This is a genomic window from Actinomycetota bacterium (assembly GCA_035697485.1).
GTDB lineage: Bacteria > Actinomycetota > UBA4738 > UBA4738 > HRBIN12 > JAOUEA01.
Genome location: DASSCU010000043.1, coordinates 1 through 55,936 on the forward strand (window position 1 = coordinate 1; position 55,936 = coordinate 55,936).

Consider the following 55,936-nt stretch of genomic DNA (forward strand, 5'->3'; position numbering starts at 1 on the left):
GCGATGAACCCCGCCCGGTGGTTCGGGCCCGCCCTCGCCACGACGGACTGGGCCGACTGGTACGTCTGGATCGTCGGGCCCATCGCCGGCGGCATCATCGCCGGCGTCCTGTACTGGAGCGCGTTCCTGAAGGACACGGAACCTGCGATCCCCTGAGTCGGCCGGGCGAGCCCCGAGGACGCGTCGCGATTCGGGAAGGAACCCGACGGCGGTCGCGTTCCGAGTTGACACGAGATGACCGCGGACATCTACCTCGACGGGGCTTCGGCGACCCCGCTGCTTCCGGAGGCGCGAGCCGCATTCGTCGAGGCGCTCGATGCCTTCGGCGATCCGCTGCTGATCCACGCTCCCGGACGACGCGCGCGAGGCCTGCTCGAGGATGCCCGTGAGACCGTCGCGTCATCGCTCGGGGCCCAGCCCGACGAGATCGTGTTCACCTCGGGCGGTACGGAGTCCGTGGCGCTCGCGATCTGGGGAGGGGTGCGGGCCGTGCGGGAACTCGGCACCCGTCTCGTCGTGAGCGCCGTCGAGCACCCCGCGGTGGGCGGCGTGGGACACGCCCTGCAGAGCGACGGATTCGAGGTCGCGGAGATCCCGGTCGATCAATACGGTCGCATCGACCTCGATCGCTACGCGGCCGAGATCAAGGTGCCGGGCACGCTGCTCGCGAGCGTCCAGCACGCGAACCACGAGCTCGGCACGATGCAGCAGGTCGCGGAGGCCTCGAGGCTCGCGCGGGAAGCGAAGGTCAGGTTCCACACCGACGCCTGTCAGACCGTCGGCCGCCTGCCCGTCGACGCCGAGGCGCTCGGGGTCGACCTGTTGTCGTGCTCCGCCCACAAGTTCGGGGGTCCACCGGGGGTCGGCGCGCTCTACGTCCGTCGCGGCGTGGGACTCACCGCGTATCCGTGCGGCGACGACCGCGAGCGCAAGCGACGGTCGGGCATGGAGAACACGCCGGGTATCGTCGCGATGGCGGCGGCCCTGCAGGCGTCGCTCGACACGATGGGCGATACGGCGGCCCGACAGTGGGCCCTGACGGCCAAGCTCCGCGAACGCATCGCCGAGACCGTGGCGGGTGCGACCGTGCACGGCCACCCCACCCATCGCACGCCGCACCTCGTCTGCTTCAGCGTGGACGACGTCGACGCGCCGACGCTGATGATGGCCCTCGACGACCGGGGGTTCCACGTCGCCTCCGGATCCCTGTGCTCCGGTCAGCCCGGCGACGCCTCACCGGTGCTCGAACGCATCGGACGGCCGGGCGCGAGCAGCTTCCGCGTTGGACTCGGGCCGAGCAGCACCGAGGCCGACGTCGAGGCCATCCTCGACGTGTTGCCGGGCTTGGTGCAGGAGCTCCGCGACGTTGCGGCCCGCACCGAAGACGCGCTCGCTCGCTTCCGCGCCAGGCCGACGCGATGACCTGCGGACGGGCCCGACATCGGACCCCTCGCGCGGGTCGGCGCTAGCCGACGGTCCAGGTGTCGCCGCCGTGGAGCAGGGAGCCGAGATCGCCCTTGCCGAGACGCTCCTCGGCGCTCACGAGCTGGGCGTGCATCGCCTCGCCGTACACCGGTCGGTCGAAGTTGCGGAAGACCCCGAAGCACGTGGCCTCGTGCGGACCGAGCGAGAGGTGTGCGAGCCCGAACGGCAGCGACGGCCGGCCGCCGGCCTGGTGCACGACGATGCGATCGGGGTCGACCTCGGCGGTCTGCTTGACCTGCAGGCGTCCGTTGTCGCCCACGATCACGCACTTCGTGCCCTCGTCGAAGATGATCGGTTCGCCGTCGGCCAGCCGGATCTGGTGGTGCACGCCCTCGGACTTCTCGCGCAGCAGGTCGAACGCGCCGTCGTTGAAGACGTTGCAGTTCTGGTAGATCTCGACGAACGCGGTGCCGCGGTGGGCGGCCGCCTGCCGGAGCACCTCGGTCAGGTGCTGGCGGTCGTTGTCGATCGTTCGGGCGACGAACGTGCCCTCGGCGCCGAGCGCGACGGCGATCGGGTTGAACGGGTGATCGACCGAGCCGAACGGAGTCGACTTCGTGACCTTCCCCTCCTCGCTCGTCGGCGAGTACTGCCCCTTCGTGAGGCCGTAGATCTGGTTGTTGAACATCAGGATCTTGATGTTCACGTTGCGCCGCAGCGCGTGGATCAGGTGGTTGCCTCCGATCGACAGGCCGTCGCCGTCGCCGGTCACGACCCAGACGCTGAGGTCGGGGTTCGCGGTGGCGATGCCCGTGGCGATCGCCGGAGCGCGGCCGTGGATGCCGTGCACGCCGTACGTGTCCATGTAGTACGTGAACCGCCCGCTGCACCCGATGCCGCTCACGAACACGGTCTTGTGCGGCTCGATGCCCAGCTCGGGCATGAATCCCTGCACGGCCGAGAGGATCGCGTAGTCTCCGCACCCCGGGCACCAGCGCACCTCCTGGTCGGAGGTGAAGTCCTTCTTCATGAGCGTGTCGACCACGTCAGTCATTAAGCACCCGCCGGATCTCCTCTTCGAGGTCCTCCGCGAAGATCGGGAGGCCCTGCACCTTGGTGAAGCTCCTCGCATCGATGAGGAACCTCGCCCTGATCAACATCGCGAGCTGCCCCATGTTCATCTCCGGGATCAGCACCGTGCGGTAAGCCTTCACGACGTCGCCGGTGTTCGCCGGGAACGGGTTGAGGTGACGCAGGTGTGCGGTCGCGACCTTGCCCCCGGCATCGCGGACGCGGGTCGCCGCGGCGCGGATCGTGCCGAGAGACGAACCCCATCCGAGCACGAGCAGGTCGGCCTCGCCCGACGGGTCATCGACCTCGAGCGGCGGGATGTCGTCGGCGATGCCGTCGACCTTGGCCTGGCGCAGGTGGGTCATGCGCTCGTGGTTCTCAGGGTCGTAGCTGATGTTGCCCGTGCCGTCCTCCCTCTCGAGACCGCCGACACGGTGTACGAGCCCGGGCGTGCCGGGCACGGCCCACGGCCTGGCCAGCTTCTCGTCACGGGCGTAGGGCAGGAACCCTTCGCCGTCAGGCACCGCGAAGTTCGGATCGATCTCGGGCAGGTCGGCGACGTCGGGGACGCGCCACGGTTCGGAGGAGTTCGACAGGAACGTGTCGGAGAGCACGATGACCGGCGTCCGGTAGCGCACGGCGATGCGCGCGGCTTCCAGGGCGACCGCGAAGCAGTCGGACGGCGACGACGGCGCGACGATCGGCATGGGGCTCTCGCCGTGGCGACCGAACATCGCGAGCAGCAGGTCGCCCTGCTCCGTCTTCGTGGGGAGGCCGGTCGAGGGGCCGCCCCGCTGCACGTCGACGATCACCATAGGCAGCTCCATGATCACCGCGAGGCCAAGCGTCTCGGCCTTCAGGTCCATGCCGGGTCCGCTCGTGCCGGTCACCGCGAGATCGCCGGCGAACGCCGCGCCGAGCGCCACGTTGGCGGCCGCGATCTCGTCCTCGGCCTGAAGCGTGATGACGCCGAAGTTCTTGTGCCGCGACAGCTCGTGCAGCAGCTCGGACGCCGGCGTGATCGGGTAGCTCGCGTAGAACAACGTCAGACCGCTCCGCTGCGACGCCGCGATCAGTCCCCACGAGAGGGCGGTCGAGCCGGCGACGTTGCGGTAGGTACCCGGGTCGACGGGCGCAGCGGCGATCTTGTACGAATGGGCGAACAGCTCCGTGGTCTCGCCGAAGTTGTACCCGGCCTTGAACGCCGCGACGTTCGCGTCGTAGATCTCCTGTTTGCCGCCGAACTTGCGCTCGAGCCAGTCGAGCGTCGTCTCGGTCGGCCGGCCGAACATCCATGAGACGAGTCCGAGGGCGAACATGTTCTTCGCACGCTCGGCTTCCTTCTTCCCGATGCCGACGCCCTCGGTCGCCCGCACCGTGATCGACGTCATCGGCACCTTGTAGAGCTGGTAGCCCTCGAGGGAGCCGTCGGTCGTGGGGTCGGCGGCGTACCCGGCCTTCTCGACGTTGCGTTGCGTGAAGGCGTCCTCGTTCACGATCACGATGCCGCCGGCGTCCACCTTCGACAGGTCGGCCTTGAGCGCGGCGGGATTCATCGCCACGAGCACGTCGGCGTGGTCGCCGGGGGTGGTGATGTCGCTCGACGCGAATTGGATCTGGAACGCGGAGACGCCGTGCACGGTGCCGGCCGGCGCTCTGATCTCGGCCGGGAAGTCGGGCAGCGTCGCGAGGTCGTTGCCGAGCACCGCGGTGGCGGAGGTGAAACGGTCACCCGTGAGCTGCATGCCGTCACCCGAATCGCCGGCGAACCGAACGACGACGCGTTCCTTCTCTTCGACGGTCTTGATCATGCGTGCGCGGCTGTGGAGACCGCTGCTCCTTCCACTGCGGGCTGGATCGTCGAGGGACCTTCGATCACTAGCGTACTGCGGCGCCGCGCTCGCGACGGCGCGCTCCCGGTAGATTCACACCATGAGGACACATCGGCTGGGATCGCAGGGACCGGAGCTGTCGGTGGTGGGCTACGGCGCGTGGGAGGCGGGCGGCACGGCATGGGGCCCCAACGAGTCAGACGCCGCCGTGGTCGGCGCGATGCGGGCGGCCCTCGACGCCGGCATCACCTGGATCGACACCGCGGAGGTGTACGGCGACGGATTCTCGGAGTCCTTGGTCGGGCGCGCGATCGCCGGGCGCCGCGACGAGGTGACCGTCGCGTCGAAGGTCGCCCCGTCGCCCGAGGGCTCAGGGTTCCGGCCCGAGCAGATCGGCGCTGCGTGCGACGCCACCCTGCGTCGGCTCGGACTCGACGAGATCGATCTGTACCAGCTGCACTGGCCCGATGACGGCGTGCCGGTCGAGGAATCGTGGGGCGCGATGGCCGCGCTGCACGCCGCCGGGAAGGTCCGGTGGATCGGCGTCTCGAATTTCGGCCGCGAGCTGATCGAGCGCTGCGAGGCGGTCCGTCACGTCGATTCGCTGCAGCCCGAGTTCTCGATGCTCCGTCGCGACCAGGCCGACCTCATCGCATGGTGCGGCGAGCACGGAACGGGGGTCGTGAGCTATGGCCCCCTCGCCTTCGGGCTGCTGACGGGCGCGATCACGGCGACGACGACGTTCCCGGAGGGTGACTGGCGTGGCCAGGAAGGCGAGCCCGACGATCCCGACGAGGTCGATCTGTTCGATCTCGACGTCCTCCCGAGGGCGCTCGATCTCGTGGCGCGGCTCCGCCCGATCGCCGAACGGGTCGACGCGACGCTCCCCCAGCTTGCGCTGGCGTGGAACGTGCACCAGCCCGGGGTGACGAGTGCGATCGCCGGCAGCAGGAACGCCGATCACGTGCGCGCGAACGCGGCGGCGGGCGACCTCGTGCTCGACGCATCGACGCTCGCGGAGATCGATGCGCTCCTCGACGCGACCGATCTCAGTACCGGCTGACGACGGCCGGGTTGGGGGAGCTCAGGCCGAGCGCTCGACCTGGCGGATCCTGCGGACGATACCGTCGAGGAGCTTCAGCGTGACCTGGGGCTCGTCCTCGAGCAACCCCAGCAGGTGACGCCGGAACAACCTCAGCACGCGAAGCGGCGTGACCGCGATCACCGAGGCGCTCCGCGGCTGCGCGTCGATCGCGGCGAGCTCGCCGAAGAAGTCTCCCGGCAGCACCGTGCCCACCTTCCGCTTCCCCCGCACCACCTTGGCCTCGCCCTCGAGCACCACGAACAGGGTCTCGCCGAGCTCGCCCTCTCGCACCACGGCCTCGCCCCGCGCGTAGGTCAGCTCGTCGGTGTCGGCGGCCAGCCGTTGGAGGTGCTTCTTCGAGAAGCCCGCGAACAGGGGCACCCCGGCGAGCGCGGTGGCGGTCTGGCGTCTCGTGCGCGTGAGCGTCTGCTCGGGTCGGCGGGCCGGCGGACGAGGCGCCGACTCGCGTCGCCACAGGTCCGGGAAGCTCTGGCTCATGGTCGGCAGCCTACCCCGAGGCTGCGGCACGAGGCCAAACGGCGCCGGTGCCGTCCGCGTTGTGGCCGGTGCCGAAGGCCGCCGCTAGGGTGAAGCGCATGGACACCCGGGCTCGTCTCGAGGCACTGCTCAGCAGCCGGATCGTCGTGCTCGACGGCGCGTGGGGCGTGCTGCTGCAGGGCCGGGGCCTCACCGAGGACCAGTTCCGCGGCGAGCGGTTCGCCGACCACGACCACGACGTGCTGGGCGACCCCGACCTGCTGAACATCACGCAACCGCAGGTGGTCGCCGAGGTCCACGACGCCTACTTCAGCGCGGGCGCCGATATCGCCACGACGAACACGTTCACCGCGACCTCGTTCGGCCAGCGTGACTACGGCCTCGAGGACGCGGTCGTCGACATGAACCTCGCGGGCGCCCGCCTGGCGAGGGAGGCGGCCGATCGAGCCGGCCCCGAGCGCTTCGTCGCGGGGTCGGTCGGGCCCCTGAACGTGACGCTCTCGCTCTCGCCGAAGGTCGACGATCCGGGGTTCCGCGCGGTGTCGTTCGACGAGGTCGTGGGGGCGTACGCCGAACAGATGCGGGCGCTTCGAGAGGCCGGCGTCGACATGCTGCTGATCGAGACGATCTTCGACACGCTGAACGCGAAGGCGGCGGTCGCGGCGGCCAAGGAGGCTGCCCCCGATCTTCCGCTGTGGATCAGCGTCACGATCGTGGATCGCAGCGGCCGCACGCTCTCCGGCCAGACCGTCGAGGCATTCTGGACCTCGATCGAGCATGCCGATCCCGCGATCGTGGGCATCAACTGCTCGCTCGGTGCCGCCGAGATGCGTCCCTACGTCGAGGCGTTCGCCCGCATCGCCGACCGTCCGGTCGCCTGCTACCCGAACGCCGGGCTGCCCAATCCGTTCGGTGGGTACGACGAGACGCCGGAGGTCACGAGCGAACTGCTGCGTGAGTTCGCCGACGCCGGCCTCGTGAACGTCGTCGGCGGCTGCTGCGGCACCACGCCGGATCACACGCTGGCGATCGCGCGGGCCGTCCGCGACCTCTCGCCGCGCGAGGTTCCGTCCTTCGACGACCGCGTGCCCACCTACAGCGGGCTCGAGCCGTTCGCGATCCACAGTGACACGGGGTTCGTGATGGTCGGCGAGCGCCAGAACGTGACCGGCTCGGCGAAGTTCCGGCGCCTGATCGAGTCGGGCGACTACGAGGCCGCCGTCGAGGTCGCGCTCGACCAGGTGCGCTCGGGCGCGAACATGCTCGACGTCAACATGGACGCCGACCTGCTGGACGGCGAGGCGGCCATGACCCGGCTCCTGAACATGATCGCGGTCGAGCCCGAGATCGCCCGCGTGCCGGTGATGATCGACTCGAGCCGCTGGGAGACGATCCTCGCAGGGCTCAAATGCGTGCAGGGCAAGGGCGTCGTGAACTCGATCAGCCTGAAGGAAGGCGAGGCCGACTTCCTCGAGAAGGCTCGCACGATCAAGACGTACGGCGCGGCGGTCGTCGTGATGTGCTTCGACGAGCAGGGTCAGGCCGGCACGGTCCCGCGGAAGGTCGAGATCGCCGACCGCTCGATCCGTCTGCTGGTCGAGGAAGCCGGCTACGAGCCGACCGACATCATCATCGACCCCAACATCCTCGCGATCGCCACGGGGCTCGAGGAGCACGACGAGTACGCGAAGGCGTTCATCGAGGCGACCCGCGAGATCAAGCGCGCGCATCCCGACGTGCGCGTCTCCGGCGGCGTGTCGAACCTGAGCTTCTCGTTCCGCGGGAACGAGCCGGTGCGCCGCGCGATCCACTCGGCGTTCCTGTATCACGCGATCGCGGCCGGGCTCGACATGGCGATCGTGAACGCGGGCCAGCTCGAGGTGTACGAGGACATCCCGAAGGATCTGCTCGAGCACGTCGAGGACATCATCTTCAACCGCCGCGAGGACGCGACCGAGCGCATGGTCACGTTCGCCGACTCGGTGAAGGGGGGTGGCCTCGAGCGCGAAGACGACCTCACCTGGCGCGAGGGCTCGGTCGAGGAGCGGCTCGCCCACGCCCTCGTGCACGGCATCGTCGACTTCATCGTCGACGACACCGAAGAAGCTCGACAGGCGTACGACCGCCCACTGCAGGTGATCGAGGGGCCCTTGATGGCCGGCATGCAGATCGTCGGCGATCTGTTCGGGGCCGGGAAGATGTTCCTGCCTCAGGTCGTGAAGTCGGCGCGCGCGATGAAGAAGGCCGTGGCCCACCTCGAGCCCTACATGGAGGAGGAGAAGCTCGCGCTGGGACCGTCGGCCGACCGGGCGCAGGGTACGCTCGTCACCGCGACGGTCAAGGGCGACGTGCACGACATCGGCAAGAACATCGTCGGCGTGGTGCTGGGTTGCAACAACTACCGGGTCATCGACCTCGGCGTCATGGCGCCCGCGGAGCTGATCCTCGACACGGCCGTGGCGGAGAGGGCCGACATCGTGGGTCTGTCGGGCCTGATCACGCCCTCGCTCACCGAGATGGTGAACGTGGCGAACGAGATGCAACGCCGCGGCATGAGCCTGCCGCTGCTGATCGGAGGGGCGACCACTTCACGCCAGCACACGGCCGTCAAGATCGCCCCGGCCTACGAGCAGCCCGTCGTGCATGTGGTCGATGCATCGCGGGTGGTCGGCGTCGTCTCGAACCTGCTCGACGAGGGCCGCAAGGCGGAGCTCGACGGGCAGAACCGCATCGACCAGCAGCGATTGCGCGAGCTGCATGCCGAGCGGTTGCGGACACCCCTGCTGCCCTATCGCAAGGCGCTCGCGAACCGCACACCGATCGAGTGGCGGGCCGACGACGTGCCGCCCCCGCCGTTCACGGGCACACAGGTCGTGGAACCCTCGCTCGCCGAGCTGCGCGATCTGATCGACTGGACGTTCTTCTTCACGGCGTGGGAGCTGAAGGGGCGTTACCCCCAGATCCTCGACCACCCGCAGCAGGGCGAGGCGGCACGCGAGCTCTTCGAACACGGGAACGAGCTCCTCGACGCGATCGTGGCCGACGGCTCGATCCAGGCCCGCGGCGTGTACGGCTTCTGGCCAGCGCGAGCCGATGCCGACGACATCGTGCTCGGCGACGGCACCGTGCTGCCCATGCTGCGCCAACAGGTCGACCACGGCGAGGGCGACGACCGCCCGAACCGCTCGCTCGCCGACTTCATCGCGCCGCCCGACAGCGGCCTCGCCGACCATCTGGGCGGGTTCGCGGTCACGGCCGGCATCGGCGCCGACGAGCTCTCGAAGATGTTCGAGGCCGACCATGACGACTACCGGTCGATCATGGTGAAGGCCCTGGCAGACCGGCTCGCCGAGGCGTTCGCGGAGTGGCTCCATCGCGAGGTCCGCCGCACGTGGTACGCGTCTGACGAGTCCCTCGCGCCCGAGGAGCTGATCGAGGAGCGCTACCGGGGCATCCGCCCCGCCTACGGCTACCCGGCCTGCCCGGATCACACGGAGAAGCGCACGCTCTTCGACCTGCTCGGGGCCCGCGACCACGGTATGGACCTCACGACGTCGTGCGCGATGACGCCCGGCGCGACGGTGGCCGGACTCTACTTCGCGCATCCGCGGGCCCGGTACTTCAACGTCGGCCGCCTCGGGAAGGACCAGGTCGAGGACTACGCCCGTCGGAAGGGCCAGAGCCTGACCGAGACCGAGCGTTGGCTCCGCGAGAACCTCGCCTACGACCCAGCGTGACCCGGCGCCGTCGGCCCGGTCTTCCATGAGACGACGCTCATGAGCCCCTCATGGACCCCTCATGTCCGGCTCCTACGGTGGAGATGAAAAGCCAGACGACCTTGAACGACAGACGAGGAGGTGCACACGATGATCGGACGCATGGCTACCATCGCCCTCGCGGGCGCGGTCGCGGTCCTCGGACCGGTAGGAGCCGCGATCGCGGTCGATGACGCTGCTGACGACTCGGATCGGGAGGTCGTGGTCTTCAAGCGTGAGGACGACGATGAGGACGTGCTGACGCCGTTCGCCCGTGGCGACGATGACGACGACACGAACACCGGGGGTGGATCGTTCACGAGCGGAGTGAACAGCAACGACGGCACGAACAGCCGGGTGACGTCCGTCTCGCGGAACCGGGACCGCAGCCGCGGGGATCTGACGAGGGACCGCACGAAGGATGGTCCGGGAACGAGCACCCGCGACCGCTCCAGGCACCGCACGAACGATCGCTCCAAGCACGACACACGCTGACACGATCGGGTGGTCGGAGCCGGGCCGCACCAGCGACCCGGCTCCGACCGTGCCAGGCTGAGGACACGACGACACGACGACGGGGCGACCTGCGATGACCGATACGACCATGGACCTGGGTGCATGGGGCTTCGAGGCGGGCGACGAGATCGCCCCGGGGCTCCACGCTCTCAGCCTCCTCGGCGGGGGTGAGCGGTACGAGGCGTACCTCGCGTTCGACGATCGCCTCCACTACCGGGTTGTCGTGAAGGTACTGCGCCCCGATCAGGTCGACGATCGTTCCGCCCTCAGGGGTCTCCAGCGCGAAGCCGACGCGCTGGAGCGGGTGGACCACCCGGTGGTGATCAGGTCGTTCGGGGCGCACCTCGAGGGCGAACGTCCGTTGCTGATCCTCGAGCTCGCCGAGGGACCGCGGCTATCGACCGACATCAGGCGGTTCGGCCCGCTCGACGTGGAGCAGGCCGCCCCGCTCGGCGTGGAGATCTCCTCCGCGATCCACGCGATCCACCGGGCGGGCCTCGTGCACCTGGACGTGAAGCCGAAGAACGTGATGCTGGGGGCGCCCCCCCGCCTGATCGATCTCAGCATCGCGCGACCGATCGAGGACGCCGCGAGGCTCGATCGAGCGGTCGGCACCGACGCGTACATGGCGCCTGAGCAATGCGCACCGACGGACGCCGACCCCATCGGCCCACCGGCCGACGTCTGGGGCATCGGCGTCACCCTCTACGAGGCGGTTACCGGAAGACTGCCGTTCCCCCGGGGGGTGGATCACGACGAGGCGGCGCCCGCCGAGCGGTTCCCGCAGATCGACACCGCGCCGCGTCTGCTCCCGGATGCGATCGCGCCTCCACTCGTCGAGGCGATCGAGCGCTCGCTGGTCGTCGACCCGGCAGAGCGTCCGTCTCCGGCCGAGCTGGCCGAAACGATCGAGCCGCTCCTCTCGACGCCGCCGCGGTTCCGCTTGAAGAGCCTTCGACCACGCTGAAGCCGAGGCCAGTGGTCGGGCGCCGCTGGTAGCGTCGAACCATGACCAGCTTCTGGCACCCATTCGCAGACATGCACGCCGTCGAGACGAACGGCGCGACCACGCTCGTGCGAGGCGACGGCGCGTACGTCGTTGACGACGCCGGCCGTCGCTACCTTGATGCCACGGCCTCGCTCTGGTACTGCAACGTCGGCTGGGGGCGCGCCGAGATCGCGGATGCGGTCGCCGCCCAGATGCGCGAGCTCCCCGCCTACTCCGCCTTCGGCGACCTCACGAACCGACCCGCCGAGGCGCTGGCCGAGCGCGTGTCGTCGCTCGCGCCGGTCGAGGGTTCGAAGGTGTTCCTCACCAGTGGGGGTTCGGACTCGATCGACACCGCCACGAAGATGGCACGCCGCTACTGGCAGCTCCGTGGAGAGCCCGAGCGCACCGTGCTGATCCGACGTGAGAAGGCCTACCACGGCATGCACACGGCGGGCACGTCGCTTGCCGGGATCCCGGCGAACGCTACCGGCCACGGCGAGCTGATCGAGGACGTCACCGAGGTCCCGTGGGACGACGCCGAAGCGCTCCGTACCGCGATCGAGGCGGACGAGCCGGCGCGCGTGGCCGCGTTCTTCTGCGAGCCCGTGATCGGCGCCGGCGGGGTGTTCCCTCCGCCGGAGGGCTACCTCGAGACCGCCCGCGCGGTCTGCCGCGAGTTCGGGGTGCTGTTCGTGGCCGACGAGGTGATCACCGGGTTCGGCCGCGCAGGCGACTGGTTCGCGTCGACCCGGTTCGGACTCGAGCCCGACATCATCACCTGCGCGAAGGGCATCACGAGCGGGTACCTGCCGATGGGCGGCGTGATCGCCGCGCCGTGGGTCGCCGAGCCCTTCTGGGCCGAGGGCGCCGGACTCTGGCGCCACGGCTACACGTATAGCGGCCATGCGTCGGTGGCGGCCGCGGCCCTCGCCAACCTCGACATCATCGAACGCGAGGGGTTATGCGAACGCGCCCTCAAGCTCGAGGCGCCGCTCTTGGAGGCCCTTCAACCCTTGGCCGGGCACGAGCTGGTCGAGGAGGTCCGTGGTGGGGTCGGCATGCTCGCTGCGGTGAACCTGCGTCAGGATCTCATCGCGGACGAGTCTTCGCTGCCGGCGCGCGTCGGCATGGCGTGTCGCGAGGCCGGCATGCTGGTCCGCCCGCTCGTCGGCGGCGCGGTCGCCGTCTCCCCGCCGCTCGTGATCGACGACGACGAGATCTCGGCGATAGCCCGGGCGTTCAAGGACGGGCTGGACGCGGTCGGGGCAGGCTAGGCTCGTCCGGGCGGGCGGAGCGAGCGTCACCGCGCCTCAGTGGAACGAGTTGCCGCAGGCGCAGCCGCCCTGGGCGGCCGGGTTGTCGATCGTGAACCCGGACTGCTCGAGCGTGTCGACGAAGTCGATCGTGGCCTGCGAGAGATACGGCACGCTCATCTTGTCGATCACGAGCCGCACGCCGAACTGCTCCTCCGCCTGGTCCTTCTCGCCGATCTGGTCGTCGAGGTACATCGCGTATCGCAGACCCGAGCACCCGCCGGGCTGCACGGCCACGCGAAGCGCGATGTCGTCACGGCCTTCCTCGGCCAACAGCTCCTTGACCTTGCCGGCCGCGGTCTCGGTGAGCGTGATCATCGTTCCTCCGGGGTGACGTCGGGGTGGTCTCAATATCCTACCCGGCGGCGAGCCGGAATCCGACCTCTCCGGTCGAGAACCTCGGTCATCGCGCCGCCAGGTCGATCACCGTCGCCCCGCTGACCCTAACCAGGTCGGTCGGGGTCAGCGGGAACACCGAGTCGGGCGTCCCCGCAGCCGCCCACACCACCTCGTGGACGAGCAAATCCCGGTCGCAGAAGGCCCGGACCCGGTCGACGTGCCCGAAGGGCGGGGTGCCGCCGACCGCGAACCCGGTCGCGGTCCGAGCTTCCTCGGGGGTGGCCCGGCGCACGGCCTCGGCGCCTGCGGCGGCCCCGAGCTTCGCCTCGTCGACCCGGTTCGACCCCGAGGTGAGGGCGAGCACGGGCCGATCGTCGGCCATGAACACCAGCGACTTCACGATCTGGCCCACGTCGCACCCGATCGCCCGTGCCGCGTCGTCGGCCGTCTTCGTGCCCTCAGAGAACCGGCGCCCCTGCGGGTGCAGCCCCTGGGCCCTCGCGGCCTCGGCGAACCGCTCCATGGCGGTGCTCATCGTCGTTCCCCCTCGAGATCGTCGGCTCCCACGGCCAGCTCCGAGCCCGCTGCGACCAGCGCCGCCCGCGCGTCGTCGAGCGCGGCCCGCTCCCCCACGCGGTCGACGAGCGACACGACCCGCACGCCGGGCACGTCGATCGTCGCACGGCCGCAGACGATGACGGCGGGCACGCCGGCGAGGCCGCAGGCCTCGAGGACACCGGCGGGTGTCTTCCCGTGGAGGGACTGCTCGTCGAGCGATCCTTCCCCGGTCACGACGAGGTCGGCCCCGGCGATGCGATCGGCGAGCCCGACCGCGTCCATCACGACCTCGACGCCCGGGTGCAGCCGAGCGCCGCAGAAAGCCATCAGGCCGAACCCCAGGCCGCCGGCCGCGCCCGCCCCGGGCTCGTCGCGGAGCCCGATCGCGAGGTCCCGCTCGACCACGGCGGCCAGGTGTCCGAGCGCGCGGTCGAGCACGGCGACGTCCTCGGCGTCGGCGCCCTTCTGCGGCCCATAGACGGCGCTCGCGCCCGACGGCCCCGTCAGGGGGTTGTCCACGTCGCAGGCACCGGTCACGGCCACGTGCGCCAAGCCCGGATGCATCGCGGAGAGGTCGATACGAGCCAGCGCCAGGAGCCCCTCCCCGCCGTCGGCGATCGGGCGCCCCGACCCGTCGAGGAATCGTCCACCCAGCGCCGACGCCATGCCGACGCCGCCGTCGTTCGTGGCGCTCCCGCCGATGCACACGATGAGGCGGTCGGCTCCCGCGTCGATCGCGCGGGCCATCAGCTCCCCGGTGCCGCGCGTCGTGGTCCGCAGCGGGTCGCGGCGACCCTCGTCGAGCAGCGAGAGTCCCGAGGCGCGGGCCATCTCGACCACCCCGAGCATGCCGCCCTGCGACGGCACCAAGCCGAAGGCGGCGTCGACGGGGTCACCCATCGGCCCGGACACGATGGACCGCTCGATGCGACCCCCGAGCGCATCGACCAAGGCGTCCATCGTCCCCTCACCGCCGTCGGCCATGGGCACGACGTCCACGTCGTCGCCGGGTCGCTCACGGCGCCATCCGGTCGCCAACGCTTCGGCGGCCTGGCGAGCGGTCAGCGTGCCGCGGAACTTGTCGGGGGCCACGAGGATGCGCACGGGTCGGACTGTACAATCCGCGCCGAGGCCCGGAGGCTCGGCCCCCGGCCGGTGAGGAGGATCATGTGAGCCTTGATCGCGAGCAGCTGCTGGGCGTCGCCCACGCCGAGCGCCAGCGCCTGGGGCGCATGATCCAGTACGCCGAACCGACGACCTGGGAGCAGCCGAGCGCCGCCGACGGTTGGTGGAACCGCGACGTGATCGCCCACCTCGCCGCGGGCGACACGATCGCGGCGCAGCTCGTGGCCGGCGAGCCGGCCGCCGAGCTCGAGGAGTGGCGGCGCGAGCATCCCGAGGGTCCGTTCGACATCGACGCGTTCAACGCATGGACCGTGGGTCGCCGATCAGGGCTCGAGACGCGGGAGGTGCTCACGCGCTGGGGCGAGGCGGCCGATTCGTTCCTCGCGCACTGCGCGACGATCTCCGAGGAGGACTGGGCCTCGAAGCGGTACGACTACGTCGCCGGTCCGATCGCCGCCCGGTACCTGGTGCAGACGAGGGTCGTCGAGTGGTGGCTGCACGGCGAGGATGTGCGGGCCACGAACGGGCTCGGCCCCGACTACCAGCATTGGCCGGTCCACCTGACGATCGATCTCGCGGTCCGCATGCTCCCCTGGTCGCTGGGGCGTGCCGGCCTCGACCTGTCAGGTCAGACCGTCCGGGTCGACGTCGACGGCGCCGGCGAGGGTTCGTGGCACTGGGGTCTGGGTTCCGGCGAGGCCCCGTCGGGCCGTCACAAGCCCGACGCGACGATCGTCGGCCGGGCACCGCAGCTCGCGCTCGTCGCCGGCCAGCGACTCAAGCCCGACGACGTGCTCTCCTCTGGCAACGTGGTGCTCGGCGGCGAGCGCCTGCTCGCCGACACCGTGCTCAGGCACCTGCGCGCGTTCCCGTAGGCCCGCGAAGCCTCGCGTCAGCGGGTGACCAGGAGCCGCTTCACGGCCCGTGGGGACGACCCGAACCGGTACTTGTACCGGTAGTCGCCCTTCAGCAGGTCGAAGCCGCTGCAGCCCTGCTCGATCGCGAGGCGGATGTCCTCGCCGACGAGCACCATGCCGGGGGCGAGGGTCCCCCACGACCGGTCGAACGCGCTGTTGTAGAGGTACGACGTGCCGCCCCAGACGAAGCCGATCGTGCCGGCCGCGAGCTGGCCCCCCACCTCGATGAACGTCAGCCGGAACACGCCGTCGGCACAGAAGGCCTCGCCGAGGCGGCGGAAGAAGATCTCCATGCCGGGGACCATGAAGACGCCCTTGGGCCCCTCCGACGCGCGGTGCAACTCGACGAATCGATCGAGCAGCGGGATCAGCGTGCCCTCATCGGCGGTCACGATCCGGAACGCGCCGGCCTCCTCGGTGAGCTTGCGGGCCTTCCGCTTGATCTCGTGACGGTACTTCGACGAGAGCCCGGCCAGGTACTCGTCCCACGAACCGGGCAGGGGCAGGAACGGCGCCACCCCGTCCTCGTCCTCGCGCACGCCGAGTCCCTGGGCGTTGGCGGAGTCGCGGAGCAGCCCGAACCACGGCTGGTCCTCGAGCAGCCCCCGCAGGTCGGCCTCGGACCAGTCGTCCCGCGCGAGCAGCGCGGTCCACAGCTCCTTGGCCATCGCGTCCTGCCGTTCGGGCAGCCCGACGGGCCCCATGTAGTCGGTGATCTCGGTGCCGCCGAGGAACCGGAGCGTGTCCCCGATGCGCTCGAACGCGACCGCCCCGACCTGGCTGCCGTCGTCCTCCTCGGCGAACGCGAGCAGCAGGTGCTCGGGCGTCTCCCCGAACTCCTCCCAGTAGAGCTTCAGGAAGGCCGGCGTGTGGAAGAACGACCCGGCGGGGTCGGTCTGTACGAGCTCGCGCCATCCACGTCGATGGAAGTCCCGCCCGTCTTCGCTGAATACGATGTGCATGCTCGAGGAATCCTAGGCACGGCCCGCGCCGGCGGCATGCCGGTGACCGCTCACCAGCTGCCGCCACCGCCTCCGCCGCCGCCGCCGCCGGAGAACCCGCCGCCGGAGAACCCGCTCGAGCCCGAGCCGGACGGGGTCGAGGCGATCGTGCCGCCGGTCGCGACCGCGAAGCCCTCCATCGAGTCCGCGAACTGCGCGTAGACGAACGGCCGCGGAGAGAGGTACCAGCTGGTGTCGGGCTCGATGCCGAGCGCCTCGAACGCCTTCGCCCACTTGTCGGTACAGCCGAACACCACCGCGAACGGCAGGAACCGGGTGAAGACGAGCTCCTTCTCGGCCCACCGCGACATATGGGTCTCGGCCGTCTCGATCACGGTTCGGAAGCCGCGCACCCGCCGCAGCATCGCGGTGCCTTTCGCCGTGCGCGCCGGCATCCGCCCCGCCGAGGCCAGTAGCAGCACGGCACCCAGGATCAGCGGGATGCCGAGCAAGCCCCAGTGGGTGAACGCCGCGAGCGCGAACGCGACGCCGCCGGCGACGATCAGCGCCACCACGCCCAGCGCGTACCACTTGGCGCGCACCTTGTCGGGACGCTGGCTGAACCAACCCCGCTTCACGGCGTCGGCGTAGAGCGACTCCTTGACGCCGTTGAGCCGCTCGGCGAACACGTTCTTCAGCTCCGAGATCGTGACCTCGGTGCCGTCGCGGAAGAGCCCGTCGAGGAGACGTCGCTCGTAGGTGAGCAGGTCGTCGTCGGACCTCTCCAGACGGATCAGGCGCCAGTCGGGCTTGCCGAACCAGCCCTCCTTGGGGATCTCCTGGATCAGCAGGTAGCCGCGCACGGCGAGGTCCACGAGGGTGGCCGACACGTCGAGCACGTTCGCCTGCTCGTCCAGGAGGGTCCCCATCTGGCCCGGACGCATGTCGTCGGGCGGCGCGAACTCCACCGGCGCGCTCTCGTCGGCCTCCCCCAGCCGCACCGCCTGATGCTCACCAGTGGGATTGCCCATGACCTGGTCCACCTGAGAGCCGCGGTACCGGCGGTCGCGTCCGCGGCCCCAGACGAGCGCGATCACGCCGCCGATCGCGGCGAGGCCGAGCACGGCCGTGCCCCCGAGGGTCGCCGGGGTCGCCGCATACGCGCGTCCGAGGCTCCAGCGTTCCTCGAGCACGGGCGCGGGCTCGGGGACGGCACCCTTGGGCAGGCCGACGACGATCGTCACTCCGCTGTACGAGCCCAGCCCGGTCTGGGCGAACCGCGCCTCGGCGCCGTCGGCGCTCGAGCGCAGGCACGGAAGGGTCGAGCCCTCGTACCCTTGGAAACAGGCCACCTGCGTGATGTCGGCGGGCGCGTGCACGCGTATGGTCGCCCGCTCGATCGGCGCCGACCACTCGGTGCCCACCGCGTTCCAGTACAGCTCGTCATGGTCAGGGAAGCCATTCAGTGCCGCCTCGACCGTGTACGTCAGCTCGTACGTGTGCCGGCCGGTGATCTCGGTGTCGGCGTCGCCGACGCGGATGCGGGTGATGCCTCCGGCCGCCGACTCCACCTCGTAGCCGGCGGGCGTGCCCTCGCTCGCGCGAACCTCGACCACGTCGAGCGGGTAGATGCGGTCGTACGTGTCGTCGTAGCGCAGGCGTGTCGGGATGTCACGAAGGATGCCGTGCCGGCGAACCGTGCCGAAGTCGTAGTCGATCGTCTCCACGATCGTGAACGTGCCGTCGTCGCCGATCGTGATGTCGACGCCGTAATCGACGATCCGTTCGCTGGGCTGTGCACGGGCGGGTGCCGCGACGAGCAGGAGGGCGCCGAGCGTGGCGGCGAGCATCGCGAGCCGGTGTGCCACGCGGGCGTGAGGCCAGGGGATCACGCCGCGAAGCTTAGACGCTGTGTGCCTGGGCACCGCTCGCCTCGCCGGCACCCTCGAGGGCGTCCTGCAACACGTCCCAGGCGAGCACGGCGCACTTGATGCGGATCGGGTACTGCACGACGCCCTTGAGTGCCACGAGGTCGCCGAACGTCTCCTCGTCGGGCTCGACGTCGCCCGCCATCATGCCGCGGAACCCGGCGGCGAGCGCCTTGGCGTCGGCGACGCTCGACCCGGTGACGGATTCGGTCATCATGGACGCGCTCGACTGGCTGATCGAGCACCCCGCGCCCTGGAACGTCACCTCCGCGACCCGATCACCCTCGACGTGAGCGTAGACCGTGATCTCGTCGCCGCACAGGGGGTTGTTGGCGTGACACCGCAACTCGGCACCGGGGAGCTCTCGCTTGTTCCGCGGGTCCTTGTAGTGGTCGAGGATCACTTCCTTGTAGATGTCGTCGAGCGCCACGGTTCCCTCTCTCGTTCGGGGGTCAGCTGAAGATCGACTGCGCGCGGTCGAGGGCAGCGACGAGCGCGTCCACCTCGTCCTTCGTGTTGTAGACGTAGAACGACGCGCGGGCGGTGGCCGGCACACCGTATCGGCGCATCACGAGCTGGGCGCAGTGGTGACCGGCCCTGATGGCGACGCCCTCCTCGTTGAGGATCGTCGCGAGGTCGTGCGGGTGCACGTCCTTGAACCAGAAGCTCACCGCCCCGCCGCGGATGCTCGCGTCCTTGGGACCGAACACGGTCGCCCCGGCGTCGAGCAGGCGATCGAGGGCGTAGCGGGTGATCTCCTCCTCGTGGGCGCGCACGTTCGACATGCCGAGGGCGTCGAGGTACTCGATCGCCGCGGCCAGCCCGACCTGCTGGGCGATCGGCATCGTGCCGGCCTCGAACTTGAACGGCGCCGACTTGTAGGTGCTGTGGTCGTGGAAGACCTCGTGGATCATCTCGCCGCCGCCGAGCATCGGCTGCATCGACTCGAGCACCTCGGTGCGGCCGTACAGGCCGCCGCTCGCCGTGGGGCCGAGCATCTTGTGGCCGGTGAACCCCAGCAGATCCACGTCGAGCGCCCGGACGTCGATCGGCGAGTGCGGCGCGAGCTGCGCCGCATCGACCGCGATGATCGCACCGACCGCGTGCGCAGCGTCGGCGAGCTGACGCAGCGGGGTGATCGTGCCGAGGGCGTTCGACATGCCGGTGACGCTCACGATCGCGGTGCGGTCGGTCAGCAGCGACCCCAAGTCGGAGAGGTCGAGGAGGCCGTCGTCGGTGAGCGGGATGTAGCGCAGGGTCGCTCCCGTCACGGCGGCGGTCATCTGCCACGGCACGATGTTCGAGTGGTGCTCCATGTCGGAGAGCAGGACCTCGTCGCCCTCACGGAGGTGGGCTCGACCCCAGCCCTGGGCGACGAGGTTCATCGACTCGGTCACGCCTCGCGTGAACACGATCGTCTCGGGCTCGGGTGCGCCGAGGAACCGCGCCACGACGGCCCGAGCACCCTCGTAGGCCTGGGTCGCCTCCTCCCCCAGCATATGGATGCCCCGGTGTGCGTTCGCGTTGTGCAGGCGGAAGAAGTCGGCCTCGGCCTCGATCACCTGGGTCGGCTTGTGCGAAGTGGCGGCGCTGTCGAGGTAGACGAGCGGATGCTCGCCCACGGTCCGCGTGAGGATCGGGAAGTCGCGCCGGATCGCGTCGACGTCGAGGCCTCCCACGCGGTCGTCCGCGACGGGCGCGGTCTCGGCGTGTTCGGTCATGGATCAGCTCCCTCGGGTGTGGCTACACCACTTCGACGGTCGCATCGGCCTCGAGCCCCAGCTCGGCACGGATGCCCTCGTAGCCCTTGGCCTCGAGTTCGTGCGCCAGCTCCGCCCCGCCGGTCTTCACGATACGCCCTTGCATCATCACGTGGACCGTGTCGGGCGTGATGTAGTTCAGCATGCGTTGGTAGTGCGTGATCAGGAGCACACCCAGGCCGGGCCCGACCAGCTCGTTGACGCCCTGGGCGACCAGCTTCAGCGAGTCGATGTCGAGCCCGGAGTCGGTCTCATCCAGGATCGCGATCTGCGGCTGCAGCACCGCGAGCTGGAGCACCTCGTTCCGCTTCTTCTCGCCCCCGGAGAAACCCTGGTTCAAGTAACGGTTCACCATCGCGTCGTCGACGCCGAGGCGGTCCATCTGCTCCTTCATATGCTTGCGGAACGCCAAGGCGCTCACCTGCTCGCCCTTCACCGCCTGGTACGCGGTGCGCAGGAAGTTCACGACGGAGACCCCGGGCACCTCGGTCGGGTACTGCATCGCGAGGAACAGTCCCCGCTTGGCGCGCTCATCGGGCGTCAGCGCGGTGATGTCTTCCCCGTTGAAGATCACCCTTCCCTCGGTGACCTGGTACCCGGGGCGGCCCATGATCACGTTGCTGAGTGTGGACTTGCCCGATCCGTTGGGTCCCATCAGCGCGTGCGTCTCGCCTTGGCGCACCACGAGGTCGATACCGTTCAGGATCTGCTTGCTTTCGACCGTCGCGTGCAGTCCTCGCACCTCGAGGGTCGCCGCCCCGGTGCCGTTGCCGTTCGTCGTCTCAGCCATCGTCCTCACACCTCGATCATCACGTCGTCGCCGTCGACGGTCACCGCGAAGGCGTCGACGGGCTGGGTCGCCGGCAGGGTCTTCGGGTTGCCCGTGTTCAGGTCGAACGTGGACCCGTGCTTCGGGCACTCGATCGTCTCGAGGTCGGCGTCGACCTCGCCCTCGTCCAAGTAGTACTTCGCGTGGCTGCAGATCGCGTCGAGCGCGCGGAACCCTTCCTCGCCGAGGTTCACGACCGCGACCTCGCGCCCGTCGACGCGGTACCGCCTCGCCTCACCGGGCGGCACGTCCTTCGTCTCGCAGACGCGCACGGACATCAGCGGATGCCCTCGGCCAGCTCGGCGTCGATCGCTGCGACGGCGCCTTCACGCACCTCGTCGATCTGCACTCGGTCGAGCACCTCCTGGAAGAACCCGGTCACGATCAGCCGCTCGGCCTCGTCGTGGGGGATGCCACGAGACTCGAGGTAGAAGAGCGCCTCGTCCTCGACGGGCCCCACGCTCGCCGCATGGCCGCACTTCACGTCGTTCGCCTCGATCTCGAGGTTGGGGATCGCGTCGGCCTTCGCGTGCTCGCTCAGCACGATGTTGCGGCTCGTCTGCATCGCGTCGGTCTTCTGGGCCCCCGGTCGCACGTAGACCCAGCCGGAGTAGACGGCTCGGCTGCGATCGCGCAACGCCCCCTTGTACAGCAGATCGCTCGTACAGTTCGGCGCCACGTGGTCCTGGCTCGACCGATGGTCGAAGTGCTGCTCACCGTCGGCGAAGAAGACGCCGAGCTGCTCGCTGAACCCACCCGGCTCGGCGAGCTCGACCTCGGTCTCGGTACGCGCGAGATCCGCCCCGAACCCGAGGGAGAGCGTCCGCAGGTCGGCGTCGCGCCCGGTCCGGGCGCGTTGGATCGCCAGATGGGTCATGCCCGCGCCCCAGTCCTGGATCGCCGCGTACCGCACGTGCGCGCCGTCGCCGACGCGGATCTCGGTGATCGCGTCGCTGAATGCGCGGGTGAGATCGGGCGAGGCGTACCGCTCGATGAACGTCACCTCGGCCCCCGCCTCGACCACGATCAACGTGTGCGGGAAGACCGCGGCTCCGTCGACGTCGACGTACGTCAACGTCTGCAGTGGCAGGTCGACCCTCGTGTCGCGGGGCACGTACAGGAACGTGCCACCGGTTCGAAAGGCGCCGTGCATCGCGGTGAAGCGGGTGCGCTTGGTCGGGACGAGATCGTGAAGCGAGCGCTCGACGAGGTCCGGGTACTCAGCCGCAGCTGCGTCGAGATCGGTGAAGATCACGCCCTTCGCCGCCAGCGTCGGGTCGAGGTGAGTGACCATGACGTCGGAATCGTGCTGGATCTGCAGACCGGCGCGGTCGCCGATGTCGCCTGCCGCCTCCAGGATCTCCGCCGGCACGCCGTCGAGGTTCTCCGCACGACCGCCCGCCGTGTACGGCGCGAACGTGAGGTCCAGGTCCGACAGGTCGGTGTAACGCCACTCCTCGGTCTCCTGCGACGGGATCGGCAGGGCTTCGAAGTCGGCGAACGCCTGTCGCCGCAGGTCGCCAATGAACCCGGCGACCTCGGGCAAGCTCGCCAGGGCGCGTTCGTCGAAGGTGGTCATCGCGGCGTTAGCCGACCGAGCCTTCCATCTGCAGCTCGACGAGGCGGTTCAGCTCGACCGCGTACTCCATCGGCAGCTCGCGCGTGATCGGCTCGATGAAGCCGTTCACGATCATCGCGGTGGCCTCGACCTCGGACAGCCCTCGGCTCATCAGATAGAAGAGCTGGTCGTCGCCCACCTTCGAGACCGTGGCCTCGTGCCCGAGCGCCGCCGTCTCCTCCTCGACCTCGATGTAGGGATAGGTGTCGCTGCGGCTCTCGTCGTCGAGGATCAGCGCGTCGCAGCGAACCGTCGACTTCGCGTGATGTGCGTCTGGTTCGACCCGCACGAGCCCCCGGTAGCCGGTGCGCCCGCCGTCCTTCGAGACCGACTTCGAGGTGATCACGCTCGTCGTGTACGGAGCCGCGTGGATCGCCTTGCCCCCGGCGTCGGTGTGCATGCCCTTGCCGGCGTATGCCACGGAGAGCACCTCGCCACGCGCACCCTTGCCCACCAGGTAGATCGACGGGTACTTCATCGTGACCTTCGAGCCGATGTTGCCGTCGACCCATTCCATGACGGCGTCCTCGTGCGCGACGGCACGCTTCGTGACGAGGTTGTAGACGTTCGTCGACCAGTTCTGGATCGTCGTGTACCGCACCCGGGCCCCCTTCATCGCCTTGATCTCGACGACGGCGGAGTGCAGGGAGTCGCTCGTGTAGATCGGGGCCGAGCAGCCCTCGACGTAATGCACGTAGCTGCCCTCGTCGGCGATGATCAGCGTGCGCTCGAACTGCCCCATGTTCTCGGCGTTGATGCGGAAGTACGCCTGCAGCGGGATGTCGACGTGCACGCCCGGCGGCACGTAGATGAACGAGCCGCCCGACCACACCGCCGAGTTCAGCGCCGCGAACTTGTTGTCGTTCGCGGGGATCACGGTGCCGAAGTGCTCGCGCACCAGGTCGGGGTAGTCGCGCAGCGCGCTGTCCATGTCGGTGAAGAGCACGCCCATCTGGTCGAGCTCGTCCTTGATCTTGTGATAGACGACCTCGCTCTCGTACTGCGCGCTCACACCGCCGAGGTACTTCTGCTCCGCCTGGGGGATGCCGAGCTTGTCCCAGGTGCCGCGGATGTCTTCGGGGAGGTCCTCCCAGTTCGCGGCCTGCTTCTCGGTCGAGCGGATGAAGTAGTAGATGTTCTGGAAGTCGATGTCTGACAGGTCGGCGCCCCACCACGGCATCGGCCGCATGTCGAAGTACCGCAGGCTCTTCAGGCGGTACTTCCGCATCCACTCGGGCTCGCCCTTGAGCGCGGAGATCTCTTCGACCACGCGTTCGTTCAAGCCCCGCTTCGGCTCGAAGACGGCATGCGAAGGGTCCTTCCAGTCGAACCGGTAGCCCTTGGCGAGCTCCTTGAGGTGTTCTTCCTGTGTGACGGCCATCGGTAGCGGGTCTCCTCGCGCGTCGATCGTCGGACCGCTGCCCCGCGGTGGTGCGAACACTTCCGATGCTACCCGCGGGTGACGCTCAAAGTCTACCGGAAAGGTCGGATTTGCGTCCGGCTCGCCGGGTTGCATACCCTTCCGCCACCGAGCGAAGGGGGACGTCGGATGGACGGAACGAGAGCGGCAGGCGGGTCGAAGACCGGCGTGAAGATCCTGGCGGTGGTGATCGCCGCGGCGGCGCTCGCGGTCGCCGCGACGACCGGTGATTCGTGGGCCGTCCGATCGATCCTGGTGCTGGTCGCCGGCGACGTGGCGGTGCGTCTCTGGCGATGGTGATCCGCCGGCGCATCGACGCCGCCGCCCTGGCGGGGGGCCTCGGCGTGCTCGCGCTCTGTGCGATCCCGGCCTCGAGCGGGCGGGTGGACGGGCCCGAGCGAGCCGTCTTCGAGGCGATCAACGGGCTGCCGGATGCGCTCGAGCCGGTGATGCTGACCGCCCAGTTCCTCGGGGTGCTCGCGATCGGCCCCCTCGTCGCGTCGATCGCTCTCGTCGCCCGTCGCCCGCGGCTCGCGGTCGCGGCGCTGCTCGTCACCCTCGGGAAGCTTCTGGCCGAGCGGCTCGTCTGGAAGGTGGTGCAGCGCAACCGACCCGGCGAGACGGAACCCGAGGCGATCGTCCGCGGCGATACGAGCCCGACCGGGGTCTCCTTCGTGAGCGGACACGTCGTGCTCACCACCGGCCTGGCCTGGGTGGCGACCCCCTACCTGCACGGCCGGTGGCGGATCGTGCCGTGGGTGATCGTCGCCCTGGTGGCGTTCGCGCGCGTTTACCTGGGGGCTCACAACCCGCTCGACGTGGCCGGAGGGTTCGGCCTGGGCCTCGCGATCGGCGGTGCGGTCAATCTCGCCCTCGGGGTGCCGGCCGAGGGCTCGGACGCGACGGCCGGCGACGCGCAGGGAACCGAGGTCTGACGGTCCCCGCCCCCCGCGTCGCCGAGCGGGCTTACCCGCCCAACTCCACCGGCGCCCCGACCAGCGAGCCGTACTCGGTCCACGATCCGTCGTAGTTCTTGACGTGTTCGTAACCCAGGAGCTCCTGCAGCGCGAACCAGGTGTGGCTCGAGCGCTCGCCGATCCGACAGTAGGCGATGACCTCACGGTCGGGGGTGATGCCCTCGGCCTCGTAGAGCTCGCGCAGCTCGTCCGCGCTCTTGAACGTGCCGTCGTCGTTCGCGGCCTTCGCCCACGGGATGTTCGCGGCACCGGCGATGTGGCCGGGCACCTGCGACTGCTCCTGCGGCAGGTGGTCGGGCGCGAGCTTCTCACCGCGGAATTCCTCGGGCGAGCGGACGTCGACGAAGCCGGGTGCGCCGCCCACCTTGCCGATCACCTCGTCGCGGAGCGCTCGGATCTCGGGACGCTCGGCGCCCGTGATCGTGAACCCCGCGGGTTCGTAGCTCGGCACCTCCTGCGTCAGCTCGCGGCTCTCGAGCTCCCACTTCTTCCGGCCGCCGTTCAGCAGCTTCACATCGTCGAACCCGCGGAGCTTCAGCAGCCAGTAGGCGTAGGCGGCGAACCAGTTGTTGTTCCCGCCGTAGAGCACGACGGTGGTGCCCTCGCCCACTCCAGCCTCCGAGAGCAAGCGCGAGAAGCCGCCCTGGTCCTGGAAGTCTCGCCCGACCTCGGAGTGGAGGTCCGTGGTCCAGTTCCACTTCACGGCACCGCGGATGTGACCTTTGTCGTACGCGGTGGTGTCCTCGTCGACCTCGATCACGCGCACGCCGCGATCGTCGAGATGTTCCTCCAGCCAGCCGGTGCTGACGAGCACGTCGGGATTCGAGTAGTCGGCCATGTCGGTTCGGTCCTTCCTCTCCCGGTCGGGGAAACGACGACGGCGGCCGCACGATGCGGCCGCCGTCCGGTGTTCTCGGTCCGGAGATGGTGGTTCAGGGGCCGCGTTACGTATGCATCTCCGGGTCGGCGCCGGTCGCCGGACAGCACAGGCGAGAGGGGATCATGGCCGCCACCTCCCCGATGCACCTCGTCCGGACCAAATCACGGCTCCTCGGTCGGATTCGCAGGTGCGATACCTATCGCATCTGCGACGACGCCGTCAAACGGGCCTCGCCGCGGGGGTCGGACGCTCAGAAGATGCCGAGGGCGGCCTTGGCTTCGTCGGACATCATCTCCGGGGTCCACGGTGGACGCAGCACGAACTCCGGTCGCACCTCGTCGACGCCGGGGATGCCTCGCAGGAACGAGCGCATCTGATCCTCGATCATCGGCCCGATCGGACACCCCATCGTGGTCAGCGAGTACTGGATGTCGACGCCGCCGTCGTGGTCCACCTGAACGTCGTACACGAGCCCGAGGTCGACGATGTTCAGGCCGAGCTCAGGATCGTAGACGTTCTTCAGGGCTTCGAAGACGGCCTCGCGCGTGTCGCCGCTCGCCGTCTCGACGGCGTCCTGCGCGTCGGCTCCGTCGCTTCCTGCGTCAACCGCGATCTCTTCGTGCATGCGCGCATCCTGTCTCGACTCGTCCTATCCTGAACAGCGTACCCGTACTTCCCCACAACGAAGGAGCGTGTCACCGCCCATGTCGGAGTCGCCGATCCGTGCGCTGATCGTGGACGACCACCCCGTGACCCGCGAAGGGCTCCGCACCGCGCTGGAGCTCTCCGACGAGATCGTCGTGGTCGTCGGCGAGGCGGCCACCGGCGAGGAGGCGGTGGAGCAGGCCCGTGAGCTCACCCCCGACGTCGTCTTCATGGACGTGCGCATGCCCGGCATGGACGGCATCGAGGCGACGCGGCGCATCCGTCAGGCCGCTCCCGCCACCAAGGTCATCTTGATCACGATCGACGAGTCGCGCGGCGCGATCAGCGAGGCGATCCAGGCGGGTGTTTCCGGCTACCTCCTGAAGGATGCCTCCCCCGACGCGCTCGTCGACGCGGCCAAGAACGCGATCGAGGGGAACGCGGTGATCCATCCCCAGCTCACGAAGACGTTCATCGAGGAGGTGCGGTTGGGTGAGGCCGAGGGCCCGAAGGCCGCCCCGCTATCCAAGCGCGAGCGCGAGATCCTGCAGAAGGTCGCCGACGGGTCGACGACACGCCAGGTCGCGACCGAACTCGGGATCTCTCCCCACACCGTGAAGACCCACCTCGAGCGCATCTTCGAGAAGCTCGGTGCGAACGACCGAGCCCAGGCGGTGGCGATCGCGATCCGCACCGGCATCGTGCACTGACCGGCGCCTCAACCGGTCCCTGCCGCGGCCGATAGGAACAACACATGCTCCGTTCCGTGCTCCTCTGCGACACGACGGACGAGATCGCAGCGCTCCGCGTCGCGGCCGTCAACGACCCGGATCTCGTCGTCGAGGTCTCCTCCGACGCGCTCCGCGCGATCGAGGCGGCAGCGCGTCTGCGGCCCGACGTCGTGGTCTGCCGACTCTCGATGGAAGGGTTCTCGGGCACGGAGCTGCTCGCCCGCATCGGCGCCTCGTCACCGGACTCGCACGTGATCGTGCGCGTGCCCGTCGACGACGTCGCTCGGGCGTCCTCGTGCCTCGCCGAGGGGGCGCACGGGGTCGTCGCCACCGACGATGAGGCGGGCGCGGTGATGGCCGCGATCCGGGCGGTGGCCGAGGGCGGGGTGGCCCTGTCCCCCCGCATCGCCCGCTCGATCGGCGACGCGCTCCTCGAGTCGCTCGACGCGACCGAGCGGCTCGGCGCCGACCTCGAGGACATCCGTCACAGCGTGGCCCAGGGCACGTCGGCGAAGGCCGACTTCCTCTCCAACATCTCCCATGAGCTCCGGACACCGGTGACCGTGGCCAAGGGCATCGCTTACGTGCTGAACAACCCGTCGATCGGCGAGGACGAACGGACGGAGTTCCTCGGCGAGCTCCAAGGGTCCCTGGACAAGCTGATGGGCCTCGTGGACGAGATCATCACGATGTCGGAGCTCGAGCGCGGCACGTTCGAGCTCCAACTGGCCGACGTGGATCTCGCCCCCACCGTCGACCGAGCCGTCGCGGCGGCACGGGAGCAGCACCCGAAGATCCGCATCGAGGCGTCGATCGCAACGCCGCTGCTCACGCTCGCCGACGAAGAGCGGCTCGAGGGGGTGGTGGCCGAACTCCTGGACAACGCGTGTCGCTACTCCCCCGACGGGATGCCCGTGCACGTCTCGGCGAGGTCGATGTCGGAAGGCATCGTCGTGAGCATCACCGACCGAGGTGAGGGCCTCGACCGCACGGTGGCGAGGCGTTCGTTCGACGAGCCTTTCTCGACCGGTGAAGGCGTCCTGCGCAAGGAGAAGGCCGGCGTCGGGGTCGGATTGCACCTCGCACGGCAGCTCGTGATCGAGCACGGCGGCACGCTCTGGACGGACCCGCTGCCCGGCGGTGGCACCCGGGCATCGTTCTGCATCCCGCCGCCGGCCTCCCGAGGGCACATCCGGTCGGCGGGCGCCGCCTGAGCGGCGTGCCGGATCGAGCGTGACCGGCGGGCCGCATCGAGCGCGTTCCTCGGGCGGCGCTGGCGGCGAGCGTCCAGGTCGCCTATCCTCCTGTGGGGGTCGCGTGCGAAGAACCGTCGTGGGGATGACGATCGCCCTCTTGGGCACCGGGTGCGTCGCGCCCTCGACGACCGATGTCCCAGCGGTCGCCGACACGATCGAGGTCCTCTCCTCACCGAGCCCGTTCACGCAGGTCAACGCCGGTCCCGTCTCCGCGCTGGTGCCCGACGGCTGGGAAGCCCACCCCCCGGTCGACACCGGGTTCCGCGGCGGGTTCCTGGCCTCACCTCATCCCGATCGGTGGCGACGCATGGACGGTGGCGTCCCTGGCATGTCGGCGACATGGGTGGACGCGACCCGTGTGGGCATGCCGTCGGACTTCTACTATCTCGCGGCCACGGGTCCCCTGTTGGCGAACCTGACGGAATCCCGGCGCTGCCGCGCGGAGACCCCCCGGGTGTTCGTGGACCGCCGGCCAGAGTTCTCCTCGAGGGGACCGACCCACGGCGACTACGTGGCCCGTGGGGAGGGCTCCTGCGAAGTGCGGGGGGTCTCGACACGGTGGGCCTACTTCGTCGCCGCTCCCGGCTATGGGCCCGTGCACGAGATCGGCATCCCTGCCTCCGGGCTCTACGTGGTCGTGGCGGTCGCCCCCGAGGGGGAACGCGCCGAGTCATTCCTCGACCGGCTGATCCGCCACACCTCGTTCGGCGGGTCGTCAGTCGACGATCTCGTCCACGCCATCGGAGGCGGGGTCCGGGCCCGCTGACGCGGGAAGCTCAGCGCGGGTTTCGGTCGACGAACGGCGGTCGCACCACGTCCGCGACCCCACGCCGCCCGCGGATGTCGACCTCTACGGTGTCGCCGGTGGTGGCGACGTCGGCGGGCCAGAGGTAGGCGAGGCCGATGCCCGTCTGCAGCAGCGGCGAGAACGTCCCGCTCGTGACCTCACCGATCAGCTGGTCCTCGGTGAACACGGGGTAGTGGGCCCGTGGGATGTGTCGTCGCTCGTGCATGCGCAACCCCACGAGCCGGCTCGGCAGCCCTTCCTCGCGTTGCCGCAGCAGCGACGTCCGCCCTCGGAAGTCGCCCTTGTCGAACGAGACGGCCCACGACAACCCTGCCTCCAGGGCGGTGACCGACTCGAACAGGTCCTGCCCGTAGAGCGGATACCCCATCTCGAGTCGAAGCACGTCGCGCGCCGCGAGGCCGCACGGTGCACCACCGTAAGGCCCCATCTCCTCGAGCAGTGCGCTCCACAGGTCGTGGGCCACGTCCTGGAACGTGAAGAGCTCGAACCCGACCTCGCCGGTATAGCCCGACCTCGTGACGATCACGGGCCGTCGTTTGAACTCCGACTCGACACACTGCATGAACGCGAGGTCGCTCGCTTCCGGGAACAGCCGCTGCATCACGTGGACCGACTCGGGTCCCTGGACCGCGAGGAAGCACCAGTCCTGGTGGTACATCAGGTGCACACGGGAGTCGGCCGGCGTCTCCTCTAGGATCTGCAGGACCCGGTGCGCGTTGGCGGCGTTCGGCACCACGAAGTAGCGCTCGTCGTCGAGGCGATACACGATCAGGTCCTCGATCACGCCCCCGCCCTCGTTCAATACGAGGTTGTAGAGCGCCTCACCGACGGCGGCGCGGGACACGTCGTTGGTGACGACCCGCTGCAGCAGACCCAGGGCTCCGGGGCCGGTCACATCCACCTTGCCGAGGTGCGTGAGGTCGAACAGTCCGACGCGCTCGCGAACCGTCTCGTGCTCCTTCAGCGCCCCGGCGTACTCGATCGGCATCGACCATCCGCCGAACGGACCGAGCTTCGCGCCGAGCGCCCGATGTTCCGCCTCGAGGGGCGTGTGCTGCAGCGCCGCGGGCTCGTCCACGCCCGGCATCGTAGCCGCTCGGAGGAAGCCCGGTAGACTGGCTCGTCGGATGGGTGATGCGTACGATGTAGCCGTGATCGGAGGTGGGACGGCGGGGTACTCCGCCGCCCTGCGCGCCGCCGAACTCGGCCTACGCGTCGCTCTCGTCGAGCGCGACGACCGCATCGGCGGCACGTGCCTGCTTCGAGGATGCATCCCGACGAAAGCCCTGCTCCAGTCGGCCGCGGTGATGGATGCCGTGAACCGGTCCGACGAGTGGGGTATCAAGGCATCGGGCGAACCCGATTGGTCGGCCGTGAAAGCCTTCGAAGACTCCGTCGTCGACAAGCTGGTCAACGGCGTCACCGGCCTCCTCTCGGCCCGCAAGATCGACGTCGTGCAGGGACCTGCCCGGCTGGTGCCGGGCCAGACCGCCCTGGAGGTCGGCGGCTCCCGGCTCGAGGCGAGTGACATCGTCATCGCGACCGGGTCCACCCCGAAGCTGCTGCCCGGAGTCGAGATCACCGACCGCATCATCACGAGCGACCAGGCCCTCTGGTACGACCGGATCCCCGGCTCGGTGGTCGTGATCGGGGCGGGCGCGGTCGGACTTGAGTTCGCGTCGTTGTACCGGTCCTTCGGGGCGGAGGTCACCCTCGTCGAGGCGCTCGCGAGACTGGCGCCGCTCGAAGACGACGAGGTGTCGAAGGAGATCGCGCGGGCGTACCGCAAACGCGGCATCAGCACGGCGGCCGGTGCGTCCGTCGAGGCGATCGTGGATGCGGGCGACACCGTTGAGGTGACCTACGACCCCGGGAAGGGCGCCATCACGGTCTCCGCCGACGTCTGCCTCGTCGCCACGGGCCGCGGCCCGGTGACCGACGGACTCGGCTTGGCGGAAGCGGGGGTCTCGACCCACGAGAAGGGGTTCGTGAACGTCGACGCCAGCCTGCGCACGAACGTCGATCACGTGTGGGCGATCGGCGACGTCGCCTCCACCCCGCTGCAGCTCGCCCACGTGGCCTTCACCGAGGGCTACGCGGTCGCCGAGCGCATCGCGGGCCACGACGTGCCCGAGATCGAATACGTGAAGATCCCGAAGGTCACGTACTGCGCGCCCGAGATCGCCAGCGTCGGGCTGACCGAGGCGCAGGCTCGCGAGGCCGGGCTCGACGTCACGATCGAGAAGGTCGACTTCCGGGCGATCGGCAAGGCGAACATGCTCGGCGAGGGAGGGTTCGTGAAGATCGTGGGCGAGACCGACGGACCGGTCCGCGGCGTGCACATGATCGGCCCGCACGTGACCGACCTGATCGCCGAGGGCATGCTGATCGTGAACTGGGAGGCGATGCCCGCCGAGGTGGCGGCGATGATGCACCCCCACCCGTCCCTGTCCGAAGGCATCGGCGAGGCGCACCTGGCGCTCGCCGGCAAGCCCCTGCACACCCCGTGAGGAGCGATCGAGTGGCGACCGAGGTCGGCCCCGCCGGCGCCCCAGCCGAGACGACGGGTGGCGGGCGGCCCCTGCCCGACGACGAGCTGGCCGAGATGCTGCACATGCTCAAGCTCGCCCGGTACTTCGACGAGCGCATGGAAGCCCTGTACCGGCAGGGCCGCCTTCCGGGCGCGATCTACTCGGGCCGTGGCCAGGAGGGCACGCACGTCGGCACGGCGTGGGCCCTGCGTCCGGACGACTCGTTGTTCCCCACGCACCGCGACCTCACAGCACAGCTCACCAAGGGTCTGGACCTCAAGCGGGTGATGGCGCAGTTCTGGGCTCGCATCGACGGGTACACCCGCGGGCGCGATGGCAACAGCCACATCGGCGACTGGTTCGGCAACAAGACGTTCACGGTCATGTCGCACCTGCCGATCGCCTATCCGGTCGCGGTCGGCGCGGCGCTCGCCTACAAGCTCAAGGGCGAGCCCAACGTCGCCCTCGCGATCTGCGGAGACGGCTCCACCTCGAACGGGCGCTGGCACGAGGCGATCAACACGTCGGCGATCCACCGGCTCCCCGTCGTCTGGGTCGTGAACAACAACCAGTTCGCGTACTCGACCCCGAACATGCTCGAGTTCGCGATCCCGACGATCGCCGAGCGGGCGGTCGCCTACGGCATCCCCGGTGTCCGCGTCGACGGCGGCAACGTGCTCGAGGTCTTCGAGGCCGCGCGCGCGGCGGTCGAGCGCGCCCGGGCCGGTGAGGGCCCGACGCTGATCGAGTCGGTCTCGCTGCGGTGGCGGGGCCACGCGGGGCACGACCCGGCGAAGTACATGCCCGACGAGCTGCTCCAGGAGTACATGGCGAACCACGATCCGGTGCGCAACTTCGAGGAGTACTTGCTCTCGGAAGGTGTCGTCACGAAGGACGACATCGACGGGATCGCGCAGCGCGTCGAGGCAGAGTTCGACGAGGGGTACGCGTTCGCACTCGCCTCCCCGTTCCCCGAGCCCGGCGACGCCACGAAAGGGCTCTGGGTCGAGGACGGCTACTGGACGAGCGAGCCCGGCCGCGGCGGCGGCACCGAGGCGGGCTGATGGCGACGACCGTGAAGCTCGAAGCCGGCGCCGCCGGTCACGGCGCCGAACCACGCGGGAAGCGCGGCGACGACGGGCAGGCCACCTACCTGATCGCGATCGCCGAGGCCCTCTGGGAGGAGATGGAGCGCGACGAGCGTGTCTACATGCTCGGCGAGGACATCGCCGTCTACGGTGGGGCCTTCAAGGTGACCGAGGGGTTCCTCGACCGATTCGGTGAGCAGCGCGTGATCGACACGCCGATCGCCGAGGAGACGATCGTCGGCATGGCGGTCGGCTCGGCGATGGAAGGCTTGCGGCCCGTCGCGGAGTTCCAGTACGCCGACTTCATGTCGTCGGGATTCGACTCGATCTCCACGGTGCTGGGGCGCTACCACTATCGCTCGGGCGTGCCGCTGCCGGTCGTCCTGCGCGGTCCGTCGGGAGGGTACGTGCGGGCGTCGTCGTTCCACTCGGTGAATCCCGAGCCCTGGTTCGCCTACGGGGGCGGCATCAAGATCGTGGCGCCGGCGTTCCCGGCCGACGCCAAGGGTTTGATGAAGTCCGCGGTGCGCGACGACAACCCGGTGCTCTACCTCGAGCACAAGTGGATCTATCGGCGCATCAAGGAGCAAGTCCCCACCGACCCTGAGTTCCTCGTGCCGATCGGCGAGGCCGACGTGAAGCGTGAGGGCACCGACGTCTCGATCGTCACGTACGGCGCGCTCGTGCACAAGTCCCTGGAGGCCGCCGAGAGCCTCGCGCAGCGTGGCATCTCCGCCGAGGTCGTCGATCTGCGCACCGTGCATCCGATCGACGAGGAGACCGTGCTGAACTCGATCGCGAAGACGTCGCGTGCGCTGGTCGTGAGCGAAAGCTACCGGTTCGTCGGCATCGGGGCCGAGGTCGGGGCGACGATCGCCGAGAAGGCGTTCGAGCACCTCGACGCCCCCGTGACCAGGCTGTCGCCGCCCAACATGCCGGTCCCCTTCTCCCCCACGCTCGAGGACGCGTTCCTGCCGCAGGTGGCCGACATCGAGCACGCCGTCGAGGAGTTGTCCGCCTGGTGAGTCGCGTGTCGCACGAAGGAGGAGCCTGATGACGTCGATCCAGATGCCGCAACTCGGCGAGACGATCGTCGAAGGCACGATCCTGAAGTGGCTGAAGGCCGAGGGCGACGCCGTGGAGCGCGACGAGCCGCTGTTCGAGATCTCGACCGACAAGGTCGATACGGAAGTGCCCTCCCCCGTGGCGGGCACCCTCACGAAGATCCTCGTGGAGGAAGGCGCGACGGTTCCCGTCGGGACGGAACTGGCGGAGGTCGCGTCCGACGAGGACTCGGCAACTCAGCCGGACGCGGGTGCTCCGGCGGGTGAGGCTGCGGTGTCGTCCGCGCCGCCGGCGTCGCAGGCGAGCGGCGGGCCCAGTGGCGAGACGCCGGGCCAGGATGTGAGCGACGCCTCCGCCCCACCCGTGTCCGTTGCGTCGCCCGTCCCCGCCGGATCCGGGGTCGCTCCGGTGCCGGATCGGGGGCCTCGGTCGCAGATCCTCTCGCCGCTCGTGCGCAAGCTGGCACAGGAGCACGGCATCGACCTGTCCGCGGTGACGGGCACCGGCACCGGAGGGCGGATCACCAAGGCCGACGTCATGGCCGTGGTGGCGTCGGGCGGCGCAGGTGCGGGGGCACCCTCGCCCGCGACGCCGGCGGCCGCGCCGGTGGCCGCTTCGACGGGGGTCGCGCCGCCTGCGGTCGGCACCGCCGCGGCCGCGGGGGAGACGGTCGAGCCGATGTCGCACATCCGCAAGGCGATCGCCACCCACATGCTCGCTTCGGTGAACGAGACGGCACGCGCGTGGACGATGGTCGAGGTGAACGTCGATCATCTCGTGAAGCTTCGCGAGCGCGCGAAGGACGCGTTCCTCGCGGCGCACGGTGTGAAGCTCACGTACCTACCGTTCGTGGTCCGCGCAACCGTCGATGCGCTGCAGGCGTTCCCGGCGGTGAACTCGCGCATCGTCGGGGACGAGGTCGTCACGCCCCGCGCCGTCCACATGGGCATCGCCGTCAGCTATGACGCGGGTTTGATCGTGCCCGTGATCCGCGACGCCGAAGCGATGAACAGCGTCGGCATCGCGGCCGCGGTCGCCGACCTCGCCGCCCGGGCCCGCTCGCACCAACTGAAGCCCGACGAGGTCCAGGGCGCCACCTTCACGATCACGAACCCCGGCCCGTACGGCTCCCTGATTAGCGTGCCGATCATCAACCAGCCGAACGTGGGCATCCTGTCGCTCGACGCGATCCAGCGGCGGCCGGTCGTGGTCGAGGGTGACGCGATCGCCGTGCGCAGCATGGTGTACGTCTCGATGTCATGGGACCACCGCCTGATCGACGGCGAGATCGCCACGCGGTTCCTGGCCCGCGTGAAGCACAACCTCGAAGGCTGGGATTTCGCCGAGGACCTGGGGATCCGATGACCCGGCGGACGTGGCTGTTCGAGCCCGATGGGCTCGTGCCGTACGACGCCGCGAACGAGGCGATGCACGACCTGGCGCGGCGGCGACTCGACGACGTGGTCCCCGACGCAGTGATCCTGCTGCAGCACCCTCCGGTGTTCACGGCCGGCCGCCGTGCGAAGCCCGAGCACCTGGTCTGGAGTGAGGACGAGGCGGCCGCGCACGGCGCCGGGGTGCACCACATCGACCGGGGTGGCTCGTTCACGTTCCACGGACCCGGGCAGCTCGTGGGGTATCCGATCCTGCACCTCGGCGGTCGCCCCGACGCTGCTCGGTACCTGCGCGCGCTCGAGGCCGCCGTGATCCGAACCGGCGCGGAGCTCGGGGTGGAACTGCACCGGCGGGACGACGTGCAGACGGGGGTCTTCGCCGGGGACGACAAGGTCTGTGCGATCGGCGTGCGCTTGATGCGGACCCGGGTGACGCTGCACGGCTTCGCGATCAACTGCGACACCGACCTGTCGTGGTTCGACGGCATCGTGGCCTGTGGGCTCCCCGACAACGGCGTGACGTCGCTCTCGAGGCTGCTCGAGCGCGACGTCACCGTCGAGGAGGTCCTCCCGATCGTGGAAGACGCACTCGCGGCAGAGTTCGGGCTCGCCTACGAGATGGCCCCTCCTGACGAGCTCGAACCGTTCCTCGCGCCCCTGGTGGCCTGAACCGCGACGGTCGAGGACGGCCGGACGGGGCCGGGCGGCTCAGGCGGTGTCGGCGATCAGCGCGTACCGCGGGAGATGCTCGAGCCATCCCAGGGGCCAGGGCTCGTGCAACCGGGCGGCCCACTCGATGTCACGGAGACGCTGGATGCGCACGCCGGTCCATCCGGCCTCGTAGGCGGCGTCGACCAGGGGGATGGGTGACGGCATCCCCGCGAGCGGCAGCGCCTCGAGCACCTCGTCGGGGTAGGGGGCATGGTGGTGGTCGGCGACCCCCATCGCTCGACGGACCATGTCGGCCATGGCGTGCTTGGCCCGGTCGGCGGAGGCGCGGGAACCCCGGACCCCCTCGAAGAGCACGATGCGTCCGCCGGCCGCCGTCACCTCGCGCCACGCGCGGAGCGCTCCGACCGGGTCGGGCATGGTCCACAGCAGATGACGCTCGATCACGGCGTCGAACGGTCCACCGGGCGGCGCCATCGCGGATCCGACCTCGAACCGGAGCTCGAGCCCCTTCACGGCGGCCTTCTCGCGGGCCTTCGAGAGCATGCCCTCGGACAGGTCCAGGGCGGTCACCCGATACCCGAGCTCCGCCGCGAGCAGGCTCAGCGAGCCCGTGCCCGCCCCGGCGTCGAGCACCGCGACGGGCGGCTCGGGCAGCGCTCGTCGCAGCGCGGCTCGCCAGGTGGCCGCCTCGAGCGGATCGGAGACCGCATGCGAGACGGAGCGGTCGTAGGTCTCTGCATCGCGATCCCAGAAGTCCCTGATCCGATCGTGCACGTCGGGCATGCGCTTTCCCTCCGGGAGGTCGTCAGAAGAGACGGGCGGCGAGCTTGGGCCGGTACTCCCCCACGAGCGGGTCGTCCCCGAGGGTGGCGAAGATGTCGACCATCGACTCCCGCGCGGTGGCCGGGTCGTCGTCGAAGGCCGCGAGCAGCCCTTCGAGCGCGTCGCGCCACCTCCCCGAGGCCGCCGCCGCCCTCGCCCTCGAGATCGCGTCCTCGCCCGCGAGCGAGGCCCAGTCGTGAACCCGCACCGTCGCCATCACGCGTTCCGCATCGCGATCGGGCAGCAAGGGCTCGACGAGCGCCTTCGCCTCCTCGGTCTGTCCGCGGCCCACCAGGATCCGGGCGAGCCCGACCGCCGCTTCCCGGTTGTCCGGATCCTTCGCGAGGGCGTCACGGTACCCCGCCTCAGCCGACGCGAGGTCGCCGGCGACCTCCTCCGCGAGTGCCTCGTCGGCCTCGACGTCGGCCTCGCTCGGGAGGATCGAGTCGATGAACCGGTTGACCTCGGGTTCGGGGTAGGCCCCGATGAACATGTTCACGGGCTGCCCACCACTGAACGCCACGACGGTGGGGATCCCCTGACTCTGCACCGCCTGCAACAATGCGTTGCCGACGGCGTTGGCGTCGACGTCGAGCTTGGCCAGGAGGAACGCTCCTTGCCGCTCCGCGGCGACCTTCTCGAGGATCGGGCCGAGCGTGCGGCACGGCGCGCACCACGAGGCCCACATGTCGACCACGACGGGGCGCTGCATCGAGCCTTCGATCACCACCTGCTCGAAGTCGGCGTCGGTGACGTCGAGCACGGTGGTCGCGGTGCTCGGCCTGCTCATGTCCACCATGCTTCTCAGCCTCTCACACGCTCACGGCTGCGACGGGCGGGCGGCGTGACCCGCCGAGGTCGCCGCGATCGCGACCACGACCGAACCGGCGGAGGCGGAGCGCGTTCAGCACCACGGTCACGCTCGAGACCGCCATCGCCGCGGCCGCCCACATCGGATCGAGCACCCCGAACACGGCGAGCGGGATCATCACGACGTTGTACGCGAACGCCCAGAAGAGGTTCTGCGCGATGACCCGGTAGGTCCGACGGGCGAGCTCGATCGCATCCGCCACCGATGCGAGCGAGCCTCCCAACAGGTTCACCTCGGCCGCGGCGAGCGCGACGTCGGTGCCCCTCCCCATCGCGACGCCCACGTCGGCCTTGGCCAGGGCGGGCGCGTCGTTCAACCCGTCGCCGACGAAGATCACCCGATGCCCGGCCCCCTGCAGCTGCGCGACCTCCTCGACCTTGCCCTCGGGACCGACCTCGGCGGACACGCGACGGATCCCGACATCGGCGGCGACCGCCCGAGCGGTCGCGCGATGGTCGCCCGTGACCATCGCGACCTCGAGGCCGGCCCCGCGGAGGCGGGCGACGGTGTCGCGTGCCTCGGGCTTCACCCGATCGGCCACGGCCACCACGCCGATCGGGTCGCCGTCACGCCACACGGCGAACGGGGTTCGACCCTCCGCGGCCAATCGGTCGATCTGCGCCTGCATCGCGGGCGACAACGGCCCCGCCCGTCCGACACGGACCTCACGCCCGTCGACCGTCGAGATGGCCCCGAGTCCCGGTTCGGCGCGGTGCCGGTCCCCCGCGGGCACGTCGATGGCGCGCTCCCGGGCCGCGAGGACGATCGCCTCGGCGATCGGATGTTCCGAACCGGCTTCCGCCGCGGCCGTAGCTGCGAGGAGGGTGTCGTCGTCCACCCCGGGGGACGGAACGAGATCGGTGAGCCGCATCACGCCGTCGGTCACCGTGCCCGTCTTGTCGAGCAGCACGACGTCGGCGCTGCGAGCGGACTCGAACACCTCGCCGCCCTTGAAGAGGACACCCAGCTCTGCCGCCCTCCCCGTGCCCGCCATGATCGCCGCGGGCGTGGCGAGCCCGAGCGCGCACGGGCACGCGATGAGCAGGACCGCCACCGCATGGAGCATCGCCGCTCCCGTCGTCGCGTCGGTGAGCGCGAGCCAGCCGACGAACGTGGCCGCGGCGATCGCGAGGACGACGGGCACGAAGACCGCCGACACGCGATCCGCGAGGCGCTGGACCGGCGCCTTCGAACCCTGGGCGGCCTCGAGCAGGCGCACGATCTCGGCGAGCCGCGTCCCAGCGCCGACGGTGGTGACGAAGACGACCAATCGGCCGTTCCCGTTCACCGTGGCCCCGACGACGTCGTCGCCGGGCTCGACCTCGACGGGCGCCGACTCGCCGGTCAGCAGCGAGAGGTCGACCCACGACGACCCCTGCTTCACGATCCCGTCGGCCGGGATCGTCTCGCCGGGGCGGACGACGACGAGCTGCCCGGGGCGGAGGTCGTCGATCGGGACCGGCCGTTCCGACCCGTCGATCAGCAGCGTCGCCGACTTCGCCCCACGGTCGAGCAGCGCCCTCGATGCGTCGGCGGCGCTGGCGCGAGCGCGTGCCTCGAGCACTTTGCCGACGAGGATCAACGTGACGATCACGGCCGCCGTGTCGAAGTAGTGGTCGTGTTCGCCCAGCAGGACGGCAGCGGCGCTGTACCCGTACGCCGACAGCGAGCCGATCGCGACCAACGTATCCATCGTGGTCGCGCCGTGCAGGGCGGACCGCGCCGCTGCTCGAAGGAACGGCCAGCCCGAGTAGAAGACGACGGGCGTCGAGAGCAGCCATGCCAGCTCCTGGCTCCGCGCCGCATGCGGCAGGGCGAACGTGAGCCAGAGGACGGCGACCGTCAGCGGCACCGCCACCGCGAGCCTGCGCGCGTACGACCGTGCCTCGTCGGCCGGAGACCGTCGCTCGGTGTGGATCCGGGCGCCGTACCCGACCCCTCGGACCGCCTCCACGAGCGGTCCGACGTGGACCGCGTCGCGACCGCCCTGCTCCTCCCGGACCATCGCGGTGCGCGTCGCGAGGTTCACCGAGGCTGCCTGCACCCCCGGCACCCGCTCGAGCGCACGTTCCACCCGCTGCACACAGGACGCGCAGGTCATGCCCTCGATGTCGAGCACGATCGCGTGACGGTCGCTCTCCACGGGTCTCACTTGCCCGCGAGCCGGCCCACCGCCGCCATCAACTCCTCGATCTTGGCCTCACCGCCCCCCTGCTCGATCGACTCGCGGACGCAGTGGCGCACGTGGTCATCGAGCAACCCCATGCCGACAGCTCGCAGTGCAGCCTGGACCGAGCTCAGCTGGGTGAGGATGTCGATGCAGTAGGCATCCTCGTCCACCATGCGCTGCAGGCCGCGGACCTGACCCTCGATGCGACGGAGCCGATCCTGCACCGCCTTCTTGTTCATCTCGTAGCCGTACACCGCAGCCCCCTCACATGTGCCGCTCGTCGTCGGTGAGCGACAGGAAATGGTCGGGATCGTCCCGGAACCGTCGCATGCATCCGACCGAGCAGAAGAGATACGTCGTGCCTCCGTGCTCCCATGCAGCCGCGGCGGACGCTTCATCGACAGCCATGCCGCACACCGGATCCTTCATGGGTCGCCTCCTCACACCTGGGTCGGTTCCATCGCGAGTATACCAGGGGGGGGTATCCGCATTAGGCCGTCGAGATCTCGGGTCGGCCGAGGACCCCGGTGTATGCTCGCCACACGGTGCAAGGAAGCTCGGTCACGTGTCCACGCGGGTAGCGCCGACCCCCCACGGGGCGCTCGGACTCACCGACGAGGACCTCCTGGCGATGTTCCGCCTCGTGCTGACGGCCCGCCTGCTCGACGAGGCGGCCCTGCGCCAGAACCGCATGGGCCGGGCTCCGTTCGTCGTGCCCGCCGAAGGGCACGAAGGGTGCCAGGTGGGCACGGCATGGGCGATGCGCCGAGGCATCGACGTCTGGTTGCCGTATTACCGCGACGGCGGCGTGGTGCTCACCGCCGGCATGACGCCTTACGAGATCTTCCTCGGCATCTTCGCGAAGGCCGACGACCCGTCGAGCGGCGGCCGCCAGATGCCGTCGCATTGGGGGCATCGCGCGCTCGGCATCATCACCGGCTCCTCCCCGATCGCGACCCAGGTGCCGCACGCGGCCGGCATCGCCTATGCGATCAAGTACCGCAACGAAGACGCCGTCGTGGCGTCTTGGTTCGGCGACGGAGCGACGAGCGCGGGCGACTGGCACGAGGGGCTGAACTTCGCGGGGATCCACCGCTTGCCGGTGGTCTTCGTCTGCGAGAACAACCACTACGCGATCAGCGTGCCGCAGTCTAAGCAGATGGCGATCGACGACGTGGCCGACCGGGCCGCGGGGTACGGGTTCCCCGGTGTCGTGGTCGACGGCAACGACGTGCTCGCCTGCTACGCCGCGATGAAGGAGGCGCACGACCGCGCCCGCGCCGGCGAGGGCCCCACGCTGATCGAATGCAAGACCTACCGGTTCCTGGGGCACACGTCCGACGACGACGACAAGACCTACCGCTCGCGGGACGAGGTGGAGGAGGCGCGACATCACGACCCGCTCCACGTGTTCGGCGAGTACCTACGTTCGCAGGGCCTGCTCGACGACGTCGGTGCCGAGGAGCTGCGCGGCGACGTCAAAGGCGAGATCGACGAAGCCCTCGCAGCCGCTTGGGACGCCTCCGACCCGGAGCCCACGTCGGCGCTTCGACACGTGTTCGCCGGCGACGACGAGGACGACCGATGACCGAGAAGAACGTCGTCACCGCGATCCGCGATGCCCTGCACGACGAGATGGCCGATGACGACCGGATCGTGCTGCTCGGCGAGGATGTCGGGAACCGGGGCGGCGTCTTCCGCATCAGCGCGGGCTGGATGCAGGAGTTCGGGGAGCAGCGCGTGATCGACACGCCGCTCGCGGAATCGGGGCTCGTCGGGGTCGCGATCGGCATGGCGATGCACGGGATGCTGCCGGTGGCGGAGATCCAATTCGCGGACTTCATCCATCCGGCGTTCGATCAGATCGTGTCGGAAGCCGCCCGCATCCGGTACCGATCGAACGGGGCCTTCTCGTGTCCCCTCGTGATCCGCGCCCCGTGCGGCGGGGGCATCCACGGGGCGCTCTACCACTCGCAATCGATCGAAGCCTTCTTCGCCCACGTGCCGGGGCTCAAGGTCGTCATGCCGGCCACACCCGCCGACGCGGCGGGCCTGCTGCGCGCCGCGATCGCCGACCCCGACCCGGTGCTGTTCCTCGAGCACAAGAAGACCTATCGCGCGATCACCGGCGACGTGCCCGACGAGCGGCATGTCGTGGAGATCGGGCGGGCCGACGTGAAACGCGAGGGCATCGACCTCACGTGCGTCAGCTACGGGTATGCCCTGCATACGTGCCTCGACGCCGCTGCGCGGCTGCACGAAGACGAGGGCGTCTCGGTCGAGGTCGTCGACGTGCGCTCCCTCGCGCCGCTCGACACCGAGACGATCCTGGCGTCGGTGCGCCACACCTCGAAGGCGATCGTCGTGTACGAGGACAATCGGACCTATGGCGCAGGCGCGGAGATCGTGGCCACGATCGCCGAGGAGGCCATGTTCGACCTCGACGCGCCGATCGTGCGTGTCGGAGGCCCCGACGTGCCCGCCATGCCGTTCGCAGCGCCGCTCGAACACTTCTTCATGGAGCCAGAGCCCGACCAGGTCTACCGGCGCATGCTCGAGCTCGCGCGCGCCTGATCACGCGCTCGGACCCGTCGCATCCACAACCGGTTCAGAGGCCGTCCGAGCGCGTCGATAACGCCATCGACGGTGAACCCGCGCGATCACACGCCCAACCCCGACCGCGAGCGGTCGACGAGCCGGCACGACCTCACGGTCGTGCTGGGCGCCGTCGCGCTGTTCGCGATCGGGGTCGCCACCGGCGCGTTCCAGGTGATCCACGAATCCCTCGAGACCAGGGCACGAGGACTCGCCGACGCAGCCTTCGGGGTCCTCATCGTCGGCTGCTGGGCGGGCGGCGTGATCGCGCTGCTGCACCGTCGCCATGCGCGGGTCGAGCAGTCTCGGCGAACCGAGAGCGAGGCGAAGTACCAGGCCATGGTCGAGCAGGTGCCCGCAGTGGCCTACACGTGGGATCCGGCGCACGAGCCCGGCACCGTTCCGGCCACCTACATCAGCCCCCAGATCGAGCGCCTGCTCGGCTTCACGACACAGCAATGGATCGAAGATCCCGAGCTGTGGGGCCGCCAGGTCCACGATGGCGACCTCGACCGCGTGCTCTCGGCCTGGCACGAGGCGGTCGAGGCGGGCGATCGGTTCTCGGTGGAGTACCGCATCCGCACCGCGACCGGCGAGGAGCTGTGGGTCCGCGACGAGGCGAGCCCGTCTCACGGTCGGGACGGGACGCGATACCGCGGGGTGCTCTACGACGTCACGTCGGAGCACGAAACACAGCAGGCGCTCCGCGCCCTGGAGGAGCGGTTCCGGCGACTCGTCGAGCAGACACCGGGCATCACCTACATCGAGGACGCGGCGACCGAGGAGACCCTCTACATCAGCCCGCAGGTCGAAGACGTCTACGGGTACACGCCTGAGGAGTGGATGGCCGACGCCGGGCTCTGGGCGCGTTCGCTGCACCCCGACGACCGGGCGTGGGTCGTGGCGGACAACGCCGCCGACACCGAAGGTGTGTGGAGCGTGGACTACCGGTCCGTCACCAGGGACGGTCACACGATCTGGGTGCACAACGAGGCCGTGTTGATCCGCGACGACGGCGGCGCGCCGCTCTTCTGGCAGGGGCTCGTGCTCGACATCACCGAGCGCAAGGAGGCCGAGGCAAGGCTGCGCGAGGCCGAGGAACGGTACCGCCGGCTCGTCGAGCAGCTGCCGGCGGTGGTCTACATCGACGCGGTCGACGAGTTGGCGACCGCGCGATACGTCAGTCCGCAGTACCAGCGCCTCACCGGATACACGCCCGCCGAACGGATGGCCGACCCCGCGATGTGGATGAGGATGATCCACCCCGACGACCGCGAGCGCGTGGTCGCGGAGTCCAACCGCACGAACGAGACGGGAGAGGCCTACGACATCGAGCATCGTATCGTCCGCAAGGACGGGCGGGTCGTCTGGGTGCACGACCACGCCTTCCTGGTCCGTTCGGCCGATGGCGACGACGTGTGGCAGGGCGTGCTCACCGACATCACCGATCGCAAGCTCACGGAGGACGCCCTGACCACGAGGGACCGCATCCTCGAGGCGGCGGGGTACGCGGCGGAGCGCTTCCTGCGCGCGCCCTCGTGGCGGGATTGCATCGACGACGTGCTCGCCCGGCTCGGTCTCGCCGGTTCGGCCACGCGGGCGGCGGTGTTCGAGAACCTCGACCGGCCCTTCGGCCCGCACGCGTCGCTGCGGCACGCATGGGTCGCCGACGACGCACCCACCGCCATCGACCGCCCGTCGTCCGGATCCCACCCCTACGGGGAGGGCCACGCCCGTTGGGTCGAGACGCTGGGCGCCGGCGATGCGATCCACGGTCCGGTGGCAGACCTCCCCGAGCCCGAACGAAGGACGCTCGCCGACGCCGGCATCCGGTCCACGATCGTCATGCCGGTGCACGTGCAGGGCGAGTGGTGGGGATACATCTGCTTCGACGAGAGCGACGAGGATCGGGCCTGGCAGCCCGCCGAGGTCGACGCGATCCGGGTGGTCGCCAACACCCTCGGTGCCGCGATCGAGCGGGAACAGGGCGCCCGGCGCCTCGGCGAGGCCGAGGAGCGCTATCGAGCGATCGTGGAGCACGTCCCGGCCGCGATCTACCTCGACCGGGCCGACCGCTCGATGCACACGATCTATGTCAGCCCCCAGGTCGAGGAGATCACTGGGTTCACGCCCCAGGAATGGATCGACGAACCCGACCTGTGGCTGACGATCATGGCGCCGGAAGACCGTCCCGAGGCGGAGCGCACCTACCTCGCGTCGGTGACGTCGAAGCAACCATGGAAGGCCGAGTACCGGGTCAACACGCGCGATGGCCGCACGATCTGGTTGCACGACGAGACCACGTTCGTCACCGACGCGGACGGAGAACCACTCTTCCTTCAGGGGGTGCTCATGGACATCACCGAGCGGAAGCTCGCGGAGCAGGCCCTGCGGGACTCGGAGCGCCGCGAGCGCGACGCCGCCGAGCGGCTCCGCGCCCTCGACGAGATGAAGAACACGTTCCTCGCGGCAGTTTCGCACGAGCTCCGGAGCCCGCTCACGTCGATCCTGGGGCTGTCGCTGACCCTCGAGCGCGCCCCCGGGATGACCCCGAACGACCGTGAGGACCTGCTCGTGCGCCTCGCGTTCAATGCGCGCAAGCTCGACCGGCTGCTGAAGGATCTGCTCGACATCGACCGACTCAACCGCGGGATCGTCGAGCCCCAGTACCGGACGGTCGACGTCGCAGCCCTCACGCGTCGGAGCGTCGAAAGCCTCGACACGACCGCGGGCCGCGTGATCGAGTTCGACACACCGCCGCTCGTGCTCACGATCGACCCCCCCAAGCTCGAGCGCATCGTCGAGAACCTGGTCGCCAACGCGGTGCGGCACACCCCGACGACCAGCCGCATCTGGGTCCGACTGGAGCCGGTCGAGGGAGGGGCCCTGCTCAGCGTCGAGGACGACGGTCCAGGCGTACCCGCCGAGCTCCGCGACGCCGTCTTCGAGCCGTTCCGTCAGGGGCCCACGGCGACGCCACACTCACCCGGGACCGGGATCGGCCTTTCCCTCGTCGCTCGCTTCGCGGAGCTGCACAGCGGGCGTGCGTGGGTCGACGAACGCCCCGGCGGCGGTGCCGCGTTCCGCGTCCTCCTGCCGTCGGCTCCCGGCACCGGCCCGATGCCGGACCCCTGCCCCGACGAGGACGCCGCCGACACGCAGACGGCCGACGCGGTCTGACCCCCGCGCTAACCGTCGTCGGGCCGGTCGGCGTCGAGGTCGGGCTCGTCGACGAGGCGCTTGCGGACCGCCGCCACCAGCCCTTCCCCTCGCGCCCTCGCACGGCGCCGCTGCTCGTCCATCGCCTGCCTCGCTTCTTCGGGGTCGATCTCCCGCGTGAGGTCCGCCTCGATCACGTCGTGCCGGTCGAGCGCGCTCGAGACCACGGCCTGCACGATCGCGGCGACGGGCAGCGCGATGAGCGCCCCGATCAACCCGGCGATGCTGGCTCCGGCGATCGCGCACCCGAACGCGACCGCGGCGTGCAGCTCCATCGTCTTCGCCGTGATGCGCGGGCTGAGCACGTAGTTCTCGAGCTGCTGGTACAGGGTGAAGAACACGAGCAGGATCAACGCCTTCCACGGGCTCTCGACGACGGTGACGAGGAGCGGCAAGGCCATCGCGATGTAGGTGCCCACGGTCGGGATGAACTGGGAGACGAGCCCCATCCATAGCGAGAGCGGAACGGCGAAGGGGATCTCGAGGACCGACAGCACGATGAAGGTCGCCACACCGGAGACGAGGGCGAGCAAGAGCCGGGAGTACAGGTACGCCCCGGTCTTCTCGATCGCGACCTCCCAGATCCACAGCACGTGCTGCTGGCGGGCGGGCGGCAGGACCGAGAGCACCGTGCGGCGGAAGCGCGGCCCGTCGGCGGTGAAGTAGAACGTGAACAGCCCAACCGTCAGGAGCATGAAGATCGCGCCGACCAGCGACGACGCGAACCCGAAGACGTTGCCGGCGATGTTGGTCGCGAACCCCGCGAGGTTGGAGTCGGCGTTCTTGAGTTGATCCTCGATCGTGGCCTGCGAGATCTCGACGTTGAACCACCGCTCGGTGTATCCGCTGACGTTCGTCAGGATGTCCGGCGCCGCGTCGATCAAGGCTCGCAGTTGGTCGACGACCAACGGGATCATCATCCCGACCATCACGATCGAGACGACCGCGATCGCGAACAGGATGGCACCCGTCGCCAGGCCCCGACGCCAGCCCCGCCGTGCGAGCCAGTCGACCGCCGGCTCGAGCGCGAACGACGCGAACAGGGCCACGAGCACCCAGGTGAGCAGGCTGGAGAGCTGGCGCAACAGCGACGTCGCCGTCATCGCGACCAGCCACACCGCGAAGATGACCCCGAGGAGCGTGAGGATCCATCGCCAGGAGGGCGGTTGGATCGTCACCGGGATCGGCCGGCGCTCCTCGGGCTCGGACGAGCCGTCGCCGGACCTCGGCTCCTGACCAGCGTTCATCGATCCTCCAGCTCCACCGCGACTGCTCCTCGCGCGGAGGATACCCCCGATGCGGGGCTACACTCGGACGACATGCAGCAGCGCGATCACAACCCTCGCGACCGCAGGTTGCACCTGCCGATCGTGTCGGTGTCGAACGGTGAGGCCCCGGCCGGCGTGAACACCCGCGGCGAGCGCAAGCCGGCCTGGCTCAAGGTGCGCCTCCGGAGCGGTCCCAACGCCTCGGAGCTGCGGACGATCATGCGGGGGCTCGACCTGCACACCGTCTGCGAGGAAGCGATGTGCCCGAACATCCATGAGTGCTGGGAGGACCGCGAGGCCACGTTCCTGATCCTCGGCGATCGGTGCACGCGTCGATGCGGGTTCTGCGACGTGATGACGGCCAGGCCTGCGGAGGTCGACGCGGACGAGCCCACACGCATCGCGGAGGCCGTCGCGCGGATGGGTCTGCGCTTCGTCGTGCTCACCGGCGTCGCCCGGGACGACCTCCCCGACGGGGGTGCCGCGATCTGGGCGGAGACGGTGCTTCGGGTCAAGGAGGCGATGCCCGACGCCGGTGTCGAAGTGCTGCCGAGCGATTTCAAGGGCGGGGAACGCGACATCACCACGGTGCTCGATGCGGGGCCCGACGTGTTCGCGCACAACCTCGAGACCGTGCGTCGCTTGCACGATCGCATCCGTCCCGCGTTCGGCTACGACCGATCGCTCGAGGTGCTCCGCATCGCGAAGCGGGTGCGACCCGGCCAGGTCACGAAGTCGAACCTGATCCTTGGCATGGGTGAGCGGCCCGACGAAGTGGCCGAGGCGATGCACGACCTCGTGGGCGCCGGATGCGACATCCTCACGATGGGCCAGTACCTGCAGCCCACCCCGCACCATCTGCCGGTCGACCGATGGGTGCACCCCGACGAGTTCGTGTCGCACGCACGGAAGGGTGAGGCCATGGGCATCGCCCACGTGGAGGCGGGTCCACTCGTGCGCTCGAGCTACCACGCCGGGGCTCAGTACCGGCGAGCGCTCGAGCGCGGGCTCGTGACCACCGGAGGCTGACCGCAGCCCAACGGCGGACGTGGAGGAGCCGGCCTGTAAGCCGGATCCTGTGCGCGGGACTCTGGCCCCGCCGGCGACCATCTCTCTCGACGACGCCGGAAACGTCGCCGCCGGGCCGTTCTCCGGCCCGGTGCGGCCTACCCGGCAGCTCGGACGGGCCGTCCTCGAACGCTGCCTGCTCGGCCTTGCTCCGGGTGGGGGTTGCCAGCCGCGACGGTCGCCCGCCGCGCTGGTGCGCTCTTACCGCACCGTTTCACCCTTGCCTGGAACGGCTCGCGCCGCCCCAGGCGGTCTGCTCTCTGTTGCCCTGTCCGCGAGGTCGCCCCCGCCTGGCTCTCGCCAGCACCCTGCCCTTCGGAGTCCGGACTTTCCTCGAGCGATCGAGATCGCCCGCGGCCGCCCGGCCGGCTCCTCCACGACCGAGGATACCCTCGCCGTAGACTGCGGGCCTGACGATGCGACGGCCGATCGCCCTCCTCATGCTCGGGTCAGTGCTGGTGGCGGCCTGTTCGAGCTCGCCCGATGGACCGGCAGACCCGGTACCGGCCGCCGAGTTACGCGGCACGCCCGCCCTGCTCCAGGCCCAGGTCCGGGGGGCGACACTCGGATTCGTCGAGGCTTATCGCGCCACGGTGATCGGGGGCGACGACCTGGAGGCGATCGCGGCCACGCCCTTGATGCGCCGGTTCGCGTACTGGCTCGGCGTCACGAACGCCGCGTTCCCCGGAGAGATCACCGCCACGTCCGTCGTGAGCGCCGTCGGGCCCGCGACCGTGGTGGGTGCGAACGACCGCGTGCTCGAGGTCGAACTCGCCGCTCAGGTCGATGTCGCCGCGCAACCGACCGACGGCGGCGACCCGCTCGAGTTCACCGTGCCGCTCGACGGGCCGGTCCGTTTCGCTGCGACCGAGCCGGGCGCCTGGCGGGTGATCGATTTCGTCCGGTTCGGGGTGCCCGTGAGCGGGGCGTTCGTGCCGCTCGACCTCCCCTACGAGCGGCCGGGCGTCCGGATCACGCTCGATTCCTTCGGGGGCGTCCCGACGTGGAGCTTCTTCGTGCGAGTCGCGGCGACCGGCCCCAAGGTGCTCAGCCTCTCCGAATCGGACGTCACCCTCGTCGGCCCCGACGGGAGGGTGGTCGGAGAGGCGATCGAGGTCTCTGCTCCCCTGCTCGAGGTCGCTCCCGGCGGTCGCATCGACGGTGCCCTGTCGTTCGAGCCGCTCGACGACGTCCGGGAGGTTTCTCTGCGCATCGACTTCGACGGCGCCGACGACCCGGAACCACTCGAGATCCCGCTCCGCACGCTCGTGCAGGCCGACGCCGCCGCCTGAACCCGCCCGTTCAGCGGGCCGCGAGCCAGTCGTCGACTCCCTGGTTCGCGAGTCGATCTGCTTCGGCGTTCCGCTCACGACGCACGTGCTCGAACTCGATCGAGTCGAACGCCGCGGCGAGCTCACGCACCCGCCGATGCAGGGGCTGGAGGTGCGGCGACTTCACCCGGTACCGGCCGGTGAGCTGGTTGATCAGGAGCTGGGAGTCCGATCGCAACAGCACCGCGGATGCGCCGAGCTCGCGGGCCCGTTCCAGACCCCGGATCACGGCCGTGTACTCGGCGACGTTGTTCGTGGCCTCGCCGAGACCTTCGGCCACCTCTGCCAGCACGACCCCGCTCGGGTCGGTGATCTGCGCACCTGCGCCCGCCGGGCCAGGGTTCCCACGGGAGGCCCCGTCGCAGGCGACGATCACACGACCAGGATGCGCCGGCAGTGCTCACACCTCCTGATGCCCTCGGCGCGCTTCACTCGGTCCAGCTCCACAGCCGAGAGCTGTTCGTGGCAGGCCTGGCACACTCCATCGACGAGCGCCGCCGCCCCGATGCCTTTCTTCAGCCGCCGCAGGTCCTCGTAGAGCTCGAGCACGTCGGGCTCGATCTCGGGAGCGATCGCCTCGCGCTCCGCGCCGCGCGCGGCGAGATCGGCATCGACGCGAGCGAACTCCTCCTCGGCCGCGCCGGCGGCCTCCTCCGCCTCGGTCCGTCGCGTGGTCATCTCGCGCTCGGCGACCGCCGCGTCGGCCTCGAGCTGTTCGCGGAGCTCCATCAGGGCTAGCAGCTCGTCCTCGCGATCGGATCGGCGCTTGCGGATGCTCGCGATCTCGTGCTGCAGCGCCTCGAGCTCCTTGGCGTTCACGATCGACCCGTCGTACATACGCGTCTGCTCGGCCTGCTCCTTCTGCGTCATCGAGTCGATCTCGTGTTCGAAGCGCATCTGGTCGCGCCCGAGCTCATCGAGTCGCAGGCGGAGCTCCCCGAGCCGGGCCTCCGCGGCATCGGCCGTCACACGCACCGCGGCGAGCTCGGTACCCTGCTCGAGCGTCCGGCGACGCGCGCGCAACCGGTCGATCGCGGTGTCGGCGTCCTGGAGAGCGAGCAGGCGGGGGGTCGTCATGGCACGCGAAGACTAGCCGATGCCGGCTGCGAGCCTCGAGGCATCGACCGAGCATCCCAGCGGGTGGATCGACACCGGCGGCCCGCCTCGCCGCCGGTGTCGGCCCTACGGAGGAAACTCGACGCTCTCGAACGACGAGTTCGTCGCCTGTCCCAGGAACGCCACTGCCGCCACGACCACCATCGCGATCAATGCCAGCATCAACGCGTATTCCACGGCGGTCGCGCCCCGGTCCTCCAGCACCCGGTCGCGGATCGCCGCTCGCCAGACCTGGGCTTGCGAATACAGCCGCAGGATCATGCGGGAGCTCCCTTCATGTCGGGCGGTCGTGGGGCCGGCCCAATCGCCGGTCAACCCCGCGGCCGTCTATGAGTCGGTATCGGCTCCGAGGACCTTCGTATTGAGTGCCGGGTAGGCTTCCTTCGTGCAGGCCGAAGTGGGCGGACGGGTCGCGCTGGTCACCGGGGCGGGAAGCCCGACCGGGATCGGATTCGCGTGCGCCACCGTGCTCGCCCGTGAGGGCGCCGCCGTCGCGGTCACCTCGACGACCGATCGGATCGAGGTGCGGGCGGGTGAGCTGCACGAGATGGGCGCCGAGGCCGCAGGCTTCGTGGCCGACCTCACCGACCGTGAGCAGGCTCGAGCGATGATCGATGCGGTGCTCGAGCTGTTCGGTCGCATCGACATCGTGGTGAACAACGCGGGCATGGTGAACGTCGGCATGCAGGGCCAGGCCACCGGAGCGTTCTCCGAGATGGACGATGCGAGCTGGGACCTCGACCTAACGCTCAACCTGCAGACCGCCTACAACGTCACGCGCCCGGTCGTGCCCGGCATGGTCGAACGAGGGCGGGGCCGCATCGTGATGGTCTCGTCCGCGACCGGCCCGGTCGCCGCGATCGCCGGATCGGTCGGGTACGGAGCGGCGAAGGCAGGCATGGACGGACTGATGCGCGGCCTTGCGCTCGAACTGGGGCCTTCCGGCATCACCGTGAACTCCATCGCTCCGGGCTGGATCGCGACGGGCTCCCAGACGCCCGACGAAGCCGTCGCCGGGCGGCACACACCGCTCGGCCGTTCGGGCCGCCCCGACGAGGTGGCCGAAGTCGTTGCGTTCCTCGCGAGCGAACGCGCGAGCTACCTCACCGGTCAGTCGATCGTGGTCGACGGGGGTAACACGATCCAGGAGATGAAGGGCCCGTAGCGCCCGGATGTTCCGCTTCCTGCTGCGTCCGCGCTGGATCGGACTGACGCTGTTCGCGGTCGTCGTCGTCGGGGTGTGCGTGCGGCTCGGGCTCTGGCAGCTCGACCGTCTCGAGGGGCGGCGCGATTTCAACGACCGGTACGCTTCCGGGCTCGCGAGGGCTCCGCGCCCGCTCGAGGACCTGCTCCGCGACGGAGGCGCGCTCGCCTATCGACGGGCGATCGCGATCGGTCGTTACGACACTGAGCACGAGGTGATCCTCTACGGTCGTTCCCTCGACGGCCAGGCAGGCAACCATGTGCTGACTCCGCTCGTGCTCGCCGACGGCCGAGCCGTCGTCGTCGATCGTGGATGGGTGCCGTTCGAGATGGACGAACCGCCCGTCGCCGGCGCCGCTCCGCCCGGCGAGACGGATGTCGAGGTCGAAGGGACGCTGTTCGCTCCGCAGCCCGGCGGAGCAGGAGAGATCCAGGCCGGCATGGATCGGGTGACCACGATGCGGTCGGTCGACGTCGACGCGATCGCCCGCGACGTGTCGTACGACCTGGTGCCCTGGTTCCTGCAGTTGCGATCGCAGACCCCGGGCGGCGGTGATCTCCCCGTGCCTGCGCCGCTCCCGGAGCTCGACGACGGTCCGCACCTGAGCTACGCGTTCCAGTGGTTCGCGTTCGCGACGATCGCGGCCGTCGGCTACGTGATCCTGGTGCGGCACGAGGTTGCAGACCGAAGCGCCACAGCCTCAGGGTCCGGCGTCGGGCCCGGCTGAGCGACCGCCGAGCTCGCGATCCAGGATCAAGAGTGCCGGACCGCTCTCACCCGCGAGCCTCAGCGACTCGACGATCTGGGAGACCGTGGCCTCTTCTTCCACCTGCTCGGTCGCGAACCAATCGAGGAAGGCGGCCGTGGCTCGATCTGCACCGTCGTAGAGTCCGTCGATCGATGCCGTGATCATGCGCTCGTGCGCGAGCGACGCCTCGAACACCTCCAGGGGCGATCCGGATCCGACGGGCGGGGCCTCGAGGGACCCGAGCGTCACCGCCCCGCCACGGTCGAGGATGAAGTCGAAGAACCTCATCGCGTGCTCCTGCTCCTCGGCAGCCTGGGCGCGCATCCACGTCGAGAAGCCGGGGAAGCCGCCAGCCTCGAAGTGCGCGGCCATCTGCAGGTACAGGTAGGACGACGCGAACTCCCTCCGCATCTGCTCGTTCAGCCGGGTTTCGAGATCGGGTGTCAGCACCGCGACATGCTACCCAGCGGGGTGTCAACGCGCGTCGAGCTTTCGGCCTTTGCCCCCGCCGTTCGACCGCGCGTTCGCTCCGCGAGCGGCCTGCCGCTACGCCATCTGGTTCCGCATGCTCTCCGCGGCCATCGCGAAGTAGTCGTCGAGCGCCTGCGCGACGTCTGTGGGTGGATCGAGCGCATCGACCGCCTCCCGCATGTGCGCGAGCCACCGATCACGCTCCTCGCCCCCGATCGAGAAGGGCGCGTGCCGCATGCGAAGCCGTGGGTGCCCTCGCTCGTCGCTGTAGTCAGTCGGGCCGCCCCAATACTGCGCCAGGAAGAGCGTCAGCCGGCGACGGGCCGGGGCGAGGTCGTCGGGCTCGGGATACAGACGCAGCAGCACCGGGTCGCCGGCGACACCCTCGTAGAAGCGATCGACCAGGGCCTCGAAGAACGGCATGCCGCCGACGGTCTCGTACAGGGTCTGCTGTTCGCTCACGACGACGAGTCTACGGACCGCGAACCGCTCACCAGAGGAACGGCCAGAATCGCCGTCGGACGCGGGAACGGTACGACCCGTACTCCGCGTAGTGCTCGACGAGCCACGCCTCCTCGCGGCGGCGCTTCCCCTCGAACAGCAAGACGAGCAGCGCCGTCGGGATCAACGCAAGGGGCGAAGAGAGCAACGAGACGCCGAGCACCAGCAGCAACACCCCTCCGTAGATCGGATGGCGCACGAACGCGTACACGCCGACCTCGCGGAACGCCGCGTCGTCACGAGGACGCGGCAGCGGGGTGAGGGCCGATCCGAGCGCACGGGATCCGGCCAGCGACAGGGCCGCCCCGGCCAGGACGCCGGCAAGACCGGCCACCGTGGTCAACGTCCGGATCTCACTCGGCCACGGCGGACCCCGCCAGCCAGCACCGAGGACGGCCACGAACAACGCCAGCTGGAGCGCGACCCAACCCTCACCTCTCGATCCGAGATCTGGGAGCCGAGATCCGTCGCCTCGTCGGGACATCCCCGATCCAGCTAGGGAGACGGTGAAGGGTCTGCCGTCGGGTCGGGCGATGGAGAGTCGCTGGGATCGGGCGGTGGAGGGTCGGTCGTCGGGTCCGGATCGGGCGGTGGAGGGTCGGGGGAAGGGTCGGGTGTCGGCGACGGATCACCGCCGCCGGTGCCTCCGCCGCCGCCGGTGCCTCCTCCGCCGCCGAGGCCTCCTCCGCCGCCGGTGCCTCCTCCGCCGCCGGTGCCTCCGGCGGTGCCTCCTCCGCCGGTTCCACCGCCCGCGGTCCCACCCATGCCTCCGCCGCCTGCAGAGGGAGATGGCGCGATCTCGCCGTCGGTGCCGATGGAAGCGACCTCACGCACGCGCGCGGGGCGACCGGACGGCACCGAATACTCGAGGCTGGCGCTCGGGGGCTGCATCCCGGGCTCCTCGGCCGGAACGATCACGTCGCCCTCATCGGTGAGGTCGACGCCTGCGGCGGAGTTCGCCGCTTCGCGGGCCGTCGGCCACACCGCGATCCCGGCGATCGCCACGACGAAGACCGCCGCGACCGAGACGCCGACTCTGAGGGTGTGCTGGAGCGCATGACGCTTCCACGTCGCACGGGCGATCGCGTACACGATCAGGCCGCCCACGGCGACGAGCAACGCGAAGGTGACCGCGTCGGCGAGGATATTGAGGTCTGTCGTCGACATGTCTGCCTCATGCCGGCTGCGGGGGGAAGCCGCCCTGGGTCGGGTCGGCTGATGACGGCCGCAGACCTGACCTTGTTCTACCCCCTGGGGACCGAGACGACAACGTCATTCCCCAATAATCTCAGGCGAAAAAGCGCTTATCTGGGTATCATCGGTCCCCCGTCCGTCGAGCCCGACGGCGGTCCGGCAGCGAAGGGAACCGTCCAGCGGATCTGGTCGGCCGCGTGTGCGCGACACCCAGTTCCTGAGCATCGGGGCTCACGTCGCATTCGAGGGACGCGTCAGCACCGTGCGGTCCTCCGAGGACAACGCGCTGATGCGATCGATGCCAACATCCCGGAGCGGGACGGACATTGGCGGTCGACGGAGGCGGTTCGCTCCATCCCGCGCTGATGGGTGACGTGATCGCCTCGCTGCCCGTCGAGAACGGGTGGGAAGGGATCGTCATCCACATCACGGCACGGCGGCGAACTCGGTGACATCGAGGATCCATCCTCCCGCCGCCGCGTTCGTGACCACCTGCTCGGCGGAGGTCGCGCCTGCGATCACCGAGGCGACCGGGCGGTGGGCCAGGATCCAGCCGAACGCGAGCTCGAGCAGGGTGTGGTCGCGATCCGTCGCGAACGCCTCGAGTGCCTCGATCCGATCGAACCGTTCGTGGGTCATCGCCTCCGCCCGCTCCTGGTCGTCGAACCACGTGTCGAGCCTCGAACCCACAGCCACACGCGTTCCGCGCCGGTACTTGCCCGTCAGCAACCCGTTCGCCAGCGGGTAGTACGGGAGGTACGCGATGCCGAGGCGTCCGGCTTCGTCGAGCCCGTCGTCGATATCGGCTCGGTCGAGCAGGTTCAGCTCGTTCTGCACGCACGCGAACCGCGCACCCGCGCCCGCCGCCCGGTCGGCCGCTCGGAGCTGCGCCGCCGAGAAGTTCGAACAACCGATCTCGCGCACCTTGCCTTCGCGCACGAGCGCGTCGAGCTCACCCAGGGTCTCCCCGATCGGTGTCTCGTCGCGTGGCTCGTGAAGCTGGTAGAGATCGATGCGATCGGTACCGAGACGTCGCAGACTCGCCTCGAGTGAGGCGCGGACGTAGGCGGGTGATGCCCCCCGGCGAGACCGGGCCTCCCGGGCTTGCCGAACTTCGATGCGAGGACGACTCGGTCGCGACGGCCCCGCAGCGCCCGACCGAGGAACGCTTCACTCTCCGTGTCGCCGTAGATGTCGGCCGAGTCGAACAACGTGATCCCCACGTCGATCGCCGCATCGACGACCTCGCGGGTCCGGGCCTCGTCGATGCTCCAGCCGAAGTTGTTGCACCCGAGCCCCACGACAGAGACCTCGAGCGACCCGATCGAGCGTGTCCGCACGACGCGGAGGTTACCCCGACCGCATCGAACGCACGCAGAGGGCTCGCATCA

At 69.9% G+C, this 55,936-nt stretch carries 56 protein-coding genes, 1 other RNA gene and 2 pseudogenes (1 of these 59 cut by a window edge); 26 read left to right on the forward strand and 33 right to left on the reverse strand.

What is annotated here, in order from left to right; translation table 11 throughout:
* The first annotated feature begins 3 nt into the window (after positions 1–3).
* Together VFI59_11500 and VFI59_11505 are read left to right on the forward strand one after the other, a co-directional pair.
* Positions 4–156 carry an aquaporin gene (locus VFI59_11500; protein HET6714320.1) on the forward strand — a complete coding sequence of 51 codons (153 nt, stop codon included), beginning with the start codon at positions 4–6 and terminating at the stop codon, positions 154–156.
* A gap of 78 nt (positions 157–234) precedes the next feature.
* Complete coding sequence (locus VFI59_11505) at positions 235–1,422, forward strand: cysteine desulfurase family protein (protein HET6714321.1); 1,188 nt, start codon at positions 235–237, stop codon at positions 1,420–1,422.
* Positions 1,423–1,465: 43 nt separating this feature from the next.
* Here VFI59_11505 and VFI59_11510 read toward each other — a convergent pair whose 3' ends face one another.
* Together VFI59_11510 and VFI59_11515 are read right to left on the reverse strand one after the other, a co-directional pair.
* The gene (locus VFI59_11510; protein ID HET6714322.1) at positions 1,466–2,479 is read right to left on the reverse strand and encodes a 2-oxoacid:ferredoxin oxidoreductase subunit beta; all 1,014 of its coding nucleotides are present in this window, start codon (positions 2,477–2,479) and stop codon (positions 1,466–1,468) included.
* On the reverse strand, positions 2,472–4,307 hold the full coding sequence (locus VFI59_11515; GenBank protein ID HET6714323.1) for a 2-oxoacid:acceptor oxidoreductase subunit alpha: 1,836 nt from the start codon (positions 4,305–4,307) through the stop codon (positions 2,472–2,474). Before VFI59_11515 ends, VFI59_11510 begins: the two co-directional genes overlap by 8 nt.
* Before the next feature lie 121 nt (positions 4,308–4,428).
* Between VFI59_11515 and VFI59_11520 the strand changes: the two genes are divergently transcribed.
* A complete protein-coding gene (locus VFI59_11520) occupies positions 4,429–5,391 on the forward strand; it encodes an aldo/keto reductase (GenBank protein HET6714324.1) in 963 nt (320 codons plus the stop codon).
* A gap of 21 nt (positions 5,392–5,412) precedes the next feature.
* Here VFI59_11520 and VFI59_11525 read toward each other — a convergent pair whose 3' ends face one another.
* A complete protein-coding gene (locus VFI59_11525) occupies positions 5,413–5,910 on the reverse strand; it encodes a cyclic nucleotide-binding domain-containing protein (GenBank protein HET6714325.1) in 498 nt (165 codons plus the stop codon).
* A 98-nt stretch (positions 5,911–6,008) separates the two neighbouring features.
* Between VFI59_11525 and metH the strand changes: the two genes are divergently transcribed.
* The 4 genes from metH to VFI59_11545 all read left to right on the forward strand — a co-directional run bounded on the left by metH (position 6,009) and on the right by VFI59_11545 (position 12,446).
* On the forward strand, positions 6,009–9,647 hold the full coding sequence (metH, locus tag VFI59_11530) for a methionine synthase (protein ID HET6714326.1): 3,639 nt from the start codon (positions 6,009–6,011) through the stop codon (positions 9,645–9,647).
* 141 nt (positions 9,648–9,788) lie between these two features.
* Positions 9,789–10,160, forward strand: coding sequence for a hypothetical protein (locus VFI59_11535; GenBank protein HET6714327.1), 372 nt, complete (start codon positions 9,789–9,791; stop codon positions 10,158–10,160).
* Between the two features lie 94 nt (positions 10,161–10,254).
* Positions 10,255–11,148, forward strand: a complete 894-nt coding sequence (locus VFI59_11540) for a serine/threonine-protein kinase (GenBank protein HET6714328.1) — start codon at positions 10,255–10,257, stop codon at positions 11,146–11,148.
* Between the two features lie 41 nt (positions 11,149–11,189).
* Entirely contained in the window at positions 11,190–12,446 is a 1,257-nt protein-coding gene (locus VFI59_11545; GenBank protein ID HET6714329.1) for an aminotransferase class III-fold pyridoxal phosphate-dependent enzyme, read from the forward strand.
* Positions 12,447–12,482: 36 nt separating this feature from the next.
* Here VFI59_11545 and VFI59_11550 read toward each other — a convergent pair whose 3' ends face one another.
* From VFI59_11550 to VFI59_11560, 3 genes are all read right to left on the reverse strand, one after another.
* Positions 12,483–12,803 carry an iron-sulfur cluster assembly accessory protein gene (locus VFI59_11550; protein HET6714330.1) on the reverse strand — a complete coding sequence of 107 codons (321 nt, stop codon included), beginning with the start codon at positions 12,801–12,803 and terminating at the stop codon, positions 12,483–12,485.
* Positions 12,804–12,888: 85 nt separating this feature from the next.
* Positions 12,889–13,359 carry a YbaK/EbsC family protein gene (locus tag VFI59_11555; protein HET6714331.1) on the reverse strand — a complete coding sequence of 157 codons (471 nt, stop codon included), beginning with the start codon at positions 13,357–13,359 and terminating at the stop codon, positions 12,889–12,891.
* Entirely contained in the window at positions 13,356–14,486 is a 1,131-nt protein-coding gene (locus VFI59_11560; GenBank protein ID HET6714332.1) for a glycerate kinase, read from the reverse strand. The genes VFI59_11555 and VFI59_11560 overlap by 4 nt, the downstream gene beginning before the upstream one ends.
* A gap of 65 nt (positions 14,487–14,551) precedes the next feature.
* On the opposite strand from VFI59_11560, the gene VFI59_11565 reads away from it, so the two are divergent.
* A complete protein-coding gene (locus VFI59_11565) occupies positions 14,552–15,382 on the forward strand; it encodes a maleylpyruvate isomerase family mycothiol-dependent enzyme (protein ID HET6714333.1) in 831 nt (276 codons plus the stop codon).
* A 17-nt stretch (positions 15,383–15,399) separates the two neighbouring features.
* Here VFI59_11565 and VFI59_11570 read toward each other — a convergent pair whose 3' ends face one another.
* The 8 genes from VFI59_11570 to sufB are packed head-to-tail and all read right to left on the reverse strand — an operon-like array spanning position 15,400 to position 23,881.
* Complete coding sequence (locus VFI59_11570) at positions 15,400–16,386, reverse strand: GNAT family N-acetyltransferase (protein HET6714334.1); 987 nt, start codon at positions 16,384–16,386, stop codon at positions 15,400–15,402.
* A gap of 50 nt (positions 16,387–16,436) precedes the next feature.
* A complete protein-coding gene (locus tag VFI59_11575) occupies positions 16,437–18,257 on the reverse strand; it encodes a DUF2207 domain-containing protein (GenBank protein ID HET6714335.1) in 1,821 nt (606 codons plus the stop codon).
* Positions 18,258–18,267: 10 nt separating this feature from the next.
* A complete protein-coding gene (locus VFI59_11580; protein HET6714336.1) occupies positions 18,268–18,723 on the reverse strand; it encodes an SUF system NifU family Fe-S cluster assembly protein in 456 nt (151 codons plus the stop codon).
* Between the two features lie 22 nt (positions 18,724–18,745).
* A complete protein-coding gene (locus VFI59_11585) occupies positions 18,746–20,014 on the reverse strand; it encodes a SufS family cysteine desulfurase (GenBank protein HET6714337.1) in 1,269 nt (422 codons plus the stop codon).
* 22 nt (positions 20,015–20,036) lie between these two features.
* Positions 20,037–20,843, reverse strand: coding sequence for a Fe-S cluster assembly ATPase SufC (gene sufC, locus VFI59_11590; GenBank protein HET6714338.1), 807 nt, complete (start codon positions 20,841–20,843; stop codon positions 20,037–20,039).
* A 5-nt stretch (positions 20,844–20,848) separates the two neighbouring features.
* Entirely contained in the window at positions 20,849–21,160 is a 312-nt protein-coding gene (locus tag VFI59_11595) for a non-heme iron oxygenase ferredoxin subunit (protein ID HET6714339.1), read from the reverse strand.
* The gene (sufD, locus tag VFI59_11600) at positions 21,160–22,461 is read right to left on the reverse strand and encodes a Fe-S cluster assembly protein SufD (GenBank protein ID HET6714340.1); all 1,302 of its coding nucleotides are present in this window, start codon (positions 22,459–22,461) and stop codon (positions 21,160–21,162) included. The genes VFI59_11595 and sufD overlap by 1 nt, the downstream gene beginning before the upstream one ends.
* Before the next feature lie 7 nt (positions 22,462–22,468).
* Positions 22,469–23,881: a Fe-S cluster assembly protein SufB gene (sufB, locus tag VFI59_11605; protein ID HET6714341.1), complete on the reverse strand. Its 1,413-nt coding sequence runs from the start codon at positions 23,879–23,881 to the stop codon at positions 22,469–22,471.
* A gap of 168 nt (positions 23,882–24,049) precedes the next feature.
* Here sufB and VFI59_11610 point away from each other — a divergent pair, with 168 nt between their 5' ends.
* Positions 24,050–24,220, forward strand: coding sequence for a hypothetical protein (locus tag VFI59_11610; GenBank protein HET6714342.1), 171 nt, complete (start codon positions 24,050–24,052; stop codon positions 24,218–24,220).
* Positions 24,214–24,855, forward strand: coding sequence for a phosphatase PAP2 family protein (locus VFI59_11615; GenBank protein ID HET6714343.1), 642 nt, complete (start codon positions 24,214–24,216; stop codon positions 24,853–24,855). Before VFI59_11610 ends, VFI59_11615 begins: the two co-directional genes overlap by 7 nt.
* 31 nt (positions 24,856–24,886) lie before the next feature.
* On the opposite strand, the gene VFI59_11620 is transcribed toward VFI59_11615, so the two are convergent.
* Together VFI59_11620 and VFI59_11625 are read right to left on the reverse strand one after the other, a co-directional pair.
* On the reverse strand, positions 24,887–25,735 hold the full coding sequence (locus VFI59_11620; protein HET6714344.1) for a sulfurtransferase: 849 nt from the start codon (positions 25,733–25,735) through the stop codon (positions 24,887–24,889).
* 292 nt (positions 25,736–26,027) lie between these two features.
* On the reverse strand, positions 26,028–26,402 hold the full coding sequence (locus tag VFI59_11625) for a metal-sulfur cluster assembly factor (GenBank protein HET6714345.1): 375 nt from the start codon (positions 26,400–26,402) through the stop codon (positions 26,028–26,030).
* A gap of 79 nt (positions 26,403–26,481) precedes the next feature.
* On the opposite strand from VFI59_11625, the gene VFI59_11630 reads away from it, so the two are divergent.
* The 3 genes from VFI59_11630 to VFI59_11640 all read left to right on the forward strand — a co-directional run bounded on the left by VFI59_11630 (position 26,482) and on the right by VFI59_11640 (position 29,175).
* Complete coding sequence (locus VFI59_11630; protein ID HET6714346.1) at positions 26,482–27,132, forward strand: response regulator transcription factor; 651 nt, start codon at positions 26,482–26,484, stop codon at positions 27,130–27,132.
* A gap of 44 nt (positions 27,133–27,176) precedes the next feature.
* The gene (locus VFI59_11635; protein HET6714347.1) at positions 27,177–28,367 is read left to right on the forward strand and encodes an ATP-binding protein; all 1,191 of its coding nucleotides are present in this window, start codon (positions 27,177–27,179) and stop codon (positions 28,365–28,367) included.
* A 103-nt stretch (positions 28,368–28,470) separates the two neighbouring features.
* The gene (locus tag VFI59_11640; GenBank protein HET6714348.1) at positions 28,471–29,175 is read left to right on the forward strand and encodes a hypothetical protein; all 705 of its coding nucleotides are present in this window, start codon (positions 28,471–28,473) and stop codon (positions 29,173–29,175) included.
* Positions 29,176–29,185: 10 nt separating this feature from the next.
* On the opposite strand, the gene gcvT is transcribed toward VFI59_11640, so the two are convergent.
* Positions 29,186–30,295, reverse strand: a complete 1,110-nt coding sequence (gene gcvT / locus VFI59_11645; GenBank protein ID HET6714349.1) for a glycine cleavage system aminomethyltransferase GcvT — start codon at positions 30,293–30,295, stop codon at positions 29,186–29,188.
* Positions 30,296–30,344: 49 nt separating this feature from the next.
* Between gcvT and lpdA the strand changes: the two genes are divergently transcribed.
* From lpdA to lipB, 5 genes and pseudogenes are all read left to right on the forward strand, one after another.
* A complete protein-coding gene (gene lpdA, locus VFI59_11650; protein ID HET6714350.1) occupies positions 30,345–31,727 on the forward strand; it encodes a dihydrolipoyl dehydrogenase in 1,383 nt (460 codons plus the stop codon).
* Positions 31,728–31,738: 11 nt separating this feature from the next.
* Positions 31,739–32,812 (forward strand): thiamine pyrophosphate-dependent dehydrogenase E1 component subunit alpha, encoded by a 1,074-nt coding sequence (locus VFI59_11655; protein HET6714351.1) that lies wholly within the window; start codon positions 31,739–31,741, stop codon positions 32,810–32,812.
* Positions 32,812–33,861: an alpha-ketoacid dehydrogenase subunit beta gene (locus tag VFI59_11660; protein ID HET6714352.1), complete on the forward strand. Its 1,050-nt coding sequence runs from the start codon at positions 32,812–32,814 to the stop codon at positions 33,859–33,861. The genes VFI59_11655 and VFI59_11660 overlap by 1 nt, the downstream gene beginning before the upstream one ends.
* 22 nt (positions 33,862–33,883) lie before the next feature.
* Positions 33,884–35,266: pseudogene (gene sucB / locus VFI59_11665) on the forward strand (2-oxoglutarate dehydrogenase, E2 component, dihydrolipoamide succinyltransferase).
* Positions 35,263–35,964 (forward strand): lipoyl(octanoyl) transferase LipB, encoded by a 702-nt coding sequence (lipB, locus tag VFI59_11670; GenBank protein ID HET6714353.1) that lies wholly within the window; start codon positions 35,263–35,265, stop codon positions 35,962–35,964. The pseudogene sucB and the gene lipB overlap by 4 nt, the downstream one beginning before the upstream one ends.
* A gap of 39 nt (positions 35,965–36,003) precedes the next feature.
* On the opposite strand, the gene VFI59_11675 is transcribed toward lipB, so the two are convergent.
* From VFI59_11675 to VFI59_11695, 5 genes are read right to left on the reverse strand one after another with little or no spacing between them, the layout of a single operon-like run.
* Positions 36,004–36,750: a class I SAM-dependent methyltransferase gene (locus VFI59_11675; protein HET6714354.1), complete on the reverse strand. Its 747-nt coding sequence runs from the start codon at positions 36,748–36,750 to the stop codon at positions 36,004–36,006.
* A gap of 22 nt (positions 36,751–36,772) precedes the next feature.
* Positions 36,773–37,579, reverse strand: a complete 807-nt coding sequence (locus tag VFI59_11680; GenBank protein ID HET6714355.1) for a tetratricopeptide repeat protein — start codon at positions 37,577–37,579, stop codon at positions 36,773–36,775.
* Between the two features lie 22 nt (positions 37,580–37,601).
* Complete coding sequence (locus tag VFI59_11685; GenBank protein ID HET6714356.1) at positions 37,602–39,803, reverse strand: heavy metal translocating P-type ATPase; 2,202 nt, start codon at positions 39,801–39,803, stop codon at positions 37,602–37,604.
* A gap of 5 nt (positions 39,804–39,808) precedes the next feature.
* The gene (locus VFI59_11690; protein ID HET6714357.1) at positions 39,809–40,069 is read right to left on the reverse strand and encodes a metal-sensitive transcriptional regulator; all 261 of its coding nucleotides are present in this window, start codon (positions 40,067–40,069) and stop codon (positions 39,809–39,811) included.
* A 25-nt stretch (positions 40,070–40,094) separates the two neighbouring features.
* The gene (locus VFI59_11695) at positions 40,095–40,259 is read right to left on the reverse strand and encodes a YHS domain-containing protein (protein HET6714358.1); all 165 of its coding nucleotides are present in this window, start codon (positions 40,257–40,259) and stop codon (positions 40,095–40,097) included.
* 202 nt (positions 40,260–40,461) lie between these two features.
* Between VFI59_11695 and VFI59_11700 the strand changes: the two genes are divergently transcribed.
* The 3 genes from VFI59_11700 (at position 40,462) to VFI59_11710 (ending at position 45,605) form a co-directional block, all read left to right on the forward strand.
* Positions 40,462–41,418: a thiamine pyrophosphate-dependent dehydrogenase E1 component subunit alpha gene (locus tag VFI59_11700; protein ID HET6714359.1), complete on the forward strand. Its 957-nt coding sequence runs from the start codon at positions 40,462–40,464 to the stop codon at positions 41,416–41,418.
* Positions 41,415–42,404, forward strand: coding sequence for an alpha-ketoacid dehydrogenase subunit beta (locus VFI59_11705; protein ID HET6714360.1), 990 nt, complete (start codon positions 41,415–41,417; stop codon positions 42,402–42,404). The genes VFI59_11700 and VFI59_11705 overlap by 4 nt, the downstream gene beginning before the upstream one ends.
* A 72-nt stretch (positions 42,405–42,476) precedes the next feature.
* A complete protein-coding gene (locus tag VFI59_11710) occupies positions 42,477–45,605 on the forward strand; it encodes a PAS domain-containing protein (protein ID HET6714361.1) in 3,129 nt (1,042 codons plus the stop codon).
* 8 nt (positions 45,606–45,613) lie between these two features.
* On the opposite strand, the gene VFI59_11715 is transcribed toward VFI59_11710, so the two are convergent.
* Complete coding sequence (locus VFI59_11715; protein HET6714362.1) at positions 45,614–46,891, reverse strand: AI-2E family transporter; 1,278 nt, start codon at positions 46,889–46,891, stop codon at positions 45,614–45,616.
* A gap of 72 nt (positions 46,892–46,963) precedes the next feature.
* On the opposite strand from VFI59_11715, the gene lipA reads away from it, so the two are divergent.
* Entirely contained in the window at positions 46,964–47,941 is a 978-nt protein-coding gene (lipA, locus tag VFI59_11720; protein HET6714363.1) for a lipoyl synthase, read from the forward strand.
* A 20-nt stretch (positions 47,942–47,961) separates the two neighbouring features.
* Here lipA and rnpB read toward each other — a convergent pair.
* Positions 47,962–48,353: RNase P RNA component class A (rnpB, locus tag VFI59_11725), an RNA gene on the reverse strand.
* 43 nt (positions 48,354–48,396) lie between these two features.
* Here rnpB and VFI59_11730 point away from each other — a divergent pair.
* Positions 48,397–49,272: a hypothetical protein gene (locus VFI59_11730; protein ID HET6714364.1), complete on the forward strand. Its 876-nt coding sequence runs from the start codon at positions 48,397–48,399 to the stop codon at positions 49,270–49,272.
* A 10-nt stretch (positions 49,273–49,282) separates the two neighbouring features.
* Here VFI59_11730 and VFI59_11735 read toward each other — a convergent pair whose 3' ends face one another.
* The 3 genes from VFI59_11735 to VFI59_11745 all read right to left on the reverse strand — a co-directional run bounded on the left by VFI59_11735 (position 49,283) and on the right by VFI59_11745 (position 50,688).
* Positions 49,283–49,687: a ribonuclease HI family protein gene (locus VFI59_11735; GenBank protein ID HET6714365.1), complete on the reverse strand. Its 405-nt coding sequence runs from the start codon at positions 49,685–49,687 to the stop codon at positions 49,283–49,285.
* On the reverse strand, positions 49,684–50,388 hold the full coding sequence (locus VFI59_11740; protein HET6714366.1) for a C4-type zinc ribbon domain-containing protein: 705 nt from the start codon (positions 50,386–50,388) through the stop codon (positions 49,684–49,686). Before VFI59_11740 ends, VFI59_11735 begins: the two co-directional genes overlap by 4 nt.
* 105 nt (positions 50,389–50,493) lie before the next feature.
* The gene (locus VFI59_11745) at positions 50,494–50,688 is read right to left on the reverse strand and encodes a Flp family type IVb pilin (protein ID HET6714367.1); all 195 of its coding nucleotides are present in this window, start codon (positions 50,686–50,688) and stop codon (positions 50,494–50,496) included.
* 124 nt (positions 50,689–50,812) lie between these two features.
* On the opposite strand from VFI59_11745, the gene VFI59_11750 reads away from it, so the two are divergent.
* Both VFI59_11750 and VFI59_11755 read left to right on the forward strand, forming a co-directional pair.
* Positions 50,813–51,592, forward strand: a complete 780-nt coding sequence (locus VFI59_11750; protein ID HET6714368.1) for an SDR family NAD(P)-dependent oxidoreductase — start codon at positions 50,813–50,815, stop codon at positions 51,590–51,592.
* 7 nt (positions 51,593–51,599) lie between these two features.
* Positions 51,600–52,358, forward strand: coding sequence for an SURF1 family protein (locus VFI59_11755; GenBank protein ID HET6714369.1), 759 nt, complete (start codon positions 51,600–51,602; stop codon positions 52,356–52,358).
* Here the strand turns inward: VFI59_11755 and VFI59_11760 are convergent.
* From VFI59_11760 to VFI59_11775, 4 genes are all read right to left on the reverse strand, one after another.
* Positions 52,332–52,829, reverse strand: coding sequence for a ferritin (locus VFI59_11760; GenBank protein ID HET6714370.1), 498 nt, complete (start codon positions 52,827–52,829; stop codon positions 52,332–52,334). The two genes, VFI59_11755 and VFI59_11760, sit on opposite strands and share 27 nt — an antisense overlap.
* 96 nt (positions 52,830–52,925) lie before the next feature.
* Positions 52,926–53,312 (reverse strand): globin, encoded by a 387-nt coding sequence (locus VFI59_11765; protein HET6714371.1) that lies wholly within the window; start codon positions 53,310–53,312, stop codon positions 52,926–52,928.
* Between the two features lie 28 nt (positions 53,313–53,340).
* Positions 53,341–53,835: a methyltransferase gene (locus VFI59_11770; GenBank protein HET6714372.1), complete on the reverse strand. Its 495-nt coding sequence runs from the start codon at positions 53,833–53,835 to the stop codon at positions 53,341–53,343.
* 11 nt (positions 53,836–53,846) lie between these two features.
* Positions 53,847–54,518 (reverse strand): hypothetical protein, encoded by a 672-nt coding sequence (locus VFI59_11775; protein ID HET6714373.1) that lies wholly within the window; start codon positions 54,516–54,518, stop codon positions 53,847–53,849.
* Positions 54,519–54,871: 353 nt separating this feature from the next.
* On the opposite strand from VFI59_11775, the gene VFI59_11780 reads away from it, so the two are divergent.
* Complete coding sequence (locus VFI59_11780; protein ID HET6714374.1) at positions 54,872–54,997, forward strand: hypothetical protein; 126 nt, start codon at positions 54,872–54,874, stop codon at positions 54,995–54,997.
* Here VFI59_11780 and VFI59_11785 read toward each other — a convergent pair.
* Positions 54,972–55,885 (reverse strand): annotated as a pseudogene (locus VFI59_11785) (aldo/keto reductase). The gene VFI59_11780 and the pseudogene VFI59_11785 overlap by 26 nt on opposite strands.
* Before the next feature lie 48 nt (positions 55,886–55,933).
* Positions 55,934–55,936, reverse strand: partial view of a metallophosphoesterase gene (locus VFI59_11790; GenBank protein ID HET6714375.1) — the final stretch only. The gene runs 831 nt beyond the window's last position; 3 of the gene's 834 nt are visible here — the last part of the coding sequence; the start codon falls outside the window, past its right edge — the gene reads right to left on this strand; the stop codon is at positions 55,934–55,936.

Coding starts and splice junctions, on each gene's coding strand:
- lipB (HET6714353.1), top strand. CDS start 35,263: ATGACCCGGCGGACGTGGCTGTTCGAGCCCGATGGGCTCGTGCCGTAC.
- metH (HET6714326.1), top strand. CDS start 6,009: ATGGACACCCGGGCTCGTCTCGAGGCACTGCTCAGCAGCCGGATCGTC.
- VFI59_11615 (HET6714343.1), top strand. CDS start 24,214: ATGGTGATCCGCCGGCGCATCGACGCCGCCGCCCTGGCGGGGGGCCTC.
- sufC (HET6714338.1), bottom strand. CDS start 20,843: ATGGCTGAGACGACGAACGGCAACGGCACCGGGGCGGCGACCCTCGAG.
- VFI59_11510 (HET6714322.1), bottom strand. CDS start 2,479: ATGACTGACGTGGTCGACACGCTCATGAAGAAGGACTTCACCTCCGAC.
- VFI59_11555 (HET6714331.1), bottom strand. CDS start 13,359: ATGAGCACCGCCATGGAGCGGTTCGCCGAGGCCGCGAGGGCCCAGGGG.
- VFI59_11755 (HET6714369.1), top strand. CDS start 51,600: ATGTTCCGCTTCCTGCTGCGTCCGCGCTGGATCGGACTGACGCTGTTC.
- VFI59_11535 (HET6714327.1), top strand. CDS start 9,789: ATGGCTACCATCGCCCTCGCGGGCGCGGTCGCGGTCCTCGGACCGGTA.
- VFI59_11695 (HET6714358.1), bottom strand. CDS start 40,259: ATGAAGGATCCGGTGTGCGGCATGGCTGTCGATGAAGCGTCCGCCGCG.
- VFI59_11705 (HET6714360.1), top strand. CDS start 41,415: ATGACCGAGAAGAACGTCGTCACCGCGATCCGCGATGCCCTGCACGAC.
- VFI59_11520 (HET6714324.1), top strand. CDS start 4,429: ATGAGGACACATCGGCTGGGATCGCAGGGACCGGAGCTGTCGGTGGTG.
- lpdA (HET6714350.1), top strand. CDS start 30,345: ATGGGTGATGCGTACGATGTAGCCGTGATCGGAGGTGGGACGGCGGGG.
- VFI59_11630 (HET6714346.1), top strand. CDS start 26,482: ATGTCGGAGTCGCCGATCCGTGCGCTGATCGTGGACGACCACCCCGTG.
- VFI59_11545 (HET6714329.1), top strand. CDS start 11,190: ATGACCAGCTTCTGGCACCCATTCGCAGACATGCACGCCGTCGAGACG.
- VFI59_11675 (HET6714354.1), bottom strand. CDS start 36,750: ATGCCCGACGTGCACGATCGGATCAGGGACTTCTGGGATCGCGATGCA.
- VFI59_11690 (HET6714357.1), bottom strand. CDS start 40,069: ATGAACAAGAAGGCGGTGCAGGATCGGCTCCGTCGCATCGAGGGTCAG.
- VFI59_11660 (HET6714352.1), top strand. CDS start 32,812: ATGGCGACGACCGTGAAGCTCGAAGCCGGCGCCGCCGGTCACGGCGCC.
- VFI59_11620 (HET6714344.1), bottom strand. CDS start 25,735: ATGGCCGACTACTCGAATCCCGACGTGCTCGTCAGCACCGGCTGGCTG.
- sufD (HET6714340.1), bottom strand. CDS start 22,461: ATGACCACCTTCGACGAACGCGCCCTGGCGAGCTTGCCCGAGGTCGCC.
- VFI59_11540 (HET6714328.1), top strand. CDS start 10,255: ATGACCGATACGACCATGGACCTGGGTGCATGGGGCTTCGAGGCGGGC.
- VFI59_11595 (HET6714339.1), bottom strand. CDS start 21,160: ATGTCCGTGCGCGTCTGCGAGACGAAGGACGTGCCGCCCGGTGAGGCG.
- VFI59_11740 (HET6714366.1), bottom strand. CDS start 50,388: ATGACGACCCCCCGCCTGCTCGCTCTCCAGGACGCCGACACCGCGATC.
- VFI59_11610 (HET6714342.1), top strand. CDS start 24,050: ATGGACGGAACGAGAGCGGCAGGCGGGTCGAAGACCGGCGTGAAGATC.
- VFI59_11700 (HET6714359.1), top strand. CDS start 40,462: ATGTTCCGCCTCGTGCTGACGGCCCGCCTGCTCGACGAGGCGGCCCTG.
- lipA (HET6714363.1), top strand. CDS start 46,964: ATGCAGCAGCGCGATCACAACCCTCGCGACCGCAGGTTGCACCTGCCG.
- VFI59_11770 (HET6714372.1), bottom strand. CDS start 53,835: ATGTCCCGACGAGGCGACGGATCTCGGCTCCCAGATCTCGGATCGAGA.
- VFI59_11585 (HET6714337.1), bottom strand. CDS start 20,014: ATGACCGAACACGCCGAGACCGCGCCCGTCGCGGACGACCGCGTGGGA.
- VFI59_11570 (HET6714334.1), bottom strand. CDS start 16,386: ATGCACATCGTATTCAGCGAAGACGGGCGGGACTTCCATCGACGTGGA.
- VFI59_11505 (HET6714321.1), top strand. CDS start 235: ATGACCGCGGACATCTACCTCGACGGGGCTTCGGCGACCCCGCTGCTT.
- VFI59_11775 (HET6714373.1), bottom strand. CDS start 54,518: ATGTCGACGACAGACCTCAATATCCTCGCCGACGCGGTCACCTTCGCG.
- VFI59_11625 (HET6714345.1), bottom strand. CDS start 26,402: ATGCACGAAGAGATCGCGGTTGACGCAGGAAGCGACGGAGCCGACGCG.
- VFI59_11730 (HET6714364.1), top strand. CDS start 48,397: ATGCGACGGCCGATCGCCCTCCTCATGCTCGGGTCAGTGCTGGTGGCG.
- VFI59_11515 (HET6714323.1), bottom strand. CDS start 4,307: ATGATCAAGACCGTCGAAGAGAAGGAACGCGTCGTCGTTCGGTTCGCC.
- VFI59_11635 (HET6714347.1), top strand. CDS start 27,177: ATGCTCCGTTCCGTGCTCCTCTGCGACACGACGGACGAGATCGCAGCG.
- VFI59_11525 (HET6714325.1), bottom strand. CDS start 5,910: ATGAGCCAGAGCTTCCCGGACCTGTGGCGACGCGAGTCGGCGCCTCGT.
- VFI59_11745 (HET6714367.1), bottom strand. CDS start 50,688: ATGATCCTGCGGCTGTATTCGCAAGCCCAGGTCTGGCGAGCGGCGATC.
- VFI59_11550 (HET6714330.1), bottom strand. CDS start 12,803: ATGATCACGCTCACCGAGACCGCGGCCGGCAAGGTCAAGGAGCTGTTG.
- sufB (HET6714341.1), bottom strand. CDS start 23,881: ATGGCCGTCACACAGGAAGAACACCTCAAGGAGCTCGCCAAGGGCTAC.
- VFI59_11500 (HET6714320.1), top strand. CDS start 4: ATGAACCCCGCCCGGTGGTTCGGGCCCGCCCTCGCCACGACGGACTGG.
- VFI59_11715 (HET6714362.1), bottom strand. CDS start 46,891: ATGAACGCTGGTCAGGAGCCGAGGTCCGGCGACGGCTCGTCCGAGCCC.
- VFI59_11680 (HET6714355.1), bottom strand. CDS start 37,579: ATGAGCAGGCCGAGCACCGCGACCACCGTGCTCGACGTCACCGACGCC.